Here is a 53,271-nt window from a genome sequence, read left to right as displayed (position 1 = left end):
GCCTTGTTTCGCAATAAGCGGCTGCGGTGGCTGTAAACCCTGTCTGTGGCAAGGGATTTACCACCGCGGTTTTTGTGATAGTATCGCTAGTACAACCCTTATCCGTTAACGTATACAAACTCACACCATAAGTGCCAGCATTGGTATAACGATGCGAAGGGTTTTGTATCGTATCCGTAGAAGCGTCGCCGTAAAACCAATGCCATGCAACAATAGGTTGACCATTGTTGTTACTTTGATCTATTAGGTATAATGTGTCGTACAAACAACCATTAAAATTAACTGAGAAATTGGTAGTAGGCTTAGCAAATACCTTTAACAAATAGTTTATTGGCAGTGTATTACTACATCCATTGGCATCGGAGACATTGGTAACTGTATAGGTAGTATTTGCCGAAGGCGCAACCGAAAAGCTGTATGGCGAGGTAGCAACATTATTAACTTGAAATGTATCTGTTCCATTATTATAGACAAAAGACCAAGGCGCTTTGCCAGTAAAAGCGATGTTTAGTGTTTTAGATGTTCCAACGCACAAAGTATCGCCACCACTAATACTTGCAGTGGGCAAGGCATTTACAACTACAGTAACAGAGTCATTTTTATTTATTGCAGAACTGGTACAGGCAGTTGCATCTACAACTTTTGTAATTGCATAAGTGGTAGTCTTTTTGGGCGAAACTGTGAGTAAATATGGCGAAGCTATAATTTGTTGGATACTATCATTTTTACTACCATCATTATAATACACTGTCCATGGTGCTTTACCAGTAAGTGAAATAGGTAGCACTTGTGAATTGCCATAGCAAATGGTATCATCAACGCCAAAAACAGCCGTTGCAGCAGGATATACCGTAATAGGCAAGCTATCTGTAAAGCTACCGCAACCTTGCACATTGGCAGTTACAAAATAAATACCAGAATTTGTTACAGTCACATTAGGGAGTATTGGATTGTAAACACTACTCGTAAAACCATTGGGACCCGACCAACTATAACTAGTATTGGCAATAAGATTGGCTTGCAATTGTAAATTATTACCATAACAAATACTATTTACCACTAATGGTGTTAATGCTGCAATACCATAATTAGAAAAATACCCAAGTCTTGTACCTGAATTAGAGGCGCCATTTAAAAAGCCAAGGTGAAATAATCCTGATGAATTGGTAACCAATGTAGCAGCGCCTGGAGGAATCAAGGTATTTAATGCAGGTAAATTGGCGGTTGAAATTCTTGCAGCTTGCCATATACCATTGGTACCTGTAACAGGCGAAAATAAATTCGCTGTAATAATGCCAGATTGCCCATTTAGCTGAAAACTATTGATATCGGGCGTTTTACATAAAATATTCAAATAAAAAGTTTCAGAGGTGGAACGAACAAAGGACACGGTAGAAGAACCTGTGCATTTAATATTGGGCAAAGATGTTGCCGCAACTTCCTGACCAATACCTGTAAATTGCAATACGTATACAGGATTGCTCGTAGTAATATAAGCGGTGGCATTTGAAAAAATACCTTCATAGGATTGTCCACGATTAATCGTTGCTACAATACTACCATCCACAGAAATTTGCGTATTATCAACCGTAGCCCAAACATAAAAGAAATCATTATTGGGAAATGACGAATAACTTAAAGCGCCTCTTACAATGATAAACTCATTACCCGTATTAGCTTCTGGCACAATTTGATCGCCAATTAAATCGTAATTGGGATTTAAAAAAACAGAATCATCATAAATAGTAACAGCAACGGGCTTTGTTGCCTTGAGAGAGGAACCACCTAAATGTGTTCCTGCTGCACTACTAGCAGCGATAACGGCATAAGACTGCCCTTTATTTAAAGTAATGGTAAATGGTATACCTGCAACATGGCCAATAGAATCTGGCTGTGTGAGTGTTACGGTGATGTTGGTATTATCTTCTGTAGCAACAATAGCAAAACCACTATGCGCCATGGGTGTTAGCGGCGTTTTATTAGCAAATCTGGTTTGTGCAGGAATTAAAAAAGAAGTCCCTAATCCAATTTTACCTTTTAGTGGAAAAATTTCTGGATTTAATAATTTAGCCGCTTCATAATAGGCAGAAATATTGGCCGTAGCAGTAATTTTTATACCAAAATTTTTTATGGTGTTCCCAGGTTTATTTTCAATTAAATCAATTTGGCTAGTAAGATCGATAGTAGTGGCAGAATTCGCACTTAAAAAAGTAGTATAAGGAGTAAATGCAGGATTGGCAGGCTGCGAAATTGTAATGCTGGCTGGTTGTGAATAAGTAGCCATTCTAAAAACAATAGGCTTATTTTCATGCCCAGGTGTTACTGCTGGCGCAGCGAACCAAAAAGCGGTATCTACTTGAGCATATGTATAAAAACTACTGAACAGAAAAAAAATTACAATAAAAAATGGCTTGCAGTGCTTCATGTAAAGTCAATATCAAATAAGGCAATGAAATTACTCTATAATTAGTTTCAAGCATCAAGCAAACTAGATAAATGGGTAATAATTACACGTTAATTAAGTTTTAAAAAAAATTACATTGCTTTACTGCTGTGATTTTATTTTAAACCTACCGAAGGTTTTATCTAAATATCGCGTCTTATCACCAAAAGGAATTGCTCATTTGAACGAACAAATGCTTATACAAGCCTTACAGCAAGGTGCTCAACAAGCTTTTAGCCAATTGGTAGAAGCTTATCAACACATGGTGTACAACGTGGCTTTAGGTATTATTCAGCAACAAGAAGAAGCAGAAGACATAGCGCAGGAAGTATTTATTCAAGTGTACCAGTCCATTAAAGATTTTAAAGGTGAGGCGAAATTATCTACTTGGTTGTACCGCATTACCATTACCAAATCGCTCGATTGGCAACGCCGAAAAACTAGAAAAAAGCGTTTTGGTATTGTACAAAATTTATTTGGGCTTAATAATGAAGTAATACACGAAGCACCAGAATTTTACCATCCTGGTGTAGCAATGGAAAATAAAGAACAAGCTTCGATATTGTTTAAAGCCATTAATCTGTTACCCGATAATCAGAAAATCGCTTTTACACTCAACAAAGTAGAAGGTTTAAGCTATCAAGATGTGGCAGATATAATGAGCGTAACCGTGGCTTCTGTAGAAGCGTATTTACATAGAGCTAAAGAAAATTTACGCAAACAATTAACTAATTATTACACAAAAGAGTCTAAACAATAAATTATGATCACTAATAATACAAAAGAAAAAGTTGAAGCAGCCTTAAGTAGTATAGATCATATTTCACCTGCTGAAATGCCCCCATTTTTCTATACCCGATTAGTTGCTAAAATGGAGCGAGAACCTAAGCCTACTTGGTGGCTGGTGCTATTACGATCCTTTACCAAGCCAGCATTTGCAGTGGTAACATTATCTTTTTTTGCGGTGCTGAATATTACCGCCATTACTGCAATGTTAAAAGATAATAAACAAGGCCATAATGCTGCAGAAAGCAGCACAATACAAGGCTTTGCACAAGAATATAACTTATCAGTGTCTACCATTTACAACGATAAAAGAGACAGCAAATGAATTACTTTAACAAAAATAAATGGTGGCTTACAGCAGTGATAGCGCTGTTGGTTGTTAATACAGCCACACTCACTATTTTTTGGCTAGAACGGAAAGGTCACGACTTACTAGGCGCAAGACCCAAAGGTGGAGAGGCGCAAGCATTTATCATCAAAGAATTAGCATTAGATAGTATTCAACAAGTGCAATACTTAGAGCTTGTAAAAGCGCACCGAAATGGTACCAATGCTATTAAAAAAGAACTAAAAGATGCAAAAGATTCATTCTATAATTTATTAGGCGATAGTTTAATAAATGATGCGGTGGTTAAGCAAGCAGCAGAAAGAGCATCGGCTATAGAAGCACAACTAGACCTACTCACTTTCAAGCATTTTCAACAAATAAGAAGCATTTGTACACCTAAACAAAAAGCAAAATTTGATACCATCATTAAAACAGTGGTTAAAATGATGGGGCCAAACCAAGAACGTCCCCAAGGACCACCGCCGCCACATGATAAGCACCAAGGTGAAAGACCAAAAGAACCGCCGCCAGAAGATGGTGAAGGCCCTCCACCTCCAATGGATGGAAATGGTCCACCACCAGATCATCGAGGTCCTCCGAGAGGATAAGTTTAAAAGCGAAGGTTTAAAAACATAACATCGTCTTATTCATTATCTCGCAAACTATTTAAAAAAATTTTAAAGCAACAACGCTATGAAAAAAATATCAGTACTTGCGTGTTCCATTGCTACCCTTGCCGCTATTAGCTTTATAGCATGCAAAAAAGATGATGGAACCGCCACTACCACGACAACTTCCAATGCTACATTACCCACTGTTTTTAGCAAGTTCAACAGCTCGGTGAGTATTTCTGTAAGCGGCGATTACGTAGTGCTTACCACCAACGATATACCAGACCACAAAAGCCCCTATTTTGCTACTTCAGATAGCAGATACGAAGCTTATAATGGTGCTAACACGGCTTATTCTAAAAACCCGAACAGCATTGTATCACAAAACATCACGTTTAAAATCCCTATCAGCCCAGCAGTAGCAAGTACACATGCCGCTACACCACTAGGACCAATGGGGATTGCAGTAAATGGTGTGGTTATTTATAACCAATACGCCGCAGGTGGTGTGCCTTTAACTGGCGAAATCAATAGCTTTGACCAATACAATGGTCACCCACAAATGAGTGGACAGTATCACTACCATGTAGAGCCCACTTATATTACGGCGGCCAAAGGTAAAAGTGCATTAATTGGTTTTTTATTAGATGGGTTTCCGATTTATGGCCCAGTAGAAAATGGCGTAACTTTAACGAGCAGCAGTAGCACGTTAGATGTATATCATGGTCATACAAGTGCTACGGCAGATTATCCTAATGGTATTTATCACTATCATATTACTGCTGATGCACCGTATATTAATGGCAATGGCTTTTACGGTACAGCAGGTACAGTAACGCAATAATATTTCCCGTTTGATAGCCCAAAACCGTCCCCTATACTCTTTTAACGGCCTCTCTTGTAGAGGTCGTTTTATTTAGCGGGTATTTCACACAAAGCAACAAAGAAAGCATCTGATAATATTATACAAAGAAGATTTTGTAACCAGCATTAGTACTACTATGTAACATCGTTGCGTCGCACACTTCTACGTTTTGTTCGCTCTGCGGCTTTTATAGTAGCGTAGATATTTTTAGCGATGGGATGGCTTTGAAAAAAGCAAGTAAGCAAATTAATTATTAGTTTATCATAATAGGACTTTCGTTTATTTTTAAATTAGCGGTAATTTTTGAACACCATGTTATTCACAGACATTTTTAATAAAAAGACACAGGAACTTCAACCTGAATTTGACAAACTATTTAAAGATATTTTGGAAAATCAGACACATGATGGTGACTTATTACTAATGAGAGTAAATGGTTTTTATTATCCAGAGGCAAATAACTGGGACAACACATTATTTAAAAATCCTTACATGATTGGTCCTAATACTGAAGGACATTCTGATTATTGGCATTACAGGTTTATTCATAATTATAGACAAAATTCAACTTCAAGTCTAACTTTCATGAATATCTAGAAAAAAATAAATGGTCGCAAGAAAAAGCAAAAGAGATTGATGAATTAACTGAAAAGGAAGTAACATCTATTCAACTAGAGATGTTGATATATATAAAAATATGGGAAGCAGATTTATTCATAAAGAAACTTTATCAACTTACTACTTTAACATTTGGGGAGCCATATGACTGGCACTTTAAAATCAAGGAAAGCAACCGAGACAATAGTCCTTCTACCGGAAAACGAGAAGACATTATCAGAAATAAAATCAGAGATCGATTAAAAGATAAGTACCCAAAAATATATTCATCTATTAAGAACGCTTATAAAAATCAGATACGAAATTCAATTGCGCATTCAAATTACTATTTCGTAGGACGTTATATCCATCCATGTAATTACATAAAGAATGACGCAGCATCGCAAATTCAAGTACTTTCTTTTGATGAATGGATAGATATGTTTCATGACACAATGGTTATTTATAACCAAATGATACGGTTTAATCATTTAATTGATGATTTATATTCTAAAGCTGCGGGCGTCAATAACCTTTTATTTGAAGTTCGATTAAACAGGATTGACCCCGTTGAAAAAACTGAATATTATTTATTGAAGTATAGACCTGAATTTAATGATTGGGACTTTAATGAGAATAAAACTACAGCCAAAAAGGTTTAAACAAGTTACCGCCGCTTTTGGTTTTGCTTCACCAACAGCTTTACTTATCCGTTTTACGCATTTTCTGCTCTAGCATTTTGTCCAACGAACCACGTTGAGCTTTTTTCCGCTCTAGCATTTTGCCCAATAGACCTCGTTGGAGTATTTTCCACCTCGGCATTTTGCCAAACAGAGCTTGTTGAAGCTTTTTCCACCATGGCATTTTGCCTAACAGACCTCGTTGAAGCTTTTTCCAACCTAGCATTTTATCCAACGAACCTTGTTGAAGCACTTTCTACCCTAGCATTTTGCCCAACAAACCTCGTTTGAGTATTTTCCACCTTGGCATTTTGCCAAACAGAGCTTGTTGAAGCTTTTTCTATTTTATCAAAAACCGAAACAATAATTACAGCTACAGCGATAAATATTTTTTAAATTAAACTTATAAAACTAAAAACATTGCATAATATATTAAATTAGCTACAAAATTTACAAAAAAACAGTTGTATGATTAAAAAAATCAGTTTAAAGCAGTTGGTGGCAACAGAGTTGTACCAATTTTTTAGCCTTGTTCTTGGCATTGTTGACGTTGCCAACCCCACCGTTTCTAAAATTAAAACTCAGCGTGATGTACTAAATGACCTTATACACAAGCTGCAAGCGGCCATTAATAAAGAAAAAGGCTTTGCTTTAACCAAGGTAATAGAGGCATTAGATACAAGAAGAGATAATGCCATTTCTGGATTAATGATGTGGATTGCAGGGCTTACAAAACACCCAAATTCGGTAACAAAAGAGGCTGCAAAAATTGTAAAAGCTTATTTAGATACCCATGGTAATGCTATTGCTTCGCAAAACTACCAAACAGAATCAGCCATTTTATCTAAAATAGTAGCAGACTACAAGAGCAATGCCGCATGGAAAATTGCGCTTGATGGTTTAGGCGGTAAAGATTGGATGGATGAAATTGAGGCTGCCAATACTGCGTTTATTACTACCTATCAGCAACGCACAAGCGATATGGGCGTAGCTACCAATGCAGAATTATTTCATTACCTTGCGTACACCTGCAGTAACTGCATATTTAGCACTTATAGATATTGTAGAAACACGCTACAAAACAGCAATTGCAGATGGCGCAGATACAACAGTGCTAAAAAAATGTATAGATGATATCAATGCCACTATTACCCAATATCAACAACTGATAGAAGCTACCAAAGCTGCTAAAAAAGAAGGAGACAAAAAGTAGGAAGGCGATAAAAAGGCTGTTTGAAGCTAGTGAAAACAGCCTTTTTATGAATGAATTTTATTACAAATGAGACTGATTGCTGTTTTGCATCTTATCGCTAGCAACATATCTATCATAAAACCTTCCTGTTCCTTTTGCATCAAGTCTGCCTACAATTACTTCAACAGAACTTTTACTAATATCAATATTCGGTCGTAAATGATAATGTTCTCTTGCTTCGAGAGGAAGATGGGTAATACTTTCTTGTTTTATATCAGCTAATTTTAGTAAAAGTTGTGCAAACGACCTTAGCCCTTCGGCATCACCATGAATAAAAACTTCTTGCCATTGTTCTATTACGCCATCATTTTCGGCTTCATTACTCGCAACAAATATGTCCAAGTGCCCTTTAATGTCTGATTGGTATTTTTTCATGATTATTAGTCTAGAGCTAAAAAGATATAACAATGGATGCCGTGGAAATTTTATATCCTGCAACTAACTGAACACACAAATATAAATGCTTCGTATATTCAGCACAGGCTACATAAAGCTAAGTAGTACCAGTATCTCCTTCACCCAAAACATCCTAAATTTTTCTACCCGTATTAATCACATTAATACCTGTAAACTTTGTTGTTGCGCAACCATGTGATACGGCGTTGCTTTGCGACGGCTGACCTTTACCATCGCTAAACGAACCACCCAAACGGTAATCGTTTTTATCGGCAATGGCGGCGCAACTGTTCCAAAATTCTTGTGTGTTGCTTTGGTAAGAGGCATCTTTAAACATACCTACAATAGCACCATTTTTAATCTCATAAGCTAGCTGACTACTAAACTGAAAATTGTAACGTTGTTGGTCGATTGAGTAAGAATTTCGACCCAACATGTAAATGCCTTTCTCAGTGTTTTTAATCATGTCGGCCACTTTATCGTTACCAGGCAATAGCGATACATTAGGCATACGCTGAAATGGTACAGCACTCCAACTTTCGGCATAGCTACAACCTTGCGAAGCCGTTAAACCAAGAATATGCGCTTGATCACGAATGGTTTGATAATTGACCAGAATGCCATCTTTTATAATATCCCAATTGCTACATTGTACACCATCATCATCATAACCAATGGTAGCAAGGCCATTGCGCTGTGTTTTGTCAGCCACAAAATTTACCAGCTTATTACCAAAATTAAATGTCTTGCTGCGCCACTTATCTAAGGTTAAAAAGCTAGTACCTGCAAAGTTGGCTTCGTAGCCCAAAACACGGTCAAGTTCTGTAGGGTGACCAACAGATTCGTGAATGGTTAAAAATAATTGCGAAGGATCTAAAATTAAATCGTACTTACCTGCATCTATCGATTTTGCTTTTAATTTCTCGGCTACTTGTTCTGCTGCCTGACGCACATCTTCTAGCATATGGTAGCGGTTTTTGTACAGTATCAAATTACCGCTTTTAAGCTTTTCGCTATCTTGTGGTATTAAATACTCGTAACCCATACCCATAGGGGCACACAGCGCATTACGTGTTTCAAATTTGCTGGTAGCTTTATCTATTTTTGTGACAGTAAAATTTGGCCAAATACGATGTACATCTTGGTCTATGTAAGAGCCGTCTGTAGAGGCAAAGTACTTTTGTTCGTTCACCATAAAAATAGACGAACTCACAAAATTTCCACCATTCTTCAAGCCCTCACTATTTACGTTAAGCAGTAAGTCTATTTTCTCTTTTATAGGTACTTCAAAAGCGTTTTTCTGTATAGGTGTTTTCCAGCTCACCTCGCCATAGCCTTTTTGAGGTGCCAACTGTACAGGGTCAGAGAATTTAGCATTAGCTTTTGCAACAGCTACAGCCCGTTCAGCGGCTTTAGCAACCCCTTCTTTGGTGACGTCGTTAGTAGCAGCAAAGCCCCAACAACCATTGGCTATTACGCGTACACCTAAACCAAAAGATTCTGAATTAGCTACATTTTCTACACGCTTTTCTCTTGTAGCCACTACCTGATTTAAGTATCGGTTGATGCGTATATCTGCATAAGAAGCGCCTTTACTTTTAGCAGTATTTAAAGCTGCATCGGCTAATTGCTTTTTGATAGCAACATCAATATTGGGTGCTAAGAAATCGCTTGCACTTATATCGTTAGCTAGCAAATTGGTATTAGGCAACATTAAGGCACCAAAGCCCATAGCTGATAATTGTAAAAAATCTTTACGCTGCATAAGAAGTAGTTTAAAGCCTGAATAAATTAAAGGGGTAAGGTATAGATTGTTTGTAAAAACTATCCGCCATTTGTCATAATTTTCTTTCTAGCCACAAAGCTGCCATGGCTAATAAAAAGAATAGGAAGCAATATATTTTGGGTAAAGTGGCAGTTTGTTTAGTAGCAGTTACGCTTTCTTTATTTAATGGGTATTTATGTGTAGCTGCATACATTTTAGTAGCCAACATATTATCTGTAGCTTGTACAGAAGCCCAATCTTTTGGCTGAAATACATACCAGTATCTAGAAAAACCATTAGCAGTCTCTATTCGCTGCCAACCTGTTTGTTTTGGCCAATAACTAGCTGACCTTATATAAGGTAACTGTACCTGTTGCTGTAATGCCAAAGCAGTTTGCTGAACCATTACACCCAATGGCTGTGTAGTACTTTCAATTTGTATAGTTGCCTGTTGATAAGGATATATAATATTAGGTTTAACTTTTACATTAATATCTTCATTAGTTTGCTTCGCTGCTTTTTGCAACAATAAAGACCATAACTGATAGTAGCTGGCTGGCTTATTCTGTAATACCAAACTATAAGTGGCATTTAGCGTAGTAGCAACTATTTTACCCATACCTAGTATACTTACTGCTGCCATTATTTTAGTACTATCATCGGTTATTAAAGTTTGTGTGCTTGCATTGGCTTTTAAGTAAGTAGGTTGTGCTACTAGAAGCTGTTCCTTTGTATTGTTAAATTGAAGTCGCAGTGTTTTTTGTTCGCTATTACTAGTGGTATTGATGGTAAATGGTTGTTGGTAAAACTTGCTTGCATCATTGCTACTATCACGTTGTACCACTAAGCCTAACCCCTGCTGCACAATAGCTGTTTTAATAGCAGCAAGTTCATTAGCACTCAAACTATTTAACACATCATCATCTGCTATGAGTAGATCAAAATTGCTTAAAGCACTACCTGTAATATTATCTAGTATTATGCTTTTAGTATTCAAAAAACTAGTGGCATATTTCGCTTTAGATACTGTGGTTCTTGAGGCTACGGCGTAGTTATTTTCGTACAACCAATTCTTTAAAAACTTATGTTCAAAATTGGGTGTAGCTGCTAGTACCAATACACGCAAAGGTTGCATAGGCAACACTTCAAAAGGCAAGGCGTTATTTTCTAGTGTATCTTTTTGTGCCATTGCAATAACGCTATACACAGCCCTACCGCTATGCTTTGGTATTGTTTGTAAATGAAACGTTTGTTCTTGCAAAGGCGCTATTGTTACCGTATCCAAACTATTACCAAACGCAGCCAAATAAATGGTTACAGGTAGCTTACTAGTATTATTATATCTGCCCTCTACTTGTAATGCTTCGCCGCTATGTATGGTATGTGGACAATTAATAGCCGTAATGCCATTGGTATTATTTGTAGGATGAAACTGTATAGTATTACTTTTTAAAAGCTGTAAATCTGCAAGAGTCAAGCCATTACCAAAAACATGCAAATTGGTAGCTGTAGCCGCTTCGCTTACACTAATGGTATCAGTATTTGGATGGGCTTTGATAAAAGCCGTTATACTGTCTTTGTTATAACCATCAGTTAATAGAAGGCTTTGCTTGTTGTTACTATCAGTGTTACTTATTTGATAGCGTATATCAATAGCCATACCTGCGAAGGCAATCATGGCAATACATGTTGCTACGATGCGCCACCACAACCTTGCTCGCAATGGTCTTGTTACTTCTTTCCATAATAGAAAAGCGAGTAACATAGCACAAAGCCCTATAACAATATGGTTAAACCAAGGCATCACTATTACTTATGTTTATACAGTTGATTAAAATATTCTGTTGACAGTGCTTTACTAGGCATAGCATTTTGCTGCTGTGGTGTGGTTATTGGCGCAGCTAATATTTTTTGTATCGCTTTTTGAACCACAATTATGTCTGCTTTATTAATGGTTTTTGTAGCTTGCTGCTGTTGTAATAACAATTGCTTTAAAGCCGTTAAAGCTGGCAAATAAGCAGTTGGCTGTGTACTTGCTTTATTGCTAATAATAGGCAAAGCTTGTGCTAATACACTTCCACTAGCAATGCATTCATGAGCTTTCATAGTTTCTAATACCGATAGTGCAGCTTGCAATATGGTATTATTATTAGCAGCTATTACCACTTGCTGTTGTGTAGTAGGTGATACTACTTTAGTCAAGTCTGCCGTTAAGCGTTTTTCTGGTTTTAATGGTGTAGTTTTTAAACTTGTTTTAGCTACATATACCCTCGATGATTGCTGTAAATCTTTTAATAAGCGTAGGGCTTTATAGGCAAATGGCAGGGCTTCTTGTGGCTTAAACGTACGCAGTTGCAATTCAGCATTCCACATTTCATTCAGCACTGCTTTTAAGCGTTTCTTAGTATCAGCATCTAAAAATGAGGCATCTTCTGCATTATCATGTTTATCAGTCACTGCGTCCATCATGGCTTTACCGTCACCAAAATCTTTTGCATCTAGGCTTTCTGCATCTTCTATACCTTGGTTCGATTCGTTTTCTTCACCTAAAAACTTACCATAACGCAGGCGCAACAATTTTTGGTCTACACCTAAATTATTACTACGGTTTTTAAAGCTTTCTAGACTAATGGTGTCTTTGTCTTTAAGCAACTGTTCCGCATCAATAATAATTTGTCGCTCACTTCTAAAAAGCTCTGGCTTAAAGTTCACATTATTAGCCACACCTTCTAAATTAATTAACTGCGTAGTATCTGGCAAGGTTATTATAAATATATCCGAACGACTTTCTTGTAGGTTATTGTCTATTGCTTTTACATAAAAATACAATTCATCACCTGGCTGCATAGCTAGCTTTTTCAAGTCTATTATTTGCCCAATATTGTATTGCAATTGCCCTGTTTTAAAGCTAGTTGCTAGTGCTATTTTTTGCTCCTTAAATTTTACACCTTCACCGCTACCGCTAGCTATGGTTGCGTTTACAAAAGCATCTATGATACCATAATCATCTGTAATAGTAAGGTTTAGCGGCACTTTTGTTGGTTGTCCAAAATCTATAATTGTATTTGGCTTGGGTGATGCTACACTAATGATAGGCAAAGCATCTTTTATGGTTTCTATCTGATACAAGTCGGATAGTTTACCATCAATATTCAATTGGTAAAAGCCTGACTGCGTAATGGTTCTAACCATTTGCCATGCGGTATGCGATTCATCGCTTGGCTGCATCATAACCTTTAAAGAATCGTTAAAAGTGATGGTAATACTTGCCACTTTAATATTGGTAGTTATTTGCCATAAAGCCTTACTACCTACTGGCAATTGCATATTAAAACTTGCTTGTTTTCTATTAGGCAAATTGGTATAACTAGGTGGTTGTATATTAACTGTAAATTTATTTATCGCAGGCAATATCACGTCTTTTTTTACAGATGACTGCAAGCTTATTGCATCAATACTTCTTGATGATGGCTTTGATATTTTACTCATTCCAAACGTTACTACAAGCGCTACTAACGCCATACCACCTATACGATACAATGCTTTACTATAAGGGCTTTTAACATCTAAGGTTTCAATTTGCCTACTTATTTTTTGTACCTGTAATTGCTCTAAAATATTGAGTGTATCACTATCTTTCAACAACAATTCACTACTATCTTCTAGCGTTGTATAATGCTGGTTTAAATAGTTGGTTACCGAAGCGTTGCTTACCTGCCATTTTTCTTTTATCAATGCGATTATGGCAATAATTACAATTAAAAAAGCTGCCATTAACCACACATTAAATGGCAATAATATACTAGCAATGCTTGCTAATGCAGAGCCTATGGCAATAGCATACAATAGCCTTGTTAAGCCAGATTGCTGATGCCATTGTTGGCGCAGTGTTAAAATTTTATGTTTGACATTATCTGGCATCAGGCATTACTATTTTTAGTAGTGAACGATAACCATCTTTCTACTAGCAATAAGGTAAAGGCTAGTAACCAAATCCATTGGCTGATATCTGTAATAATGGTAGAAAAACTTTGTAAAGCTGCATCATTTTCTATGGATGACTTAAATATATTAGTATCTATTTCACGTTTATCCTGACTACCCAACACTGGCTCTTTATAAAGTAATGCAGCTAGCAAACTAGGAAATTGCTGATGCCATACAAGGTCGTTCCAACTTGGGTTAAAATGTGTGTATAGCTTATAGATATTAGGTTGCTGTTCGTTTATAGTTAGCAAATAATTACCCTTACCATTTTGCCAAATCGCCAAATCAGTATGGTTACTAATAGCTTTTGTAATACCAATCTCAGTATGGCTAAACCATGTATTATCTACAATAGGTTTACCCGCTTGATACGCAAGCATATTTTTCGCTTTTCCAGTAGTAATTACAGGGCTATCGCTGAGCCAAAAAAGCCAATCCATTTGCCTTGGCAAATTAGCAACATTGTTAGTTACCTCTATTTGCAACTTACGTTTGGTAAATGCTTTAATAGCCGCTAGAGCTGCTTTCACATACTCAGCATCTTCTATGTATTCTTTTGCATAAATAGCCATCACTTGTGTAGCAGTATCTAAAGTAATCGTTTCAGATGGTTTTACAGCAAGACTTATGTTTTGCCCTTGCAACAATACCCCTTCACTGACACCATTTTTAAAAGCGATAGTTATACTACTAATGGTAGTACCGCTAGGCGTACTGTTAGCAATATTTACTACCACACTATCTTGATAAGTAGCGTACGCATTTATAAGCCAAGTGTTGGTAGTATCTACGTTACTATAGCTTATCCACTTAAAGCGTTTATCAATCACAGTAGCTGTTCCTTTAAAATGTTGCAATTGTCTATCTGTAAACAAATAACCGCTTGCATTGGTAGCCATTAATTGATTGTATAATAACCAATAAGCTTTTGCTTGTAAAGTATCATTCGCTAGTTGGTTACTATCGGCTAAAGTAAATTTTGGAAAGCCTTTTTGCAATAGGTGTAACTCATACTTATTTGCTAACAATGAATCTATTACAGGCTTACAAGCATAATAGGTTCTTAAAGGTTGGTTAGCATCTACCACTAGCCAGCCCTTTTGTGCTTCAGCTTTTGGGGTGCTTTGCCATTGTGGCTTTGCTAATAACAAGGCTAGCAAAATAATCAATAAACAACGTATCAGCAGTAATAACCAATCGGTAATTTTTAAGCTAGTAGATTGTTGCTTGCTACTTTGTTGCAAGAAGGCTAGCGAGCCTACTTGTAAGGTTTTCCCACGCTTCACATGCCACAAATGAATCACTATTGGAACAATGATTCCAATACATGCCAGTAGCCATATGGGTTGTAATAGTGTTAGCAAAATAGCGTTATATCAGTTTACTTCGTTGGTTTAAAAAATCTTTCAAAGCCTTATCCACAGGCAGTTTCGTATTTATTAAGGTATAGGCAATACCTTTACTTAATAGTTGTTCTTTAATATTGTTTAAATGCTGCTGCAACTTATCAGTATATTCTTTTTTCGATATACTACTACCAATACTTATTTGCTGCCCTGTTTCTAAATCTTCTAGGTAAGCATAGCCTTCGTAGTTTAATGTTAATTCATTATCGCCCATTAAATGCAGTACCAATATCTCGTTTTTATAAGTAGCTAAGCTATTGAGCAATTGCATCATTTCACCAGCTTCTTCATAAAAATCTGTTACCACAACTAGCAATTCTCTTGTTTTATTGGCTGCTATAAGTTGCTTGTAGTGTATAGGATCTGTAAATTTACCTTGCGGTTCTATGGTTTCTAGTTGGTAGTAAAAACGCTTTAAGTGCTGTGTATCTTTTTTACTAGGCAAGGCAAATACGCCATCTTCTTTAAACACATACAAACCAATGGCATCGCCTTGTGTACTAGCTAAATAGCCCAAACAAGCAGTCATATATTTGGCATAATCTATTTTCCTAAAGCCACTATCTGTATGGTTCATAGAGTTGGTAGCATCTATTACAAACCGTACAGAAATACTGGTATCTACTTCCGATTCTCTAATATAATAGCGGTCACTTCTGGCATACATTTTCCAGTCTAGCCAGCGCAGGTCATCACCGGGCTCGTATATTCTATATTGGCTAAATTCTAGCCCCTGCCCCTTTACATTACTCTTACTAATGCCCATCATAAAACTGTCAATAGTAGTCTTAGCTGCTAATTGCAGATTTTTGATGGATACAATAATTTGAGGATTTAATAATTGAGACATGTGGTAATATAATAATTCGATAATGAGATAATTCGATAACAACGTGATGTAATATTAGCTGTCAATTGCAATATCCAATTATCACATCATCACCTTATCAAATTGCCCTCGCTACTTCTTTCAACAATACTTTGGTTACATCGTCTGTAGTAATGTTTTCAGCTTCAGCTTTAAAGTTCATTAGTAAGCGGTGCCTTAGTACTGGCCTTGCCATTGTTTGTATATCTTCTACCGTTACAGCATAACGACCTTTAAACAAAGCCCTTGCTTTGGCAGTTAATATCAAAGCTTGCCCCGCCCTTGGACCAGCACCCCAGCGTACCCATTCTTTTACATAAACTACTGTAGTGGTATCGGGCCTTGTAGCACGTATCAGGTTGCTAACATAATTAATTAATTCCTCACTAATACTTACCTCACGTACCAATACCTGCAATTGCCTAATGGCATCGCCACCAATAATAGGGTTAATGGTTGTTTTTTTACTACTAGTAGTACTAGCGAGTATTGCTGTTTCTTCGGCTTGAGATGGATAACCGATGCGTATGTATAATAAAAATCTATCTAGCTGCGCTTCTGGTAAAGGATATGTACCCGATTGTTCAATAGGGTTTTGTGTAGCTAATATAAAAAATGGTCGGTCTAACGGATACGTTTGCCCACCATAAGTCACTTCAAATTCCTGCATGGCTTCAAGCAAGGCAGATTGTGTTTTAGGAGGTGTTCTGTTTATTTCATCAGCTAATACTATGTTAGCAAATAATGGCCCCTTATTAAATTTAAAAAAGCGTTTACCTGTAATATGATCTTCTTCCAATATCTCGGTACCTACAATATCAGTAGGCATTAAGTCGGGTGTAAATTGGATACGCTTAAAGCTCAAATCCATAGCTTGACTAAGTGTTCTTACCATCAAGGTTTTTGCAAGGCCAGGCACACCTTCTAGTAAGCAATGTCCACCAGCCAACATCGCTATAATAATTTCTTCTAACACTTCATCTTGCCCTACAATAATTTTTTGAATTTCTTGCTTTAGTAAGGGTAGTTTTTGTAGCAATGTAGTTATCTCATGTTCTTGTTGCGCTAAACTCATGCGTTTGGTATGGGTTATCTTCTTTAAAAAATAGTAAAACAAACACGATGTGTTGCTTTGTTACTTGCTTAGGTTGGTAAAATAGTAAGAAACCAATAAAATTGAACATAAAATCCACTATCGGTAAGGATAATTGATAAGTGTGGGTTATTTTGACCACAGTTTCATACCAATGGCATCATCGCCAAGGTGGCTATGTAGCACTTTCAATAATATGAGTAAGCAAAAATTTACATTCGTTCGTTTAAAATATCGGTCAGGTGATTGGGATACCGATCAGCGCATGCCTATTAATATATTAAACTCTTTAATTGAATACACTACTATACCGGTAAACCCACAAGAAAAAGTAGTAGAACTCAGTAGCAGTGAGCTATTCAACTATCCTTTTTGTTATATGAGTGGGCATAAATTGGTACAGTTTGATGCCTTAGAAGCTGAACACTTTAAGCGCTATGTATTGAATGGGGGTTTTGTATTTGTAGATGATTGTAATCACGATATTGATGGCCTCTTCGCAAAATCTTTTGAACAGCAAATGGCTGTTTTGTTTGGGGCAGATGGCTTAAAGAAAATACCTAAAACACACGCGGTGTACAGTTCTTTTTTTAAGTTTGAAAAAGGCCCACCCAATACTGCTTTTGAGCTAAATGGTTGGGGTGATGATTTAATACACGATTATCTTAAAGCCATAGAAGTAAAAGGCCGCATTGGTGTGCTGTACAGCAATAAAGACTATGGTTGCGAGTGGGATTATGATTTTAAAAACAAGCGCTTTCTATCTGAAGACAATACTAAGTTTGGCGTTAATATTATTGTGTATGCGATGAATAGTTAGGCTTAAAACAACTAAAATATATTACAAATATTTTATTTTTAATATTGCATATTTTCTTTCCCTATCTTCTTTGGCACGGTATTCTATACTTTAAGTAGTAGTACTAAAAAATGTATATCATGAAAAAGACAATCACAACAGCAGCGATGCTGTTTATCACAGTAGTGGGTTTGTATGCGCAAGAAGCTAGTAGATCTAACACAACCAATGGCTTTCATTTTGGTTTAAGAGCAGGTGTTAACCTTGCAAACATTATTAAAACTAACGACAATAACTTTTCTACACAACTGAAACCTGGCTTCAATGCTGGGGCTTTTGTAGAATTGCCTATTGTAAATGGTTTTAGCATTCAGCCCGAATTACAGTTTGCACAAAAAGGGTATAAAACCTCAGGTAGTTCGGCACTTTTTGGTGCTTATGACTATAACGTAACTACCAACTATGTGGAAGTGCCATTATTAGCCAAGTTTTCGCCAAGTAAATCTTTTGCAATTGTTGTGGGACCGCAACATTCGTTTTTAACGTCTACCAAAACCAATTTTACAAGTGGTAATACTTCTTATCAACAACAAGTGCAAAACGATAATAACAATCTTAAAAAGAATATTCTTGGTGGTGTAGTGGGTTTAGAAGCAGTTACAAGTAATCTCGTATTTGCAGCACGTTACAACTTAGATTTTCAACAAAATAATGGTGATGGTAGCAGTACCACACCTACCTACAAAAATCAAGTGATTGCCCTAAGTATTGGGGTCCGTTTCTAATTATTCCATGTACTATGGCGGCTGCCCTATTGGGCAGCCGTTTTTTATATAGCTACCGCTCTATCTATAAATACAAGCCTGTATTACCATCACCCCTATCAGCCCTACCACCGAAACGATGGTTTCCATTAATGACCAAGATCTAAAAGTGTCTTTAAGGGAAAGGTGAAAATATTCTTTAAACATCCAAAAGCCTGGGTCATTAACATGAGAGAAGAACAAACTACCCGACCCGATAGCTAATACCATTAAGGCTGGCGATACGTGAAAGCTAGCCATTAATGGCGCTAAAATACCCGCAGTAGTTAACCCGGCTACGGTAGCTGACCCTAAGCTAACCCTGATGGTGGCTGCAATACACCAACCTAATACCAAGGGGTGTACTTGCCAAGTGGTAAATATTTGGGCTATTTGCTGGCTAGCACCACTATCTATTAGCACTTGCTTTAGTGCGCCTGAACCGCCAATAATTAATACAATCATAGCAATATCTTTTACCCCCGTCTCAAATAAATGCAGTAAATGCCCCATGCTATGCCCTTGACTTTTGCCCAACGTAATACTAACCACTATTAGTGTTATCAACATCACCATTGGCGGTTCGCTTATCAGCTTCGCATAACTTGCAATGGGGGCTGTTGGTGGCACTAGCAAGCCAACAATACTAGTAATGGCAAGTAAACCTACAGGCAATAATGCCGAGATAAAACTGTTAGCTACACTTGGTAAGCGGCTAGGTAATTCGTTTGGGGTAAAGGTTTGACTATTGCTAATAGGTTGAATTTTTTTTAAAGTTTGTGCAAATAATGGTCCTGCGATAATGATGGTAGGTATAGCAATGGCAATACCGTAGAGTAAGGTTTGCCCCATGCTTGCGTGAAAGATTGTAACCAAAGCAGCAGGCGATGGATGCGGTGGCAGAAAGCCGTGTGCTACCGATAAAGCTGCCATCATGGGTAGACCTACATACACGGCTGGTAGCTTGTACTGGTACACCAATGCAAAAATGATGGGAATAGCTAGCACAAAACCTACATTGTAAAACAAAGGAATGCCTATAATAAAACCTGTACATACTAGCCCCCATAATAAGTAGCGCTTACCAAACAAGCGCACCATAGTATTCGCTATTACTTGCGCTGCACCACTTTCGGCTACTAATTTACCCACCATCGCGCCAATACAAATAATAATGATGATAGACCCTAGCATATCGCCGATGCCCTTTTGTAACGTAGCTGCCAAATCACTAGGCTTTATTCCTAATAATAAGCCTGTAATAATAGATACGATGAGAAATGCGATAAATGGGTTTACTTTTAGCACAGCAATACACAATATCAACAATAGTAAACTTGCTAATAATATTAATAACATAAATAATTAGTCGTTAGACTTTAAAGATAGTAGCAAACAATATGCATACAGAAAAAAAAATAGCTTTTGTGGTATTGGGTGTAAGTGGTGTGGGTAAAACTACCATTGGGCAAATGCTGGCGGCAGCTACAAGCCTTCCCTTTTTTGATGGAGATGATTTTCATCCACAAGCTAATATTGATAAGATGGCGGCAGGTGTGCCTTTAACAGATGCTGATAGGCAAGGCTGGCTATTGCAGCTACACCAATTATTGCAGGCGCAATTACAATTGAAAGGTTGTGTACTGGCTTGCTCGGCATTAAAACAACAGTACCGAGATGTACTTAATAATGGCTTAGGTAATGCAGTAGTATTTGTATATTTACAGGGTAGTTATGAAGAAGTATTGCAACGCCTACAACAGCGCAAAGGACATTTTATGCATACCAGCCTATTACAAAGTCAATTTGATGCATTAGAGCCACCAACAGATGCCATAACTGTGGCTATTACAAAAACTCCCGAAGCAATTGTACAAGACATTCTAACATCTGCGACTTGGTAGCAAATGAAAGACTATTTATTTTTAATAGATGACTCACGCACGATTAACGTAGAAGGAAATACATTATCTAAAGGTTGCATGCCTCGTTTCTTTTTTTCTAATTGTTGAAACAACACCATAGCAGCAGCTTTGCCTATCTCAAAAGCAGGTTGCGTAACGGTGGTTAATGCAGGCACTAAAAACGAAGCAGCATCCATGTTGCTAAAACTTACAAATTTTAGCTGGTCTGGCATCGTAATACCTAACTCTTTACACACTTTATAAGGATATAACGATAATGTTTCTACCGATGAGAAAATACCATCTGGTCTATATTCATTTTTTAAAATATTGGTCAAAGTTGGTTCTACCACCGCATCATCGTTTAGTTCTATTACCCAATTGTCTTCTATTGGTAAATGGTAATCTTTACAAGCTTGTATGAAACCTTTTTTACGATACTTGGTATTGGTTTGATGCAGAAAGCGTGTAATGTGCAGTGGTTTTTTGCAGCCCTGTTCTATTAAGTGAACCGTAGCTTTATACGCACTGTTGTAATCGTCTGTGGTAATTTTTGTGGTTGAAAACGATTCGCCAATTCTATCAAAAAATATCACCTGAATACCTGCTTGTATCAATTCTTCTATATGCGAATGATCTTTGGTATTAGAAGCGATGCTCATGATGACACCGTCTACCCTACCACTTTGTAAGTGATGTAATATCGATTTCTCTTTATCGTAATCATCGTGGGTAAGGTAAATCAACGCATGGTAATTATTTTCTTGCGCGACTACTTCTATACCACTAAACACTTTAGCGAAAAAGTTATTAGATACCTCAGGTACAACAATACCAATGGTTTTTGTTTTGTTTTTACGCAAGCTACCTGCATATGGGTGTGGTTGGTAATTGAGCTTTTCGGCTAGTGCTTTTACTTTATCAATAGTTGCTTTACTTATCTCATGGCTGTCTCTTAAAGCACGAGATACCGTTGAAGCAGAAATATTTAATTCTCTAGCAAGTCCTTTAATATCAATCTTCGCCATAATCGTTAAATCTATGCCTTCAAAGTAACGATATTGCTTCTACATATTTTCAAACTTTGGTTTTAAAAAACCGAATTGTGATTAAATTTAGACAATTTATAAACCGAAAACGTTTCCGCAAAAAAGTTATTCACTACCATTTATTTTAATCAACTTACGCCCCAATTGCTTGATACTAACGCGGCTCAAGCATGTGCAAATTATATTAATTTAAATTCCTTCTAATGAGTGCTACTTCGCTAAAAACCTTGCACAGCGTACATTATAACGACGCCAAACATTATACAACTCAACAACTAAGGGAACAATTTTTATTAAGTGGCTTAGAAAAGGATGGAGCCATTGAGCTTATCTATATGCACTACGACCGTATGGTAGCTGGTATAGCAAAACCTACTAGTAGCGCATTGAGTTTACCAACTTACATAAACCTAAAAAGTGACTATTTTTTAGAAAGAAGAGAAATAGGCATTATTAACACTGGTAGCGGGAAAGGTACTGTAATAGCTGATGGCACAAGCTACAACCTAAGCAAGTACGATTGCTTATACATAGGTAAAGGCGTTAAAGAAGTAACATTTGCAAGCGATAATGCAAGCGAGCCTGCTATTTTCTTCTTACTATCTACACCGGCACACCAAACCTACCCTACCACTTTAACGACCATAGCAGAAAGTACAGTGCTAGAACTAGGCGCTAAAGAAACCTGCAACGAAAGGAGTTTGTGTAAATACATACATAACGATGGTATACAAAGTTGCCAACTGGTAATGGGTATTACCATGATAAAAAGCGGTAGTGTATGGAACAGCGTACCACCACATACACATGACAGACGCAGTGAAGTATATTTTTACTTTGACGTAAAAGAAGACCAACGTGTATTTCATATGATGGGCGAACCACAAGAAACAAGACATTTAATTGTGGCTAACAACGACGCAATTGTATCGGCTAGTTGGGGTGTACATTTTGGTTGTGGTACAGGTAACTACAGCTTTATATGGGCTATGGCAGGCGAAAACAAAGAATTTACCGACATGGATGCTACACCAATAGCAACGTTGAAGTAGTAGTGCGGATAATAATTTTAAATTCTGATTTCAAATTTTAAATTCATGAATATTTTAGAGTCTTTTAGCCTAAAAGGCAAAGTAATAGTTGTAACAGGTGGTACAGGTATATTAGGTGGTGCATTTATAGATGCTATTGTAGAAGCAGGTGGTACAGTGGGTATTTTGGGTAGAAAAAAAGAAGTGGCAGAAGAACGTGCTGCTGCTATCAACGCTGCTGGTGGTAAGGCATTGGCTTTGGTAGCCGATGTACTAGACGAGGCACAGTTGCGTGTATGTAAGCAACAAATGCTTGATGCATTTGGCAAAATAGATGGCCTTGTAAATGCAGCAGGTGGTAATATGCCCGATGGTGTATTGCAACCAACAGAAGATGTGTTTAGCATGAGCATAGAAGGTATGCGTAGAACGACTGATATTAACCTTTGGGGCACTATTATACCTACACAGGTATTTGGTGACGCCATCGCAAAAACAGGCAATGGTAGCATTGTAAATATTTCATCTATGAACTCGAAAAGAGCGATTACCAAAGTACTAGGTTACAATATGGGTAAAGCGGCGGTAGATTGTTACAACCAATGGTTTGCAGTAGAAATGGCCAATAGATATGGTGATAAAATTAGAATGAACGCTTTAGCACCAGGCTTTTTCTTAACTGAGCAAAACCGTTATTTATTAACCAAGAAAGAAGGCGGCTACACAGAACGTGGTGAAGCGGTAATAAAACAAACACCATTTAAACGCTTTGGCAATCCTGATGAATTACAAGGTGCTATAGTATGGCTATTAAGCGATGCTAGCAAATTTGTAACGGGTGCGATGATTTGTGTAGATGGTGGATTCTCAATTTTTGGTGGGGTGTAAGAAGTGAGACGTCAGTAGTCATTGGTTAGCAGTAACTATTGTACAAAACACAAATCATTTGCTCTTCCAATCATAAATTTCAAATTATCAATTTAAAGTTGCTATATGACAGAAGTAAACGAATCAATAGGTAAATATCGGTGGACGATTTGTTCATTAGTATTTTTTGCCACTACTATCAACTACCTAGATAGAGCCGTTATTTCATTGCTGAAACCTTATTTAACCGAGCAGTTTCACTGGAATGCTGGTGATTATGCAGATATAGAAATAGCTTTTAAATTTTCATATGCGCTTGGTTTAATTGGCGCAGGTCGTGTGGTAGATAGACTAGGTACGAAGTTGGGCTACGGTTTGGCTACTTTTTTATGGAGTCTTGCTGCTGTAGGTCATGCTATTGTTAAAAGCACATTAGGCTTTGGTATTGCACGTGCTTTTTTAGGTGTAACAGAAGCTGGTAATTTTCCTGCGGCTATTAAAACAACGGCAGAGTGGTTTCCTAAAAAAGAAAGAGCATTTGCAACGGGTATTTTTAATTCTGGCGCTAATATTGGTGCTATTGTAGCGCCGCTAACTGTGCCTTTAATAGCTGAAAGTTTTGGCTGGCAAGCAGCTTTTTTAATTACTGGTTCTATTGGTTTTATTTGGTTAATACTGTGGTTTATTGTTTATGATATACCCGCTAAACACAAACGTGTAAAGCAAGCAGAACTTGATTACATTAATAGTGATATAGAAGATCAAAACTTAGTTGAAAATAAAGTACCTATTTCTTGGGGTAAGCTATTGAGTTTTAAGCAAACTTGGGCCTTTGTGATAGGTAAATTTTTAACTGATCCTATTTGGTGGTTTTACCTTTTCTGGTTACCAGATTTTTTAGGAAAGCAATATGGTTTAAAAGGTACACAAGTAAGTTTACCTGTGGCTATTGTGTATATTATGTCAAGCATTGGAAGCATTGGCGGTGGTTGGTTACCACTACGCCTCATCAATAAAGGTATGGTATCTTTTAAGGCTCGTAAAACATCAATGCTGATATATGCATTTTGTGTATTACCTATTGTATTTGCACAAATACTAGGCAACATGAATATGTGGTTTGCCATAATTGTAATAGGTTTGGCAGCAGCGGCACACCAAGCTTGGAGCGCTAATATTTTCACCACAGTATCAGATATGTTTCCTAAACGTACCATTGGTTCTGTTACAGGCTTAGGCGGCATGGCTGGTGGTTTGGGCGGTATATTATTATCTGCTTTAGTACAAAAAAGAATGTTTGTGTATTATGAAAGCATTAACCAAATACAAACAGCTTATTACATTATGTTTTTTATATGTGGTGGTGCTTATTTATTGGGTTGGTTAATTATGCATATACTAGTGCCAAAAATGAAAATGGTAGAAGTATAACTACAATCATAAAATTTGTATAAAGCCGTTGTTACGCTTGTAACAACGGCTTTTTTATTTGCAAAAATTACACGTACAAATAGATGCATTGCTTTACTTTGTAACAGGATTATTTAAAACAATTTTCTAACGATATGTTATTGCAAACACCATGAAAACAAATACACGCTAACATTTTTCGAAATTTGATCCCTCACTAAATAACTCGATAAACCATCATATAATGATTAAGCAGCGCTACTTTATTATATAGCTTTACATAATTATGCATTTAATAATTGTTCAGAGCAAATAAAGCGCCACTGGAAAACTTGTTTATCAGTCTATTTTGGATAAAGATCAGTTTTTATATAATAAAGACCAACTAAATTTCGCCTTACTAAAGGTTCAAACTAATAGATTAATTTTTTCAGAATATTGAGAATATTTAATTTTTAATTGAAAAATAACCATAACATGAAACATCTAACAATTGCTATCACTATCATTGCTATTACCTGTATGTCTTTTATCGCGCAGCAAAAGAAAACAAGAGTGGTATTTTTTGGCGACTCTATTACGCAACAAGGCGCCGCAAAAAACGGCTATATACCTAAAATGGATAGCCTTATTAAACTACAAGGCTTAGGCGATTATTACGAATTAATTGGTGCCGGTGTAGGCGGCAATAGAGTGTACGATTTATACCTACGAATAGAAGAAGATGTTTTGGCTAAAAAACCTGATGTAGTGGTTATATATATAGGTATTAACGATGTGTGGCACAAGACTACTTCTGGTACAGGTACTGAACCTAAAAAATATGAACAGTTTTATAGAGCCATTATCAAGAAACTACAAGCACAAAACATTAAGGTAATATTGTGTACACCAACGGTTATTGGGGAACGAAATGACACGACAAATTTGCAAGATGGCGACTTAAATTTTTATAGTAAACTGGTAAGAACTATTGCAGAAAGCTTATCATTACCGATATGCGATTTACGCGCAGCATTTACTGATTATTTAAAAACTAATAATCCACAAAATTTAGATAAAGGTATTTTAACAGTTGATGGCGTTCACCTTACAAACGCAGGTAACTTATTAGTTGCCAATGAAATGTGGAAAACCATTTATGCGAATAGTAAATAATTGATAACATTTGACACTTGCTATATCACAAAAAATACTCTCAATTTGTAAATAATTAAATCCTAAACAACATGTTAGACAATTTATTAGACTTAGTTAAACAACACGCAGGCGATGCCATTATTAACAACCCTGCCATACCAAACGAGCAAAATGATGAAGTCATTTCTTCTGCAACTTCATCTATTGTTGATGGCTTAAAAAATGCAGTGAGCAATGGTAATATTGGCGACATAACAAGCCTATTTAGCGGTGGTAATGTTGCTAATAGCAGCATTTTACAAAATATTCAAGGAGGGTTTGTGGGCGATTTAATGAATAAGTTTGGCGTAGACCCAAGCACTGCTACCAATATTGCAGGTAATTTGATACCTAATGTATTGCAAAAATTTGTAAATAAAACCAACGACCCTAACGATAGTAGCTTCGATTTACAAGGCATATTAAGCCATGTAGGTGGTGGCAGCTTAGACGTTCAAAGCTTAATTAGTAAGTTTACAGCTGGTCAAGAAAGTGGTGGTGGCATCATGGATACCTTAAAAGGCTTTGGCTTATTTGGCAAATAATTAAGAGCTTTAACTTAAAATCGAGGCTTAAACTATGTTTAAGCCTCGATTTTTTTATGCCTTTTTCTTCTTTAAAATAAGCGCACTTATTAAAGTAATAACAATACCAAGCGGCAATATCTCCACATAAGTCATAAAGATTCTGTACAATGGATTTTTATACTGCACTTTAAAGTTATTCATTTCGGTAGTTGTTTTGGCAAGTTCTATTGCAGTTACGCCTTTAGCTTTAGCCGCTTCAATCATTTTTACAGCATATTTATCGCCAAAGTCTGGAAAGAAAAGATGATAATCTATTTCCCATGTCAACACATAAATAGTTGAAGCAACCAGCACAATTAATATACCTATTTGGAACGCTTTACCAAAACTAATCACTCCAGCATTTTGCTTATTTCTAAAATTCCAAATGCCTACAAATGCCATTGAAAAAGCAACAATCATGGCTGTAAAACCATAAATCATGCCTTGAGTCATATTTGCATTGGGATTGTTGCAGTACATTCCTGTGCTAACTACCATTACAGTACTAACAATAAGACCGGCAATTAAGCCATAAACGACAATAATCTTTTTCATGTGTTTAGGTTAATTTGGTTTTATATATTTTGATGCTGTAAAACTGTGGTATTTGTTATTAACTACCAGCAACTTTAGACTGATTCTAGTACAAAAGCCATAATTCATACTAAAGTTGTAGTGGTTTACGATATTATACCAAGCCTTTTAGCTTTTTCAATGGCCTGCGTTAGTCGTTTTACGTCTAGTTTATCGTATAATTTAGAGACATGTGTTTTTACAGTAGCCAAAGAAATATACAAATGATTGCCTATTTCTTGATTACTTAAACCAGTAGCTAGCATATTTAGCACTTCTATTTCTCGTTTACTTAGACCAAGTTTTTCTATTTCGAAACTATTGATTACAACATCTGTAACATCATTTTTAAACACTTCCTTTTCTACAACAATCGTTTTAGGTTGTATTAATTTGATGGCAATCCAAATGCCCAAAGCGGTAAATAGCAATGCAATAATGCCTGCATAGATTTCAAAAGACTGGTTGTAAATAATGTATTTCGCTTCTAGCCATTTTAATACCAACAGCGAAATAGCTAAGGCACAACCGTATAAGAGCGTTAATTTATGTTTTTGAAAAATAGCCAGCATTTGTTTTAGAGAATATTTGTTTTGGTGAAATAAAAATAAACAAACTATTAGTACAGTGTAAAAAAACAGACTGAAAGTAAAAAGTAAGCAACTAGTTTTTTTATTTTCTCGACTTCAGCAAAACATGATTGATATCATTTTCTCAATGTTTGCTTTAATAGACTTTTGCAATGATCGTTTTAAAATCCAATCCTATTGTTTATTAAAGTCAAAACAAGTTTACATGATTTCACCAACATTGCACACATTTCACATCCCAGTAATGGGCTTAGGATTTACCATTGATACACCAATAAAAGTAGCCCGTTTCGGTATCTCATCTGTGATGTCTATTGTAGAAGATGAGCTAGCAGAACAAATGCGAGCATTTTATAGTAAGCAATACCGGTTGCCTTACACGCCAATTAGCGCTATAGAAGATGATTATAGAGCCAAACGTGTAACGGCATATTTAAATATGGTGAAGCAAATTGTAGATGCACAAGTAGCTACATTAAAGGCTTTACCATTTGAATCAGGTACAGAAATCACAAAGTATTTTGAACTATTGCCCAATCATTTGCCCATAAAACAAAGCTACTTGCAAATGCTTTCTACCAATAATAGTATAGACAAGCAAACCCTGCAAGAACAACTAAGAGCCGCTATAATACCCGGTGCACTAGATGTAAACTTAATGAGTAAGGTAGATAAAAATAATTACGACAGCAAAGGCGAATTACTACCAGCTGAATATTCAGATGCATTAGCGGGTTTACGTGGCTTCGCCAATAGTAATTTAGAATCGTCAATTGTGTTTTCGGCAGGCTACAATCCTAGATTATATGCTTATGTAGAAAAATTCAACGACTTTTTTCCTGATGAAAATGGTGTAGCAAAAAAGAAGGTAATTTTAAAGGTAAGCGATTATCGCTCTGCCTTAACCCAAGGTAAAATACTAGCAAAAAAAGGCATTTGGGTATCTGAATTTAGGATTGAATCGGGCTTAAACTGTGGTGGACATGCTTTTGCAACAGATGGATTACTACTTGGTCCTATTTTAGAAGAATTTAAGCAAAATAAAGCTGCATTAGAAGCTGAGCTTTTTGGCATGTGCAATCAAGCGTTAGCAGCTAAAGCGCAACCATTGTTTACAACTGCACCAGCACTGCGTATTACCGTACAAGGTGGTATTGGCACAACTAATGAGGACCAATTTTTACTAGAACATTATCAAGCTAATAGCACAGGTTGGGGCAGTCCATTTTTGCTAGTACCAGAAGCTACTAGTGTAGATAGCGAAACGCTGCAAAACCTTGCTACTGCTCAACCAGAAGATTATTATTTAAGTAATATTTCACCATTGGGTGTACCTTTTAATAGCTTTAAAAAAGCCTCTTCGGAAATACAACGTGTACAACGTATTGCAGAAGGTAGGCCTGGTAGCCCATGCACAAAAAAATACTTAATCGCCAATACCGAATTTTCTGAACAGCCTATTTGTACCGCTTCGAGAAAATACCAAAATACAAAGATTAATCAAATACTAAGCACTGCATCTATTTGTAATGTAATAGACGAAACTATAGCAAAAGAAGTAGGCCAAGTGGTAGAGAAAGATTGCCTCTGTGAAGGCTTAGGTACATCGGCTTTATTATGCCACGATATAGCGCCATTGCGTAAAGTGAGTAAAGCTGTACTCATTTGCCCCGGACCTAATTTGGCGTACTTTTCAGGTATTTTTTCATTAAAGCAAATGGTAGATTTTATTTATGGAAGAATTGATATTTTAAACGGTGTTTATCGCCCAAATATGTTCGTCAATGAGCTGAATTTGTATGTATCTTATTTTAAAAAAGAAATAGAAAAAAGCTGCGCAAATATTACCACGGCCAAAACAAGACAGCTAAGAACATTTAGAGAAAACCTATTAAAAGGTATTGGCTACTACCAAGATTTAACGCAATACTTTAAGAAAGAAAGTGCCAAATACATTTTGGATATGCGTGAACAATTGTTAGAAGCCGAAGCTATTTTAAAAACGCTTTCAATACCAGGCGAAATTGTACAACCTGCATTAGTAGCTATGGGTTAATACTTAAAACATTGGTAAGTGAATGATTATTGCTAAATTAGTGCTTTAACCGCTATCAATGAACCAACAATCATACACTAGGCCGTATTATTTCTTCTTTTTAGTTTTACCTTATGGTATCAGTATTGGATTTGCAAATGTTGTTTTACCATATTTCCTCACCAAAAATGGGTTTTCAGTTGAAATCATAGGCACCATTGCAGCCATTGGCATTTTTTCAAATGTTTGTAGATTTATATGGGGACCCATTGCAGATATTACCTTATGCTTACGCAAATGGTATTGGATAGGTGTGGCTGCCTGTGTAGCAACTTTATTTTTACTTGCATTTCTACCCTACGATTTAAAGCATACTGCACTCATTACTGCAATCGTCTTTCTTTCGCAAGTTGCAGCCACTTTTGTAGTGCTGCCGCTTGGTGGATTGATGGCAATAAGAATTCATGCGAATAATAAAGGAATGGTAGGCGGTTGGTACCAAGCGGGTAATCTTGGCGGTGTGGGTTTTGGCGGTGGTGCAGGTTTATGGCTAGCAACAAGCTACAACATCCATGTTGCTGGTTTATTTTTATGCATTGTATCACTGCTTTCGGCGCTAGTCATTTTTTTAATTAACGATGTAGTAAGTAATACCATTAGTACATTCAAACAAGAATTAAAAATAATGGGTAACGAACTATTAAAGATGGTGAAAGTACCTATTTTACTGTTTGTAATGATATTAATCTGTATGCCAATAGGCACTGCATCTGCATCATATTTGTGGGCTGCGATAGCTAATGAATGGCATGTTGATGCTAATACAATTGCTTTAATAACAGGTGCTTTAAGTGGTGTTATTAGTGCATTAGGCTGTGTAGTTGGAGGCTGGATAGCCGATAAAAAAGGGGTATGGTGGGCTTACTTGGGCTCGGGTGGATTATTTGCCATCGTCACTTTAGCTATGGCATTATTACCATATAAGTCAGAAGTTTATATAGCCGGTGTATTATGCTATGCTTTATGCTATGGCTTGATTAATGCCGCTTTTTCAGCGCTTGCATTATATGCAACTGGTACAAAATTAGCAGCCACTAAATATGCCATGATTTCTTCCCTTGCCAATATACCTGTTGTATATATCACCTATTTAGACGGCTGGGTACACGATAAATACGGCAGTAAATTTATGCTAGCAACTGAGGCAACTGTGGCTTTAGTATTTGTTGCAATTTCAGTGTTCATATTACAAAGTTTATTTACCAAAAAATTAGTACCGACAATAATTGAGTAGTAATTACGCCCGCCTAATAATATTGAGTAATACTGCAATAACTGCAATGACCAATAATATGTGTATGATACCACCAGTGTTGTAAACAAAAAAACCAAATACCCAACCTATTACTAAAATAACTGCTATTAAATACAATAAACTTCTCATGGTGTATATTTTAGTAATCATATGCTAATAACCATGCCAAGATGTTATAATGCAATAACTAAATGCTGTCAACCAAATAACTATAGCCGTTCTTATTAATGTTTACGAAAACGTTTAACTAATAAAATTTGTGTGTTTCTATTAAAACAATTCTATTTGCCATAATTTCAAAAGCTAGAATATGAGCAATCATCAAATGATACAAACCATGCGTTGGTATGGCACCAATGACCCAGTTAGTTTGTCAGATATTCGTCAAGCAGGCTGCACAGGTGTAGTGACTGCCTTGCACCACATTAAAAATGGTGAGGTATGGACTATTGAAGAAATTACAAAACGCAAAACAGAGGTTGAAGCCGCTGGCTTAACTTGGGATGTTGTAGAAAGTGTGCCGGTCCATGAAGCGATTAAAACACAAGCTACCAATTTTGAAACCTATATCACTAACTATCAGCAATCTATTAGAAATTTAAGTGCTTGTGGTGTACACATTATTACATACAACTTTATGCCTGTGCTAGATTGGACAAGAACAGACCTTGCCTACATTGTGGAAGATGGTAGTAAAGCCCTTCGTTTTGAAAAAGCTGCTTTTGTAGCTTTTGATGTGTTTATTTTAAAAAGAAAAGGAGCTGAAAAAGATTATACTGTAGAAGAATTGAACAGAGCAGAAGCCAAGTTTAATACCATGAGCGATGAAGAAAAATTATTGCTACAACGTAATATTATTGCTGGTTTACCGGGCAGCGAAGAAAGCTTTACACTAGAACAATTTCAGCAAGCATTAGATGCCTATCAAGACATTGATGCAAATAAACTACGTGCTAACTTGATTTACTTTTTACAACAAATTGTACCTGTAGCAGATGAGGCAAATGTAAAAATGGTGATTCACCCTGATGACCCACCGTATAGCATTTTGGGCTTACCAAGAGTAGTAAGTACTGCGGCTGACTTTGCGGCTTTAGCAGAAGCTGTCCCTTCTTTAAATAATGGTTTGTGCTTCTGTACAGGCTCTTTTGGTGTAAGACCAGATAATGATTTGCCAGCTATGGTAAAACAGTTTGGTGATAGAATTAACTTCATCCATTTGCGCAGCACCAAACGCAATGAATTTGGCGACTTTTATGAAGACAACCACCTAGAAGGTGATGTAGATATGTATGCGGTGGTAAAAGAAATTATTGGTGTAATGAAAGCCAGAAATGTATCGATACCAATGCGCCCAGACCATGGCAATCAAATGCTAGATGATTTGAAAAAGAAAACCAATCCTGGCTATTCTGCTATTGGCAGATTGCGTGGTTTAGCAGAATTACGTGGCCTTGAAATGGGTATTGCAAGAAGCTTATAATTAACAACATAGACATATAGGCACACAAAAAAAGGGTGTTCAAAAAGTATTAAAGCTTTCTGTACACCCTTTTATTTAAAAATTATTTTTGCCAAAACTAACTATGTGTCTATTGTGCCTATGTTGTGAAAACTACTTTACATATTCGCCACGTTCGTTTTTTAAACTGTAACAAGGCTGTGCATTCATTACACCGTAGCGTCTACCATCTTTCATAATGTAGTTCATAAATATTTTACCATTCTCACGCCAACCTGTACCAAAGCTATCATTACCATTGTAGTAGCTTATCTTTTTTAAAGGCTTGCCGCTATTGTAATATTCTTCAAAACTACCATTGTACACACCATTTTTAAAGTGATACACAAAGCGAGTATTACCATTATCCCACCAGCCAATATGTACACTATCTTTCTCACCAAGATGATAATACCGTTTGCTTAATGGTTTACCATTTTCAAAGTATTCATAAGCCCACCCTTCTTGCTTGCCTTGGTAATATGATATTATTGACTTCAGGCCTCCATTTTCATAATTCATTAATACATATCCAGAAAATAATTTAAACTTAAATTTCAAATAGCCATTGTCGACTTGCAGCATAGTTTCTGCTGCGGCTTTTATAGTATCATTTGGTATTACAATAGGTTGAGCTTTAGGTATAACAGGCTTTTCAGCAGGTTGCTTACAAGCAATTACACTAATTAGCATTAAAAAAAGTATCCATCTCATGGCTCTTGCTTTAGCGTATTTATATCTTCTATTAAGTGCTGCATATCTACTTCTAATGTGCCTTTGTACACACCTCTGATGCATTTGTGTTTGTCTATCAACAATACATTTTCAGTATGTAAAAAATCGTTTTCATTTTTCTTTTCGCCCAAGTCTTCGTCTGCAAAATAGGCTTGCCTTGCTATGTCATAAATGGCTTTGCGCTCACCTGTAACCAAGTGCCATTTACCATCTATCACATCAAATTGTTTGGCATATTGTTTCAGCTTTGGCACACTATCATTATCAGGCGTTACACTATGCGACAGCAATAAAATTTGTCCATCATTGGCAAATGCTTTTTGTACCAAACTAAGATTACTAGTTAGCTTTTTACAAATGCCTGGGCAACTTGTAAAAAAGAAATCTGCCACATAAATTTTACCATCAAATGTATGATTGGTAATTATTTGCCCATTTTGATTGATAAAACTAAAATCTGGTATGGTATGAATATTTCGATAATTAGCCGATGCTGTATCTATCCATACGGGAGTAAAACTAGCATCGTTGTAAAATGGTAAATGCCTAGTAATTGTATTAGCGTTTTGATGATTGCCACAAGCAACAGCAATCAACAAAAGACATGAGCAAGCAATGTTTCGATATAACTGCATAGCAAGTACGTTTTTATAATGGTGCAAAGTGCAAGCAATATTTATTTACAACAAAAAGAATCCGCCTTTTACAGCAGATTCTAAGCCTAAAAACCTATCCAAATCCAAAAGCTTTATTTAATCTTCCATTGGTGGTTGATTTGGTCCTTTATCATCACCGGGCTTACCAGGATGTTTAGGGCGCATTTTTTTTTCTATCTCTACATATTTCTGATATTGCGCTGCTGTAAGTACCGCCTTCACTTTTGCATCTCTTTCTGCACTTAACTTGTCAGCAATTTCTTTGCTTACAGGTGGTGGTGGTAGTGGTGGTTGCATCGCGTCTTTGCTTTTGTTCTTTTCCATATCAGCAAAGAAGACTTTGTATGCAGCTAGTATTTTTTCTTTTTGCATAGCCGTAAGTTCCATTTGTTTGTTTAATTCTTCGCTTACGTGCTTTAAGCGTTCCTCTGGTGTTGGTGGTTTTGGTGGACGACCGTTTTGGTCTGCTTGGGCTTGTGCAAAGCCTGCTATTAAAAGCATGGCTACTGCAACTAACATTTGCTTCTTCATGTGTTACTATTTTATTGTTGAATGTGTTATGCTAAATCAGATGCGATTTGAACCAAAAACCTTTGCCCTTATCAACAATAACAGGTGAACAAGAAAAAATTACCGATGAAACAGCTATTTGGCGAGTAAATAACAATTAGAGTGCTTCTACAATTAATGCAGAACCCTGGCCAACACCTATGCACATAGCAGCTAGGCCATATTTGCTTTTACGGCGCTTCATTTCGTGTAATAAAGTAGTAGTAATTCTGGCGCCACCACTGCCCAAAGGGTTACCCAAAGCAATGGCACCACCATTGACATTTACCAAGTTGGCATCTAGTGCTAAATCATCAATACAAGCAATGCTTTGTACAGCAAAGGCTTCATTCAATTCTACCAAATCAATATCATTTATTTTTAAACTAGCACGTTGCAATGCTTTTTGTGTAGCTGGTACAGGGCCTAAACCCATCATTTCTGGATGCACGCCTCCAACAGCTGTACTTACCACTCTAGCCATTGGCTGTAGGTTAAATAGCTTTACCGCTTCTTCGCTAGCGAGTAGCAGTGCTGATGCACCATCATTAATACCTGAAGCATTGCCAGCAGTGATGCAACCATTTCTTACAAAAGCAGGTTTTAGCCCTGCTAGTTTTTCTACACTTGTTAGTCTTGGATGCTCATCCGTATCAAATAATATGTTTGCGCCTTTATGAATAATTGGCACCGGTATTATTTCATCTTCCCAAATGATATTGGCCAATGCTGTAAAATATTTTGCATGAGAATTAGCAGCGTAAACATCTTGTGCTGCTCTAGAAATTTGTCTTTCAATGGCGAGTTGTTCAGCTGTTTCGCCCATGCTATAAGGGTGATACATGGTAGCCAATCTTGGGTTCGTAAAGCGCCAGCCAATGGTACTATCTACCGTTTCAGCAGGTTCGTTATTAATTTGTCTTGCTGTAATAAAAGGTGCTCTGCTCATAATTTCTACACCACCTGCTATGTACAACATACCTTCACCACACATAATACTCTTAGCTGCATCCATAATGGCTTGCATACCGCTGCCACACAACCTGTTGACTGTATTACCAGCAACCGTTACGGGCAAGCCAGCAAGCAAAGCTGCTAGTCTGCCTACATTTCTATTATCCTCGCCTGCTTGGTTGGCTGCACCCACTATCACGTCTTCTATTTGGTGTACGTCAATAGTACCATTGCGCTGTACTAGCGAACGTATCATTAATGCCAATAAATCATCTGGACGAACCGTACTTAATTTACCACCATATCTACCAATGGGGCTTCGTACAGCATCAATAATATAGGCAGGTTTCATGCTTTCTTTTTTCACCACATAGGCACAGAGGCACAAAGTTTTTAGCACTTATTTAATTACACCAATTTTTCAAATTAACTTTTTAAAAATGGTAACAGCCAAACGTTTATGAAACTTTTCTATGTGCCTATCTGTCTATGTGGTAATGTTAATCTATCCTCTCTTTAAATGTTCAGCCGTAGCGTCTAATGCTTCATAAAATTCTTCACCATATTTTCTTATAATGGCTTCTTTTAAAAACACGTAGGCTGGTACTTTTAATTGCTTACCAAGGCTACAACCACCACCACACAAATCTTCTCGTGGCTGATAGTTGACGTATTCTACATCTGGATCTTGCTTGCTAGTGGTAATTCTTATAGGGAACAAATGGCAACTTAATGGCTTTTTCCAGCCTATTTTACCTTCGTTAAAAGCTTGTTCAAAGGTGCAAACAATTACCCCATCTTTACCTTTATAGCCATAGGCACAAATGCCACCATTCACCGTCGGTGTTACCCAGCCAAATTCTCTATCGTATGTATAATTGCCTTGCTCATTTACTGCTTTTAGGCCTTCCTTGGTCAAGTAAGGTTTTACTATTGCAAGGGCTTTGTCTACCTCTTTTCTTTCCCAGTTTTCTAGTGGCGCACCAGCATCGCCATCCTCACAGCAGCCACCTTTACACTTGGTAAGGTCACACACAAATTGCTCCTCAATCACTTCGTCACTTATCAATTTATTGTCAATTGCAATCATTGTCGCTATTTTTCTACGGCAACGAAGATAAGTGCAGCGGCATTACTACCATAATCGTTCATAATGAACTATTTTCGTCGCTGTTGTATTATATTTTACAAGCACATTATGGCACAATCATTTTCAGTTACAGGCAATTTGGTAGATGTTCATACCAAGTCAATTTATACAGCAGAAATAGTTGTTGCAGATGGTAAAATTACTGCTATTAACAAACTCACAACTCACAACTCACAACTCAATAGTGGCTATATTTTACCTGGTTTTATAGATAGCCATGTGCATATAGAAAGCAGTATGCTAGTGCCTAGTGAATTTGCAAAATTGGCTGTGGTGCATGGCACCGTGGGCACCGTAAGCGACCCTCACGAAATAGCCAATGTATGCGGTATGGCTGGTGTAGAATTTATGATAGAAAATGGCAAGCAGGTAAACTTTAAGTTCAATTTTGGTGCGCCTAGCTGCGTACCTGCCACCACTTTTGAAACCGCAGGTGCAGCACTTGATAGTGCTGATGTGCATGCGCTGTTGCTTAAAGATGAGATTAAGTACCTCAGCGAAATGATGAATTTTCCTGGTGTGCTGTTTAACGATGAAGAAGTAATGAAAAAAATTGGTTCAGCAAAAGCTTTGGGCAAGCCTGTTGATGGTCATGCGCCTGGTCTTCGTGGTGAAGATGCTAGAAAATACATAGCCCCCCCACCCCCCAAAGGGGGGACTTGGGAAGCGTATTATGAACAATACGTTGCCCCAAGTATGAATGCCAATAAAGAGATTTCAGAAACAATCATTTTAGGTGATTCAAATAATCAATTCAGCAATAAAAACACTTCAGAACCTACTCAACCTGCTTCTGAAATCCCCCCTTTGGGGGGCGGGGGGGCTATCATCTCTACCGATCACGAGTGTTTTACCAAAGAAGAAGCCCTTGATAAGCTTGGCTATGGTATGAAGATTATTATTCGTGAAGGTAGTGCTGCCAAAAATTTTGAAGCGTTAATTGACTTGCTACACGATTACCCAAATGAGATATTGTTTTGTAGCGATGATAAGCATCCTGATAGCTTGATGGTTGGGCATATTAACCAACTATGTGCAAGAGCTGTGGCAAAAGGCATTGATATTTTTAATATTTTGCAAGCGGCTTGTGTAAATCCTGTGCAGCATTATAAGCTAGATATTGGCTTGCTACGTATGGGTGATGATGCCGATTTTATTATTGCTGATGACCTTGTAAACTTCAACATTAGCCATACTTATATTAATGGTGCGTTAGTAGCACAAAATGGTAAATCGTTTATACAATCTGTTGCGGTTACGCCTATTAATCAGTTTGACTGTGATACTATTACAGCCGACCAATTAGCTATTACCACCCACAACTACCCTATTGCCGATGGTAAAACACCAGTAATTGAAGCCTTAGAAGGGCAATTAATTACCAATAAATTGTATTGCGAAGCCACTATAGTAAACAATGCTTTGGTAAGCAATACCAACACAGATATTTTAAAAATGGTAGTGGTAAATCGCTACCACAATGCACCCGTAGCCAAAGCTTTTATTAAAAATGTAGGCCTAAAGCAAGGCGCTATAGCCTCGTCGGTAGCGCACGATAGCCACAATATTGTAGCCGTAGGTGTAGATGACGAGAGCCTTGCCCAAGCCATTAACCTAGTCATTCAGGAAAAAGGTGGCGTAAGTGCGGTAGGCAGGCAAGGGCAGCACGTGCTAGGCTTGCCTGTGGCAGGTTTAATGAGTACCAATGATGGCTACCAAGTGGCGGCTACTTACACCGCCATCGATGCGTTTGTAAAAGAACAATTAGGCAGCACCCTTGCCGCCCCTTTTATGACCCTCAGTTTTATGGCCTTGCTCGTTATTCCGCATTTAAAATTGAGCGACAAAGGTTTGTTTGACGGCGATAGTTTTCAGTTTGTGTAAGGGAAGATTTAATACAAGAGAGCGAAGAAGGCGAAGGGTATAACAATGGCTTTATCAAACTATGACAAGTTGACTTAATTTGATTAAAAAAGGGCATCAAATACTGAAATTGTACGCCCAATTGTCCATACAGTGAACCAATTTTATCATACAGTGAACATTTTTTACCATACAGTGAACATTTTTCATCATACAGAGTACCCATTTTACCATACAACAGCCACAAAGCAGCGTACAACTAACACATTTTAGCAAACAACAAAAACACACCCTCATACAACAAACATTTATTACCATACAGTGAGTTTTTGATGTAAAAAAGGCAAAAGCAATAGAGAAAATTATTTTATATTGCAGCAGATGATTACAACACCTCGTTATTGAAAGGTGCTAATTTTCATTGCATAAAATCTAACGCTATCTAAAAAAGATAGAATCATTTTTTACAAATGCCAAATTTCAAACCACGCTTTAGCCTTTTATTCTTAATAGCAATTGCACTACTAGTTACGGGCATCTTTAATACTTATCAGTTTTGGTGGAGTGATAAAGTTGATAAATCAACCTTTAGAATAATTATTTCATTCTTAACCCTAGGAAGTAGCGCCTTACTTCTTTCTTATCTTCTAACATTGGTATTCTTTGTTCCTGCAAACATCCAATTTGATTTCTTGGCTCTTGCTGGAAAAGGTAATTTTTTAGAGGTAGTAAAAGAAATTGGTAATAAAAAAGCGCAACAGATAATTACCAAAAACATGGTGCTGTACTTTGCAATCTTAATAACACTCACATTTAGTGTACTTGCTTCACTAAAAGCTTTTGAAAAGTATCAGTTGTCGCATTTTGGAATAATTGAGAATGCTATAATCAATAACGTTAGCAAAAGCTTAAAAGGATTTGAAATAACAGTGATTGGATACAATTATGGTTCTAAGCATTATGCGAAAGAATTGTATTTAAACAACTATAGGAAAGGTGAAAAACATCAAATTATTTTTTCTAAAAACAATCCGCAAATCATTGTTTGGTACGATGATTTTTTGAAAGGTGATTAGAATTTATCTCGTTTTTCAAAATCACGAGTTTCATAGAGGAAAAATCTTTCACCAATTTCAGAAAGACAACCATGAAAGTTCAATGTAAAAACTGTTTACCGAAAGAAGGCATTGAGATTTCCTATTTTAGTCAAAAAGAAAAGCAAATAATATCAACGTTAACTGTTCAATCGGCTATTCAAGCAGTAAAATATCTGGTTGATAATTATAGCATCAGTCATGCCGATGCAAAATACATTGTAACGCATATCAACAAAACTTATGGACATTGTAACAGGTGTGTATTTGACAAACTAGATAAAGAATACATTACGTGCCCCAAATGCGGTGCTTTAAATTTTAACTGGGAAGTAGAAAAATAAAGGTTAAATACTTCTAGCTAAACTGCAAGTTTCGTAAAGCAAAGTTCTTAATTTATATTTCGGTCGTCACTGCGAGGCACCAAGCAGCCTAAATGCGAAACCTAGATTGCTTCGTACCTCGCAATGACGTTTTGAAGTAATAACTACTCTACAAACAAAGCCGCACAGCGAACAAAGCGTACAAGTGTGCGACGCAACGATGCTACATAGTAGTACAAATGCTGGTTATCAAAAACTTACATCGCACATCGTACATCGTACATAGCCCACAGTGTTATATTTGCTGCCTATGCATTATGTTTCTGCCGAAGGGCTTACAAAAAGTTTTGGTGTTAATCCACTGTTTAACAATATTTCCTTCCACATAAACGAGGGCGATAAAATTGCGCTGATTGCTAGAAATGGCGTGGGGAAAAGTACCCTTTTGCGCATATTAGCGGGGCAAGAAACGCCTGATAAGGGCAAATTATTTGTAAATAAAGATGTAACGGTAGCGCTGTTTGAGCAAGACCCACACTTTGACGAGACCAAAACGGTATTGGAAAATATCTTTAGCAGTAATAACCCAATAATGACGGTGATGCGTGAATATGAAGCGGCTATTGAAGCAGATAATGGCGAAAAAATTACCGAATGCATTGGTAAAATAGATGAGCTTGGTGCGTGGGATTATGAAGCGAAAGTGCAACAGATATTGGCTAAACTGAATATTCACCACTTGCAAAATGTGGTAAGCAGCCTGAGCGGTGGGCAACGTAAACGTGTGGCATTGGCAAAAACCTTGATAGATATTGGCTTTGAACACCAACACACGTTACTGATGATGGATGAACCGACCAATCACTTAGACGTAGCAATGATTGAGTGGCTGGAAAATTATTTGAATCAAGAAAGTATTACGCTGCTACTAGTAACCCACGACCGCTACTTTCTTGACGCTGTGGTAGATGAAATATGGGAACTAGAACGTGAAAATATGTACACCTATGTGGGCGATTACGAAAACTATGTAGAGAAAAAAGCGGCTAGAATAGAAAGCGAACTAGCAAGTATAGATAAGGCAAAAAATGAGTACCGCAAAGAGCTAGAATGGATGCGCAAGCAACCAAAAGCTAGAACTACCAAAAGCAAAAGCCGACAAGATAATTTTTACGAGGTAGAAGCGAGAGCGAAGCAGAAAATAGAAGATGCACAAGTGCAACTGCAAGTAAAAATGAGCAGGCTTGGTGGCAAGATTGTAGAGATGAAAAAAGTCTATAAAAGCTATGGCGACCTACCCATACTAAAAGGCTTTGACTACAATTTTAGCAAGGGCGAGCGCATTGGCATTATTGGTAAAAATGGGGTGGGTAAAAGTACGTTCTTAAATATTTTGCTAGGCCTAGAACCACCAGACAGTGGCAAGGTAAATGTGGGCGATACGATTGTATTTGGCAATTTCTCTCAGCAGGGTTTGGTGATAAAAGAGAACATGCGTGTGATAGAATATGTGAAAACATTTGCCGAGAACTTTCCGTTGGCTAATGGCGGCAGCTTAACGGCAGCGCAGTTTTTAGAGCTATTTTTATTTACACCAGATAAACAATACACCTATTTAAATAGCTTGAGTGGTGGTGAGAAAAAGCGTTTACAACTGTTAACGATTTTATTTACCAACCCCAACTTTTTAATACTAGATGAGCCTACTAATGATTTGGACTTACCTACATTGGCAGTGCTAGAACGTTTTTTAACCGAATACCAAGGTTGTGTGCTAATTGTAAGCCACGATAGGTATTTTATGGATAGATTGGTGGATCATTTATTTGTATTTGAAGGCAATGGTGTGGTGAGAGATTTTCCTGGTAACTATACGTTGTTGCGCTTAGAAGAAAAAGAGAAAGAAAAAAAGCAAGGCGCAGGTAACAAGCCTCAAGAAGAGAAGAAAGTAGAACCAATGAGCCAACCAGTAACTAGCAACCTGCTACCTGTAACTAATACAACGCCTACCAAAAAACTAAGCTTTAAAGAAAAACAAGAGTTTGAGCAAATAGAAAAAGCGATGCCTAAACTAGAAGCAGAGAAAGTGGCTTTAGCAGAGCAAATGAGTGCAGGTAATCTAAGCTTTGATGAGCTCAAAAAAATAAGTGATAGAATGATAGCTATTACTGAAGAGCTAGAAGCCAAAGAATTGCGTTGGCTAGAGTTATCAGTCTGAACGGGATTTGGAAGAATTTAAAAGACTAAAGGGATAAATGATGCCACACCAGCATCATTTATCCCTTTCTATTTCAACTTAATCCTAATAATCTTTCAAAATACCAGTTCAGACACACTTATTTAAAACTAATTAACTCTACATCAAAAATAAGTGTGGTATTTGGGCCTATTTGGGTACTTACTTGTCTGCTACCGTAACCTAAGTGCGGGGGAATAAAAAAACGAAATTTACTACCAGTAGGCATGTATTGCAAGCCTTCTGTCCACCCTTTAATAACAGCACTTAAAGGAAAAGATGCCGGCACACCGCGCTGTACACTGCTATCGAAAATAGTTCCATTAATTAAAGTGCCATGATAATGGCAAGTAACGGTGTTAGTAGCTTTTGGCTTTTCGCCAGTACCTAAAGTTAATACTTGGTATTGTAACCCACTTTCAAGCGTTACTACACCTTCTTTTGTTTTATTTGCGGCTAAAAAATCTTCCCCTTCTTTTAAATTGGCGGCACTTTTTTCAGCATTTAACGCTGCTAATCTATCTGCTATACCCATATTATAAATTTTGCAGCGAATTTAAGGTGATGCGAGTAGTAAAACATATCATTTTTTAAGTACCTGCCTGTCAGTACCCTACAAACTGCGTATTTAAATACCCACCTCTACGCAAAATACTACATACAATTTACACGTTATTCTATCTGCTGTCGCTAATTATAGGGGCAACTTTGGTGTACCTATCCAATCACCATTTAAAACCATATCCAATGACATTACCTAAAATGTACCAACTATTGGTACCGCTCTCAAAAAAAGGTGAGCCGCAAACGAAAAGTGACGACCCAATTTGGATACAATCATTTACCAAACAGCAACAAAAAATTAGTGACGCCTCAACGGTTAACTACAAATTGTATCACCAGAAAAATATGGGTACCTTATCGGTTTCCTTTAAACCAACTAACGATAATGACCCCGAAACCATCATTGCGACATCTTCGAAAAACAACACCGATGCTGCAAAAAATATCTTCTCTAAATCTAGAGCCTTAGATGAAAGTGATAGATTTACCCATTATCCAAATAGTAATATTGCATTACAATGGTATGTAGCTAACGAATTGCCAAAATATGCTATAGAACTTTTAATAGATGCTTCTGATTTTGCGCATATTGATTGGCTAAATACACCTGGTCCATTGTACACAAGCAATAAAAACATTTATGGTTCGGGTAATATTATTGCCCAGCATAATATTGCCAGCAATAACCAAAAAAATCAAGTCATTTTTAAACAACCTTTTAATAAAAAAGAATGCGATAAAACCTTACTTGCCATTGAATTAGACGACTATGAAGGTTATTATTTTGATGGCAATTGCCATTGGAATAAACACACAATAACAGCTTGGTGGGATAAAAGTGAAGAGCGCATTGTAGAGATACTTGACCTATACAAACAAGAATTGTATATGCCTCAAAAAGCTAGTCATGCAGATGAAGATTTTAAACGCCCAACACCTGAAAATTTTAAATACTGGTTAGACTTTTACCAAGGCAGCATGAAAAACTATTTAGAATGGTATATAAAACAGTTAACTGGTGAAAGCATGGTATTGCCAGAATTACATATCGATTGGTCAATAAAAGAAAAGCTTGATAAAATTTTCTTCTTAAAATTCTTATCAAAAATTAGCTAGTAATTATGTTTTGTTTTTGATTTATAACACAAAACCTTACTTTCATAGTAAGGTTTTTTATATCTATATGCTATTAACTAAATAAGTTAGGATGCTTACCCGCAAAAGGTTTTAAACCTAAATGCGTGTAAGCTTTTTCGGTCGCTTCGCGCCCACGTGGTGTGCGCTGCAAAAAGCCTTCTTGTATTAAAAACGGTTCATATACCTCTTCTATTGTACCGCTTTCTTCACCTACCGCAGTCGCAATAGTTGTAAGCCCAACAGGTCCCCCCTTAAACTTTTCTATTATAGCACTTAAAATACGGTTATCCATTTCATCAAGGCCATGTTCATCTACATTTAAAGCGCGTAAGCCATGTTGTGTAATGCCTATATCAATAATACCATCATTTAGCACTTGTGCAAAATCTCTCACCCTGCGGAGCAAACCGTTGGCAATACGTGGCGTACCACGGCTACGGCGGGCAATTTCAAAAGCCGCTTCGGTACTAATTTTCGTATTTAATATTTTCGCGCTACGCTCAATAATTTTTTGTAAAACGGCAGCGCTATAGTATTCTAAACGAGACTTGATGCCAAAACGAGATAATAGTGGCGCCGTTAACAAACCACTTCGCGTTGTAGCACCTACCAAGGTAAACGGATTTAAATTAATTTGAATACTACGCGCATTAGGTCCCGTATCAATCATAATATCAATACGAAAGTCCTCCATAGCAGCATACAAATATTCTTCTACCACCGTACTTAAACGATGAATTTCATCGATGAACAATACATCATTTGGCTGTAAATTGGTAAGTAAACCTGCTAAATCACCTGGTTTTTCTATTACAGGACCGCTTGTTTCTTTAATATTAACCCCCAATTCATTGGCAACAATACGGCTTAGAGTGGTTTTACCCAAACCTGGTGGACCATGAAACAACACATGATCCAAAGCTTCGCCACGAATTTTAGCTGCCTTTATAAAAATGAGCAAATTCTCTATAAGCTGTGGCTGACCGCTAAAATCATCGATAGCAGCGGGCCTTATGGCATTTTCAAACTCTTTATCGGCACTGGTTACAGGCTCATTGGTATTATGTAGATTAAGATTAGACATTGGCTACGAAAATAACTAAATAATTGCGCAGATTTATATTTGTGCAATTATTAGAAATACATTTAAGGCTTTTATGCGAAGCATTATACAATTTTACATGGTATTAGTGCATCTTCATCAAAGCTGTATACAGCGCATAACCTATGGTAGCCATCAGCAATAATTGTTTTACCATGCGCAGTATCTCTTACAAGTAAAATCGGTACGAGGTTTTCCTTGTTCTTTATTTTTTTAATATTTGTCTTTACATGATAATTTTCGGGGCCTAATAATACAAGCGAACTCGCCCTAAAAATATCTTTTGCTTTAAAGGCGGTAATGGGTGCTTTTTTAAGTTTAGTCTCGTATTCTTTAGCAAGCTTATCATCAAAAATTAGGTTTAAATACGATAGTGCCGCAGGATAATCATGACTTTCTGGTTCAGGTTTCCATTTAATTTTAGTATCAGTTGACATATATATTTAATTTTTAGTTGAGTTTCGATTGGTGAGCCATCTATCTACAGGCACTAGGCCAATATTAACAAAAAGAATAAGGGCTGTAGCCACAAAGGTTTCAAAAAACTGTCCAGTAGCCGCAAGGCAACCAATGGCGGAGCTGCACCAAATAGTTACAGCAGTTGTTAGTCCGTGCACACTAAAACCGTCTCTAAATATAACACCTGCACATAAAAAGCCAATACCTGTCACTACTTGCCCAATAATTCGGGTAGCATCGCCTGTTTTTTCGGTTAAAGATACCGATATAAGTACATATAAAGCCGCACCAAGTGCGACTAAAATGGTAGTTCGCAAACCCGCAGATTTATGTTGCCATTGCCTTTCAAATCCGATAATGGTACCTGCTGCAACCGCAACTGAAATTCTGATAATAAAATCTATATGGCTCACGTAAAAATTTTGAGTTGTAATTTAAATACTTTTTAAATAAGCGCCTTTAAAAAGAAGGATTTTAAATTTACAACAAGAAAATATTTATTAAAACCTTTAAAAGATATGCAATAGCTTATGCTTAGTAAATACAAGCTAATTATATGGCTAAACAATCGCTTATAGTTTTCATTATTATGTTTAATATTCATTACGGATTAACTACAGTAACATTTTTGATAAAACGCATCACCATCATTGGCTCATCTTTTTTTGCTATAGATTCGTCGTAATACTTTTGATAATAGGCTTTGGTCATCATATTTACTTGATGAGTATAGCTTCGCCCAACTTTTGCCGCGCCATACAATTTACTAATATCAAATTGCGCAAAATCTGAAGCTTTAAAATTATTCAACACCTCATTCTTGACGCGTTTATCATCAATCCAAATACCATACACATTTGCTTTCTTAAAATTATTAAACTGCGTTTCAGTAGGTACTTCACGTTTTAACGGACCTAATTGCTTACAAAAAACAACACTTTGCTTTAATTGCTGTTGCAAACTCATTTTCGTAAAAATAGCAATAAGTCTAGTTTTGTCTTGTTGCGTAATATCTCTAAAAATCGATTGCCATCTATTCGTAGTGTCTCTTCTATACTTTTTTGCAATAGTTTCATATTCTTTCATTAATTCATCAGAAGCATCAGTAGCAGAATAACCGATAGAGGTCTTCTTATAAAAATCTTCGGCTAAAATTTTTGCTTGCGTTTTCTTTTCATGAAAAAGTAAATCCTTTGTAGGCACTACTTGCTCATTAGCAGTATCACTAACTCGTATTTTTTCAGTAAATTTTTTCAACGTATCCTGAGCTATTATTTTAGAACTGAATACAAAAACCAAACTACCTATAATTGGTACAATAGCTAATTGCTTCACCGCTTTTCTAGTGAATGACGTTGTTTTGTTCATCATGAGTAAACGTTTTTTGGTTATTAAAAAATTAAACTGACTTGCAAGATGATTGAATACTGGTTTATTTGCTTGTGCCAACAATAAATATTGATAAGATGCCACATCATGATATGTTTCTAGTGCAGCAGCATCTGCCAAAAATTCGTGATTGATTTGGATTGCTTTTTTGTACCAATAAAGAAATGGGTTAAACCAAAAAATGATGCTTAAAACCTCAATAAAAAGAATATCAAGCGAGTGTTTTTGTTGAACATGTGCAAGTTCATGATTAAGTATGGCTTGTTCAAAAGCGCCATTGTTGTAATCTTCTTTTGCTATAAATATGTACTTTAAGAAGCTATGTGAAACAATGCTTTGTGGTAATAATACGAGCCGTGAATTTTGGCATAAAATCTTCTCGCTATTCTTTATTTTCAACCATAATTGGAAAAGGTTTCTAGCAAAACGAATTAGCAAGATGGTACTGATTAAAAAATAAGCTGCAATCAGTAAATTCGGCCAAATATCAATATCGCTTACAGGTTCTTCAATAGCACTTGACATAGTTTTAAAAGTAGTTTCTGTTGCATAAAATACATTTTCAGTAACAGTACTATCAGAAATTATTGGTATTTGCTGCTTCCATTCAATAAATGGTACAACTAATGCAAAAATTAAACTCAGTAGCAAATAGTATCTATTAAAGCGGTGCATTTTTTCTTTAGCAAGCAATACATGGTAAACCAATAATAATACAGCTGAGCAAAGCACCATCTTTACCAAGTAAGCTATCATTTTTTATTACGTTTTATTTCTTTGTCAATAATCATTTTTAATTCTTCTAACTCTTCAGCACTTAAATTACTGGTAGTGGTAAAAAATGATGCAAACTGCATGGCTGAGTTACCAAAATAATCTTTGATAATGCCTTTTACATGTTTAGAAAAATAATCTGACTTAGTTACGAGGGCGAAATATTCTCTCGAATTGCCAAAAACATTATAGCCTACAAATCCTTTGTCTTGCATACGCTTAAGCAATGTAGCAACAGTTGTTGTGGCTGGCTTAGGTTCTGGATGATGCTCTATCAAGTCTTTTAAAAATACTTTTTCGTGATTCCAAATTAACTCCATTAACTGCTCTTCTGTTTTCGATAATTTCATTGTTCTACACCTTGTTATTTTATTCTACAAATGTAGAATTATATTTCAAATAAAAAAAATAATTTTCCCAAAATCATTTGTATATACAAACAAAGTCCCTTTATATTTGCAACCGTAATGAAAACGTCTGAAAGTAAATATTGCAAGTGCTTGTATTTTACCACCAATGCTTTGGCGCGTAAAGTAGAAAAACTGGCATTAGAAAGCTGGAAGCCTGTAGATTTATCGCCAAGTCATGCTTATTTATTGCTGATGGTATTAGAAGAGCCAGGTACGCAGCCAGGTTGTATTGCCAATCATTTACAACTTAGCCCAAGTACTGTTACTAGATTAATAGAAAAACTAGAAGAACGTGCATTAGTAACACGCACCACCGAAGGCAAGCAAACCAATGTATATCCATCTGCAACTGCTGTTGCCATGTTGCCTACTTTAAAAGAATGCTTACATCATTTTTATGATTGCTATAGCGCTATTTTGGGTAAGGAAGAAAGTTGCAAATTAATTGATAATATGGGCTTGGTTGCTGACAAAATATCGATTTAAAATTTTTTTATCACCTCATTTGTATATACAAATATAAATCATAAACAAAACACACAATTATGAACTATGTTATCACAGGCTCTATCGGCCACATTAGCAAACCAGTGGTTGCACAATTAATTGCTGCTAACCACGATGTTACGGTAATTACAAGCAATACCGATAGAGTTACAGACATTGAAGCACTTGGCGCTGTAGCCAAAGTTGGTTCAGTAAAAGATATAGCCTTTGTAACCAATGCTTTCGCAGGAGCAGATGCTGTGTACTTAATGATTCCACCCACTTGGAAAACCGACAATTGGTTTGCCGAGCAACAATTAGTTGCTAACAACTATGTTGCTGCCATTACAGCTAATAATATTAAATATGTGGTGCAACTGAGCAGTATTGGTACACACCTGCGTAAGGGCGCTGGTCCTATTGATGGCTTGGGCTATTTGGAAGAACAATTGCTTGGTTTGCAAAACGTTAATACCATTGCCTTACGCCCTTCGTATTTCTTTTACAATTTATTTAGCCAAATTGGTTTGGTAAAACAGGCAGGTATTTTTGGCGCCAACTATGGTGGTACTAATGAGAAATTAATTTTGGTAGACACCAATGATATTGCAGCTGTTGCTGCTGAGAAACTTCTTGATTTATCATTCTCGGGTTTTACAACACAGTACATTGCTAGCGATGAAGTAAGCACCGACGACATTGCAAAAGTGCTAGGCGAAGCCATTGGAAAACCTGGTACACCGTGGGTAACTTTTACCGATGAACAAGCGCTACAAGGTATGCTAGGCGCTGGCTTAGATGCTGAAATTGCTAATGGTTACGCAACAATGGGAGCTGCCATAAGAAGTGGTGCTATCCAAGAAGATTACTGGAAGAATAAACCAACATTAGGTAAGTATAAATTAGCTGATTTTGCAAAAGCATTTGCCGCGGCTTATAACGCTTAAATAAAGATTGATAGCAGCACGGATTAAACTGATGCAACTGATTATATCGAATGTATGTTAAGTTTAATCCGCGTTCTATCATTATTAACTAAATCGGTTTCATCCTTCCAATCTGCCTCATCAGTGTTCCTATCCCTTTGCAAATTGTAGCATTTGCAACACTAAATCAGCATCGGGGCAATTGGTTAAATATTGTGCACGCTCGCTTAATTTACATACACCAGGAAAGTCACCTTTTTTGCCTTGCATATCAATTATTAACTGATAATGCAAATGTGGTGGCCAAGCACCATTTTCTTCTGCCCTACCAAAATGTGCTACCAACTCGCCTTTGGCAAACTTTTTTCCTTCGTACAAACCTTCTAAATCTTTCAACGATAAATGCCCATACAAGGCATAGAATATTACATCTTCTAATTGATGTTGTAGAATAATGGTAGCGCCATAATCGCCATATTGGTTGTTAAATGCAAAACTATGTACCACGCCATCTAATGCAGCAAATACAGGCGTTTCAGCTTCACCCCAAATATCTACACCTAGATGTAAGCGCCTTGGTTCATCTGTGGTATCAAACACTTTACTACGGCTATACACCGTTCTATGTTCGCTGTAACCACCAATACCATATTTACAATTTGTAGCTTGCAATTTGGCATTAATATAAGCAGAGAAACTATCGGTATTATTTAAAATATCATCTTTTAAATCGGTATTTGCAGCTGTAAAATCGAGTAACAGTAAGGTATCCTGTTGCGCGTTAAACGGTACTACCTTAGCAAACGAAGGCTGGTATTTCTGTAAAATAGTTGTCAGCATTTATTGGCGCTTCATAAAATCTAAAATAATAGGGAACAACTTTGTTGGTTCTTCCACTTGTGGGTTATGACCGCTTTTTTCAAACATTACAAACTGTGCTTGTGGACAATACGTTTTATATTCAACTTCCATTCGTGGTACAGCTACCCTATCATACCTACCTGCGTAAATAAGAATAGGCATTTTTAAATCTTTTAATTTGTCTCTGTAATCAAAACTGCCAATATCGCTGCTCAATACAAAATCACCATCTTTACCCACCATCTGGTAGTATAAAGTAGCATTTAATGGATTGGGATAGGCTTTTCTTTTGCCTCTGCTAACAAAATTCTCAGGGTTGTAGGCATATAAAAAACCATAAGGCACTCTGCCATAAATATCTTGATGTAATGGATCGCTACTAACCATACCTTTTTTTTCTGATTGCCATCAACTCGTCCCATACTTCGGGGTAATTGGTTTTTATTTCGTGGTTGCTATTATCATCATTTTCTTGCCACATAGCATAGCTGTGAAAGCCGTTAGCAATAATTAAGTGACTTAAATTATTAGCATATTTCACGGCATAACCTTGTGCTACTAAACTACCATAACTATGACCTAGTAAGCTTACTTTCCTTAAATGCAAAGCCGTTCTTAAACCTTCAATATCGTCTATATCTCTTGCTAAGGTATACTCAGTTGGTATTTTGGCAGTATCAGACTTCCCTCTACCAAATGCATCAAAATAAATGAGTTGAATATTACCTTTCATAGCAAGCGAATCAAAGACACGGTAAGCAAAATGGTTATTACCAGGTCCGCCTGGAATAATAATTAATGGCTCACCTTTACCCACAACTACTACCCACAATTTTGCACCATTAACAGTTATATATTTACCATCAGTAAAACTGTCTGGCAAATGAATGGCTTTCTGCGCTATTACACCAGCACTTATTAGTAAAAAACAACAAAAGATAATTTTATTCATAGTATTGTAATGTAAGCAATAAAGTTAACGATTCAAACGTAATACGTGTACAGCAAATACAAACGTTGATAAACGTTGTAAGACTAATGTAACGATGACAAACCTTCTAAAATCGCCATCGCTTTTTCAGCATCGCTTTTGTCAACAAAAATATGGTCGTGGTAAAATGCAGCCACTACGTTGCAACTGATTCCATTCTTGGCAAGAGCGCTAGAAAAAGCCGCCGTTAAGCCTACTGCTTCTAAAGAAGAATGCACGGTTAGTGTAATCCAAGCAGCAACAAACGCATAGTTAAGGTTTAATGTATCGGCTGTCTCCTTTTTTACAATAATGGTGTACGCTTCATGTTCTTTAAAAATCATTATGGCGTCTTCTACGTTTATTAGTGATAGGTTTTGTACCGTACAAAAAACAAACTCGCCAACATGCAATTGGGGCTTCATTGTTTGTAATAGTGTATTTAGGTTTCGTTCGCCGCTCATATTTCTTACTTTTAATTAAAATGATGTAAAGGCATTAATCCCGAAATAAGTATCCTAATTCCTAAACTTTCAGTTTTATAAAAAGTTTTTATTAAGATAATAGCTATTAATTCTTTTGCTTGTAAAAATCGGATGTCATTAAAACTGTTGGTAAGGGTAACGCCAACAATGACGGTGTTATAACCATAGTAGCATGAACTATTTTTATTGGTAAAACTAAACAACTATTGAAAATTTTATTAATTATTGATGCCCTTCATTAAATGTATCAGCAGCCTACTTTTTGGGATTATCAATAATGTATTGTTCAATATTGTGAAACGATTGGGCATCACGAATAATATGGTCGTGATAACGTAGTTGCCAATTAAAATTGGTATCGCCCTATTTACGTGCCTGTGTGGTTACCGCCGATTTAAACCTACGAACAATAGACACCAAATTTTTTGATTGCGGTGCAAATGCATTTTTTGCCGTATCGTTTTTGGTATTGGCATTGGTAGAGACGCGATGCACTGCGTCTCTACGTGGCGTTACGTTTTTACGTGGAATTGCGTTTTTACGTGGCGTTCTATCCATATTGCCACCACCACCATTATACGCATTATCACCAATAATAACGATTGCGTGAAAATGATTGGGCATTACCACAAATGCGCTCATGGTTAATGCCATATCGGTACGTACGGTAAATGTGTTTTCCCATTCCTGTTGGGCAATTATAACTAATGGCGATAAATGCATGACACCCTGTTGTATATCACCAAAAAAATGTTGCCTGTCTTTGGTGCAAATGGTAATAAAATACGCTGCAGCAGCACCATAATCCCAATGCGCTAATCGGGAAGAAGGAATGCGATATTGGTTGTTGAATTTGTTTGACATAGGGTGTTTTGGTGATTTGTCGCTTAAGATACCGTAAACGAACATTCAGAAGAACGGTAGAGTTTATCAACCTATAAATTTACAATTACCAGCAAATATTACCTATAGTTTGGAATGAATGCTCCTTTTGATTTTAATTGGTTTACAAATCTTGTTAGTAATTCAGACTGTTCATCTCTTGGCACAATAACTTTACCTCTATTCAAAAAATTAAATTGCAACGGGCAGTTAAACGCAAAAAAGATTTTTTCAGTAACTTGATTGTTATTGTACATCAAGAAAACGTGGTTGTACAGTGTAATGCAAGTAGTAGGTGTAAGCTCTTGTAAAGAATCTGAGAAGGCATTTAACATATTCAATAAGGTATCTTTATCACTACCGTTAAAAACTATATGGTGCGATGGTTTGCAAATTAAGTTCCCCGCAGAATCCATAAAACTTTGTCCATCGCCTATTAATGGGCTATTGGCTAATTGCTTTTCTGGAAAATTAATAATAGAAGTATCAGCAATTAGTGTAAGCTCCCCTAAAATCCGCTACATTCAAAAGTATAAAATTCTCCGTTTTCAGTTTTTATAGGAT

The 53,271-nt window shown here is 36.7% G+C and carries 54 protein-coding genes; 25 read left to right on the top strand and 29 right to left on the bottom strand.

Going from position 1 to position 53,271, the window contains the following annotated elements; all coding sequences use genetic code 11:
* Positions 1–2,425: PKD domain-containing protein (locus tag ACFOW1_RS06705; protein ID WP_379013096.1), on the bottom strand; the 2,425-nt coding region annotated here is incomplete at its 3' end.
* Between the two features lie 211 nt (positions 2,426–2,636).
* Here ACFOW1_RS06705 and ACFOW1_RS06700 point away from each other — a divergent pair.
* From ACFOW1_RS06700 to ACFOW1_RS06670, 7 genes are all read left to right on the top strand, one after another.
* A complete protein-coding gene (locus ACFOW1_RS06700; protein WP_379013095.1) occupies positions 2,637–3,203 on the top strand; it encodes an RNA polymerase sigma factor in 567 nt (188 codons plus the stop codon).
* Positions 3,204–3,206: 3 nt separating this feature from the next.
* On the top strand, positions 3,207–3,554 hold the full coding sequence (locus ACFOW1_RS06695) for a hypothetical protein (RefSeq protein ID WP_379013094.1): 348 nt from the start codon (positions 3,207–3,209) through the stop codon (positions 3,552–3,554).
* Positions 3,551–4,165, top strand: a complete 615-nt coding sequence (locus tag ACFOW1_RS06690) for a Spy/CpxP family protein refolding chaperone (RefSeq protein ID WP_379013093.1) — start codon at positions 3,551–3,553, stop codon at positions 4,163–4,165. The genes ACFOW1_RS06695 and ACFOW1_RS06690 overlap by 4 nt, the downstream gene beginning before the upstream one ends.
* Positions 4,166–4,250: 85 nt before the next feature.
* The gene (locus ACFOW1_RS06685; protein ID WP_379013092.1) at positions 4,251–5,012 is read left to right on the top strand and encodes a YHYH protein; all 762 of its coding nucleotides are present in this window, start codon (positions 4,251–4,253) and stop codon (positions 5,010–5,012) included.
* A gap of 333 nt (positions 5,013–5,345) precedes the next feature.
* A complete protein-coding gene (locus ACFOW1_RS06680) occupies positions 5,346–5,630 on the top strand; it encodes a hypothetical protein (protein ID WP_379013090.1) in 285 nt (94 codons plus the stop codon).
* 80 nt (positions 5,631–5,710) lie between these two features.
* Complete coding sequence (locus tag ACFOW1_RS06675; protein ID WP_379013089.1) at positions 5,711–6,292, top strand: hypothetical protein; 582 nt, start codon at positions 5,711–5,713, stop codon at positions 6,290–6,292.
* Between the two features lie 486 nt (positions 6,293–6,778).
* Complete coding sequence (locus ACFOW1_RS06670; protein WP_379013087.1) at positions 6,779–7,444, top strand: DUF6261 family protein; 666 nt, start codon at positions 6,779–6,781, stop codon at positions 7,442–7,444.
* A 139-nt stretch (positions 7,445–7,583) separates the two neighbouring features.
* Here ACFOW1_RS06670 and ACFOW1_RS06665 read toward each other — a convergent pair whose 3' ends face one another.
* The 7 genes from ACFOW1_RS06665 to ACFOW1_RS06635 all read right to left on the bottom strand — a co-directional run bounded on the left by ACFOW1_RS06665 (position 7,584) and on the right by ACFOW1_RS06635 (position 17,059).
* Positions 7,584–7,937 (bottom strand): Imm32 family immunity protein, encoded by a 354-nt coding sequence (locus ACFOW1_RS06665; RefSeq protein WP_379013086.1) that lies wholly within the window; start codon positions 7,935–7,937, stop codon positions 7,584–7,586.
* 154 nt (positions 7,938–8,091) lie between these two features.
* Entirely contained in the window at positions 8,092–9,723 is a 1,632-nt protein-coding gene (locus ACFOW1_RS06660; RefSeq protein ID WP_379013084.1) for a TldD/PmbA family protein, read from the bottom strand.
* A 73-nt stretch (positions 9,724–9,796) separates the two neighbouring features.
* Positions 9,797–11,527, bottom strand: a complete 1,731-nt coding sequence (locus ACFOW1_RS06655) for a hypothetical protein (protein ID WP_379013082.1) — start codon at positions 11,525–11,527, stop codon at positions 9,797–9,799.
* 5 nt (positions 11,528–11,532) lie between these two features.
* Positions 11,533–13,644 (bottom strand): hypothetical protein, encoded by a 2,112-nt coding sequence (locus ACFOW1_RS06650; RefSeq protein WP_379013080.1) that lies wholly within the window; start codon positions 13,642–13,644, stop codon positions 11,533–11,535.
* Positions 13,644–15,074: a BatA domain-containing protein gene (locus ACFOW1_RS06645; protein ID WP_379013078.1), complete on the bottom strand. Its 1,431-nt coding sequence runs from the start codon at positions 15,072–15,074 to the stop codon at positions 13,644–13,646. Before ACFOW1_RS06645 ends, ACFOW1_RS06650 begins: the two co-directional genes overlap by 1 nt.
* A gap of 7 nt (positions 15,075–15,081) precedes the next feature.
* Positions 15,082–15,966, bottom strand: coding sequence for a DUF58 domain-containing protein (locus ACFOW1_RS06640; RefSeq protein ID WP_379013077.1), 885 nt, complete (start codon positions 15,964–15,966; stop codon positions 15,082–15,084).
* Positions 15,967–16,063: 97 nt separating this feature from the next.
* A complete protein-coding gene (locus ACFOW1_RS06635; RefSeq protein ID WP_379013075.1) occupies positions 16,064–17,059 on the bottom strand; it encodes an AAA family ATPase in 996 nt (331 codons plus the stop codon).
* Positions 17,060–17,273: 214 nt separating this feature from the next.
* Between ACFOW1_RS06635 and ACFOW1_RS06630 the strand changes: the two genes are divergently transcribed.
* On the top strand, positions 17,274–17,897 hold the full coding sequence (locus ACFOW1_RS06630; protein WP_379013074.1) for a DUF4159 domain-containing protein: 624 nt from the start codon (positions 17,274–17,276) through the stop codon (positions 17,895–17,897).
* A 119-nt stretch (positions 17,898–18,016) separates the two neighbouring features.
* On the top strand, positions 18,017–18,661 hold the full coding sequence (locus ACFOW1_RS06625) for a porin family protein (RefSeq protein WP_379013072.1): 645 nt from the start codon (positions 18,017–18,019) through the stop codon (positions 18,659–18,661).
* A 60-nt stretch (positions 18,662–18,721) separates the two neighbouring features.
* Here ACFOW1_RS06625 and ACFOW1_RS06620 read toward each other — a convergent pair whose 3' ends face one another.
* Complete coding sequence (locus tag ACFOW1_RS06620) at positions 18,722–20,038, bottom strand: gluconate:H+ symporter (protein ID WP_379013071.1); 1,317 nt, start codon at positions 20,036–20,038, stop codon at positions 18,722–18,724.
* A gap of 41 nt (positions 20,039–20,079) precedes the next feature.
* Here ACFOW1_RS06620 and ACFOW1_RS06615 point away from each other — a divergent pair, with 41 nt between their 5' ends.
* A complete protein-coding gene (locus ACFOW1_RS06615) occupies positions 20,080–20,583 on the top strand; it encodes a gluconokinase (protein WP_379013070.1) in 504 nt (167 codons plus the stop codon).
* An 11-nt stretch (positions 20,584–20,594) separates the two neighbouring features.
* Here the strand turns inward: ACFOW1_RS06615 and ACFOW1_RS06610 are convergent, their stop codons facing one another.
* The gene (locus ACFOW1_RS06610; protein ID WP_379013069.1) at positions 20,595–21,611 is read right to left on the bottom strand and encodes a LacI family DNA-binding transcriptional regulator; all 1,017 of its coding nucleotides are present in this window, start codon (positions 21,609–21,611) and stop codon (positions 20,595–20,597) included.
* Positions 21,612–21,835: 224 nt separating this feature from the next.
* Between ACFOW1_RS06610 and kduI the strand changes: the two genes are divergently transcribed.
* The 5 genes from kduI to ACFOW1_RS06585 all read left to right on the top strand — a co-directional run bounded on the left by kduI (position 21,836) and on the right by ACFOW1_RS06585 (position 26,664).
* Positions 21,836–22,684, top strand: coding sequence for a 5-dehydro-4-deoxy-D-glucuronate isomerase (gene kduI / locus ACFOW1_RS06605; RefSeq protein ID WP_379013067.1), 849 nt, complete (start codon positions 21,836–21,838; stop codon positions 22,682–22,684).
* Positions 22,685–22,729: 45 nt separating this feature from the next.
* Positions 22,730–23,551 (top strand): SDR family oxidoreductase, encoded by an 822-nt coding sequence (locus tag ACFOW1_RS06600; RefSeq protein ID WP_379013065.1) that lies wholly within the window; start codon positions 22,730–22,732, stop codon positions 23,549–23,551.
* A gap of 105 nt (positions 23,552–23,656) precedes the next feature.
* A complete protein-coding gene (locus ACFOW1_RS06595; RefSeq protein WP_379013064.1) occupies positions 23,657–24,961 on the top strand; it encodes an MFS transporter in 1,305 nt (434 codons plus the stop codon).
* A gap of 456 nt (positions 24,962–25,417) precedes the next feature.
* A complete protein-coding gene (locus ACFOW1_RS06590; protein ID WP_379013063.1) occupies positions 25,418–26,098 on the top strand; it encodes an SGNH/GDSL hydrolase family protein in 681 nt (226 codons plus the stop codon).
* Between the two features lie 71 nt (positions 26,099–26,169).
* A complete protein-coding gene (locus tag ACFOW1_RS06585; protein ID WP_379013062.1) occupies positions 26,170–26,664 on the top strand; it encodes a DUF937 domain-containing protein in 495 nt (164 codons plus the stop codon).
* Between the two features lie 54 nt (positions 26,665–26,718).
* On the opposite strand, the gene ACFOW1_RS06580 is transcribed toward ACFOW1_RS06585, so the two are convergent.
* The gene (locus ACFOW1_RS06580) at positions 26,719–27,243 is read right to left on the bottom strand and encodes a DUF4199 domain-containing protein (protein WP_379013060.1); all 525 of its coding nucleotides are present in this window, start codon (positions 27,241–27,243) and stop codon (positions 26,719–26,721) included.
* Between the two features lie 125 nt (positions 27,244–27,368).
* On the bottom strand, positions 27,369–27,833 hold the full coding sequence (locus ACFOW1_RS06575; protein WP_379013059.1) for a response regulator transcription factor: 465 nt from the start codon (positions 27,831–27,833) through the stop codon (positions 27,369–27,371).
* 223 nt (positions 27,834–28,056) lie between these two features.
* On the opposite strand from ACFOW1_RS06575, the gene ACFOW1_RS06570 reads away from it, so the two are divergent.
* Together ACFOW1_RS06570 and ACFOW1_RS06565 are read left to right on the top strand one after the other, a co-directional pair.
* Positions 28,057–29,907: a hypothetical protein gene (locus ACFOW1_RS06570; protein ID WP_379013058.1), complete on the top strand. Its 1,851-nt coding sequence runs from the start codon at positions 28,057–28,059 to the stop codon at positions 29,905–29,907.
* 58 nt (positions 29,908–29,965) lie between these two features.
* Entirely contained in the window at positions 29,966–31,180 is a 1,215-nt protein-coding gene (locus tag ACFOW1_RS06565; protein ID WP_379013056.1) for an MFS transporter, read from the top strand.
* Positions 31,181–31,183: 3 nt separating this feature from the next.
* Here ACFOW1_RS06565 and ACFOW1_RS06560 read toward each other — a convergent pair whose 3' ends face one another.
* A complete protein-coding gene (locus tag ACFOW1_RS06560) occupies positions 31,184–31,330 on the bottom strand; it encodes a lmo0937 family membrane protein (protein WP_379013055.1) in 147 nt (48 codons plus the stop codon).
* Between the two features lie 181 nt (positions 31,331–31,511).
* Between ACFOW1_RS06560 and uxuA the strand changes: the two genes are divergently transcribed.
* Positions 31,512–32,684, top strand: a complete 1,173-nt coding sequence (uxuA, locus tag ACFOW1_RS06555) for a mannonate dehydratase (protein WP_379013053.1) — start codon at positions 31,512–31,514, stop codon at positions 32,682–32,684.
* Positions 32,685–32,816: 132 nt separating this feature from the next.
* Here the strand turns inward: uxuA and ACFOW1_RS06550 are convergent, their stop codons facing one another.
* From ACFOW1_RS06550 to ACFOW1_RS06530, 5 genes are all read right to left on the bottom strand, one after another.
* A complete protein-coding gene (locus ACFOW1_RS06550; RefSeq protein WP_379013052.1) occupies positions 32,817–33,416 on the bottom strand; it encodes a toxin-antitoxin system YwqK family antitoxin in 600 nt (199 codons plus the stop codon).
* Complete coding sequence (locus ACFOW1_RS06545; protein WP_379013051.1) at positions 33,413–34,072, bottom strand: SCO family protein; 660 nt, start codon at positions 34,070–34,072, stop codon at positions 33,413–33,415. The genes ACFOW1_RS06550 and ACFOW1_RS06545 overlap by 4 nt, the downstream gene beginning before the upstream one ends.
* A 117-nt stretch (positions 34,073–34,189) precedes the next feature.
* On the bottom strand, positions 34,190–34,624 hold the full coding sequence (locus tag ACFOW1_RS06540) for a hypothetical protein (RefSeq protein ID WP_379013049.1): 435 nt from the start codon (positions 34,622–34,624) through the stop codon (positions 34,190–34,192).
* A gap of 136 nt (positions 34,625–34,760) precedes the next feature.
* A complete protein-coding gene (locus ACFOW1_RS06535; protein WP_379013048.1) occupies positions 34,761–35,948 on the bottom strand; it encodes a thiolase family protein in 1,188 nt (395 codons plus the stop codon).
* 153 nt (positions 35,949–36,101) lie between these two features.
* Complete coding sequence (locus ACFOW1_RS06530; RefSeq protein WP_379013047.1) at positions 36,102–36,686, bottom strand: DUF3109 family protein; 585 nt, start codon at positions 36,684–36,686, stop codon at positions 36,102–36,104.
* A 108-nt stretch (positions 36,687–36,794) separates the two neighbouring features.
* Between ACFOW1_RS06530 and ACFOW1_RS06525 the strand changes: the two genes are divergently transcribed.
* The 4 genes from ACFOW1_RS06525 to ACFOW1_RS06510 all read left to right on the top strand — a co-directional run bounded on the left by ACFOW1_RS06525 (position 36,795) and on the right by ACFOW1_RS06510 (position 42,244).
* A complete protein-coding gene (locus ACFOW1_RS06525; protein ID WP_379013046.1) occupies positions 36,795–38,630 on the top strand; it encodes an adenine deaminase in 1,836 nt (611 codons plus the stop codon).
* Between the two features lie 449 nt (positions 38,631–39,079).
* Positions 39,080–39,685, top strand: coding sequence for a hypothetical protein (locus tag ACFOW1_RS06520; protein ID WP_379013044.1), 606 nt, complete (start codon positions 39,080–39,082; stop codon positions 39,683–39,685).
* 71 nt (positions 39,686–39,756) lie between these two features.
* Positions 39,757–40,047, top strand: a complete 291-nt coding sequence (locus tag ACFOW1_RS06515) for a hypothetical protein (RefSeq protein WP_379013043.1) — start codon at positions 39,757–39,759, stop codon at positions 40,045–40,047.
* A 289-nt stretch (positions 40,048–40,336) separates the two neighbouring features.
* On the top strand, positions 40,337–42,244 hold the full coding sequence (locus ACFOW1_RS06510) for an ABC-F family ATP-binding cassette domain-containing protein (RefSeq protein ID WP_379013042.1): 1,908 nt from the start codon (positions 40,337–40,339) through the stop codon (positions 42,242–42,244).
* A gap of 118 nt (positions 42,245–42,362) precedes the next feature.
* On the opposite strand, the gene ACFOW1_RS06505 is transcribed toward ACFOW1_RS06510, so the two are convergent.
* The gene (locus ACFOW1_RS06505) at positions 42,363–42,797 is read right to left on the bottom strand and encodes an FKBP-type peptidyl-prolyl cis-trans isomerase (RefSeq protein ID WP_379013041.1); all 435 of its coding nucleotides are present in this window, start codon (positions 42,795–42,797) and stop codon (positions 42,363–42,365) included.
* A 212-nt stretch (positions 42,798–43,009) separates the two neighbouring features.
* On the opposite strand from ACFOW1_RS06505, the gene ACFOW1_RS06500 reads away from it, so the two are divergent.
* Positions 43,010–43,942 carry a hypothetical protein gene (locus tag ACFOW1_RS06500; protein ID WP_379013040.1) on the top strand — a complete coding sequence of 311 codons (933 nt, stop codon included), beginning with the start codon at positions 43,010–43,012 and terminating at the stop codon, positions 43,940–43,942.
* Positions 43,943–44,015: 73 nt separating this feature from the next.
* On the opposite strand, the gene ruvB is transcribed toward ACFOW1_RS06500, so the two are convergent.
* From ruvB to ACFOW1_RS06475, 5 genes are all read right to left on the bottom strand, one after another.
* Positions 44,016–45,047 carry a Holliday junction branch migration DNA helicase RuvB gene (gene ruvB, locus ACFOW1_RS06495; protein WP_379013039.1) on the bottom strand — a complete coding sequence of 344 codons (1,032 nt, stop codon included), beginning with the start codon at positions 45,045–45,047 and terminating at the stop codon, positions 44,016–44,018.
* 83 nt (positions 45,048–45,130) lie between these two features.
* The gene (locus ACFOW1_RS06490) at positions 45,131–45,502 is read right to left on the bottom strand and encodes a hypothetical protein (protein ID WP_379013037.1); all 372 of its coding nucleotides are present in this window, start codon (positions 45,500–45,502) and stop codon (positions 45,131–45,133) included.
* Positions 45,503–45,508: 6 nt separating this feature from the next.
* Positions 45,509–45,937 carry an MgtC/SapB family protein gene (locus tag ACFOW1_RS06485; protein ID WP_379013036.1) on the bottom strand — a complete coding sequence of 143 codons (429 nt, stop codon included), beginning with the start codon at positions 45,935–45,937 and terminating at the stop codon, positions 45,509–45,511.
* A 190-nt stretch (positions 45,938–46,127) separates the two neighbouring features.
* The gene (locus ACFOW1_RS06480; RefSeq protein WP_379013034.1) at positions 46,128–47,669 is read right to left on the bottom strand and encodes a M56 family metallopeptidase; all 1,542 of its coding nucleotides are present in this window, start codon (positions 47,667–47,669) and stop codon (positions 46,128–46,130) included.
* Positions 47,666–48,037 (bottom strand): BlaI/MecI/CopY family transcriptional regulator, encoded by a 372-nt coding sequence (locus ACFOW1_RS06475; protein WP_379013033.1) that lies wholly within the window; start codon positions 48,035–48,037, stop codon positions 47,666–47,668. Before ACFOW1_RS06475 ends, ACFOW1_RS06480 begins: the two co-directional genes overlap by 4 nt.
* 117 nt (positions 48,038–48,154) lie before the next feature.
* On the opposite strand from ACFOW1_RS06475, the gene ACFOW1_RS06470 reads away from it, so the two are divergent.
* Positions 48,155–48,583 carry a MarR family winged helix-turn-helix transcriptional regulator gene (locus tag ACFOW1_RS06470; RefSeq protein WP_379013031.1) on the top strand — a complete coding sequence of 143 codons (429 nt, stop codon included), beginning with the start codon at positions 48,155–48,157 and terminating at the stop codon, positions 48,581–48,583.
* Between the two features lie 59 nt (positions 48,584–48,642).
* The gene (locus tag ACFOW1_RS06465) at positions 48,643–49,530 is read left to right on the top strand and encodes an NAD(P)H-binding protein (protein WP_379013030.1); all 888 of its coding nucleotides are present in this window, start codon (positions 48,643–48,645) and stop codon (positions 49,528–49,530) included.
* 129 nt (positions 49,531–49,659) lie between these two features.
* On the opposite strand, the gene ACFOW1_RS06460 is transcribed toward ACFOW1_RS06465, so the two are convergent.
* The 5 genes from ACFOW1_RS06460 to ACFOW1_RS06440 all read right to left on the bottom strand — a co-directional run bounded on the left by ACFOW1_RS06460 (position 49,660) and on the right by ACFOW1_RS06440 (position 52,689).
* Positions 49,660–50,349, bottom strand: coding sequence for a peptidoglycan DD-metalloendopeptidase family protein (locus tag ACFOW1_RS06460; protein WP_379013029.1), 690 nt, complete (start codon positions 50,347–50,349; stop codon positions 49,660–49,662).
* Positions 50,350–50,757, bottom strand: coding sequence for an alpha/beta fold hydrolase (locus tag ACFOW1_RS06455; RefSeq protein ID WP_379013028.1), 408 nt, complete (start codon positions 50,755–50,757; stop codon positions 50,350–50,352).
* Positions 50,750–51,322: an alpha/beta fold hydrolase gene (locus ACFOW1_RS06450; protein WP_379013026.1), complete on the bottom strand. Its 573-nt coding sequence runs from the start codon at positions 51,320–51,322 to the stop codon at positions 50,750–50,752. The genes ACFOW1_RS06455 and ACFOW1_RS06450 overlap by 8 nt, the downstream gene beginning before the upstream one ends.
* Before the next feature lie 83 nt (positions 51,323–51,405).
* Positions 51,406–51,804, bottom strand: a complete 399-nt coding sequence (locus ACFOW1_RS06445; RefSeq protein ID WP_379013024.1) for an ACT domain-containing protein — start codon at positions 51,802–51,804, stop codon at positions 51,406–51,408.
* A gap of 384 nt (positions 51,805–52,188) precedes the next feature.
* On the bottom strand, positions 52,189–52,689 hold the full coding sequence (locus ACFOW1_RS06440) for a hypothetical protein (protein WP_379013023.1): 501 nt from the start codon (positions 52,687–52,689) through the stop codon (positions 52,189–52,191).
* Positions 52,690–53,271: the final 582 nt, after the last annotated feature.

The sequence above is a fragment of the Parasediminibacterium paludis genome (assembly GCF_042651445.1).
Classification (GTDB): domain Bacteria; phylum Bacteroidota; class Bacteroidia; order Chitinophagales; family Chitinophagaceae; genus Parasediminibacterium; species Parasediminibacterium paludis.
This window is presented reverse-complemented; position numbering and strand designations above follow the sequence as displayed.

Excerpts from the sequence above, each read along its gene's own strand:
- ACFOW1_RS06545 (WP_379013051.1), bottom strand. The coding sequence starts at position 34,072 with ATGCAGTTATATCGAAACATTGCTTGCTCATGTCTTTTGTTGATTGCT.
- ACFOW1_RS06585 (WP_379013062.1), top strand. The coding sequence starts at position 26,170 with ATGTTAGACAATTTATTAGACTTAGTTAAACAACACGCAGGCGATGCC.
- ACFOW1_RS06445 (WP_379013024.1), bottom strand. The coding sequence starts at position 51,804 with ATGAGCGGCGAACGAAACCTAAATACACTATTACAAACAATGAAGCCC.
- ACFOW1_RS06670 (WP_379013087.1), top strand. The coding sequence starts at position 6,779 with ATGATTAAAAAAATCAGTTTAAAGCAGTTGGTGGCAACAGAGTTGTAC.
- ACFOW1_RS06535 (WP_379013048.1), bottom strand. The coding sequence starts at position 35,948 with ATGAAACCTGCCTATATTATTGATGCTGTACGAAGCCCCATTGGTAGA.
- ACFOW1_RS06480 (WP_379013034.1), bottom strand. The coding sequence starts at position 47,669 with ATGATAGCTTACTTGGTAAAGATGGTGCTTTGCTCAGCTGTATTATTA.
- ACFOW1_RS06690 (WP_379013093.1), top strand. The coding sequence starts at position 3,551 with ATGAATTACTTTAACAAAAATAAATGGTGGCTTACAGCAGTGATAGCG.
- ACFOW1_RS06530 (WP_379013047.1), bottom strand. The coding sequence starts at position 36,686 with ATGATTGCAATTGACAATAAATTGATAAGTGACGAAGTGATTGAGGAG.
- ACFOW1_RS06475 (WP_379013033.1), bottom strand. The coding sequence starts at position 48,037 with ATGAAATTATCGAAAACAGAAGAGCAGTTAATGGAGTTAATTTGGAAT.
- ACFOW1_RS06450 (WP_379013026.1), bottom strand. The coding sequence starts at position 51,322 with ATGAATAAAATTATCTTTTGTTGTTTTTTACTAATAAGTGCTGGTGTA.
- ACFOW1_RS06525 (WP_379013046.1), top strand. The coding sequence starts at position 36,795 with ATGGCACAATCATTTTCAGTTACAGGCAATTTGGTAGATGTTCATACC.
- ACFOW1_RS06440 (WP_379013023.1), bottom strand. The coding sequence starts at position 52,689 with ATGTCAAACAAATTCAACAACCAATATCGCATTCCTTCTTCCCGATTA.
- ACFOW1_RS06470 (WP_379013031.1), top strand. The coding sequence starts at position 48,155 with ATGAAAACGTCTGAAAGTAAATATTGCAAGTGCTTGTATTTTACCACC.
- ACFOW1_RS06520 (WP_379013044.1), top strand. The coding sequence starts at position 39,080 with ATGCCAAATTTCAAACCACGCTTTAGCCTTTTATTCTTAATAGCAATT.
- ACFOW1_RS06650 (WP_379013080.1), bottom strand. The coding sequence starts at position 13,644 with ATGCCAGATAATGTCAAACATAAAATTTTAACACTGCGCCAACAATGG.
- ACFOW1_RS06575 (WP_379013059.1), bottom strand. The coding sequence starts at position 27,833 with ATGCTGGCTATTTTTCAAAAACATAAATTAACGCTCTTATACGGTTGT.
- kduI (WP_379013067.1), top strand. The coding sequence starts at position 21,836 with ATGAGTGCTACTTCGCTAAAAACCTTGCACAGCGTACATTATAACGAC.
- ACFOW1_RS06685 (WP_379013092.1), top strand. The coding sequence starts at position 4,251 with ATGAAAAAAATATCAGTACTTGCGTGTTCCATTGCTACCCTTGCCGCT.
- ACFOW1_RS06630 (WP_379013074.1), top strand. The coding sequence starts at position 17,274 with ATGAGTAAGCAAAAATTTACATTCGTTCGTTTAAAATATCGGTCAGGT.
- ACFOW1_RS06610 (WP_379013069.1), bottom strand. The coding sequence starts at position 21,611 with ATGGCGAAGATTGATATTAAAGGACTTGCTAGAGAATTAAATATTTCT.
- ACFOW1_RS06565 (WP_379013056.1), top strand. The coding sequence starts at position 29,966 with ATGAACCAACAATCATACACTAGGCCGTATTATTTCTTCTTTTTAGTT.
- ACFOW1_RS06560 (WP_379013055.1), bottom strand. The coding sequence starts at position 31,330 with ATGAGAAGTTTATTGTATTTAATAGCAGTTATTTTAGTAATAGGTTGG.
- ACFOW1_RS06695 (WP_379013094.1), top strand. The coding sequence starts at position 3,207 with ATGATCACTAATAATACAAAAGAAAAAGTTGAAGCAGCCTTAAGTAGT.
- ACFOW1_RS06455 (WP_379013028.1), bottom strand. The coding sequence starts at position 50,757 with ATGGTTAGTAGCGATCCATTACATCAAGATATTTATGGCAGAGTGCCT.
- ACFOW1_RS06625 (WP_379013072.1), top strand. The coding sequence starts at position 18,017 with ATGAAAAAGACAATCACAACAGCAGCGATGCTGTTTATCACAGTAGTG.
- ACFOW1_RS06490 (WP_379013037.1), bottom strand. The coding sequence starts at position 45,502 with ATGTCAACTGATACTAAAATTAAATGGAAACCTGAACCAGAAAGTCAT.
- ACFOW1_RS06595 (WP_379013064.1), top strand. The coding sequence starts at position 23,657 with ATGACAGAAGTAAACGAATCAATAGGTAAATATCGGTGGACGATTTGT.
- ACFOW1_RS06680 (WP_379013090.1), top strand. The coding sequence starts at position 5,346 with ATGTTATTCACAGACATTTTTAATAAAAAGACACAGGAACTTCAACCT.
- ACFOW1_RS06635 (WP_379013075.1), bottom strand. The coding sequence starts at position 17,059 with ATGAGTTTAGCGCAACAAGAACATGAGATAACTACATTGCTACAAAAA.
- ACFOW1_RS06550 (WP_379013052.1), bottom strand. The coding sequence starts at position 33,416 with ATGAGATGGATACTTTTTTTAATGCTAATTAGTGTAATTGCTTGTAAG.
- ACFOW1_RS06515 (WP_379013043.1), top strand. The coding sequence starts at position 39,757 with ATGAAAGTTCAATGTAAAAACTGTTTACCGAAAGAAGGCATTGAGATT.
- ACFOW1_RS06660 (WP_379013084.1), bottom strand. The coding sequence starts at position 9,723 with ATGCAGCGTAAAGATTTTTTACAATTATCAGCTATGGGCTTTGGTGCC.
- ACFOW1_RS06700 (WP_379013095.1), top strand. The coding sequence starts at position 2,637 with ATGCTTATACAAGCCTTACAGCAAGGTGCTCAACAAGCTTTTAGCCAA.
- ACFOW1_RS06580 (WP_379013060.1), bottom strand. The coding sequence starts at position 27,243 with ATGAAAAAGATTATTGTCGTTTATGGCTTAATTGCCGGTCTTATTGTT.
- ACFOW1_RS06570 (WP_379013058.1), top strand. The coding sequence starts at position 28,057 with ATGATTTCACCAACATTGCACACATTTCACATCCCAGTAATGGGCTTA.
- ACFOW1_RS06615 (WP_379013070.1), top strand. The coding sequence starts at position 20,080 with ATGCATACAGAAAAAAAAATAGCTTTTGTGGTATTGGGTGTAAGTGGT.
- ACFOW1_RS06505 (WP_379013041.1), bottom strand. The coding sequence starts at position 42,797 with ATGGGTATAGCAGATAGATTAGCAGCGTTAAATGCTGAAAAAAGTGCC.
- ACFOW1_RS06665 (WP_379013086.1), bottom strand. The coding sequence starts at position 7,937 with ATGAAAAAATACCAATCAGACATTAAAGGGCACTTGGACATATTTGTT.
- uxuA (WP_379013053.1), top strand. The coding sequence starts at position 31,512 with ATGAGCAATCATCAAATGATACAAACCATGCGTTGGTATGGCACCAAT.
- ACFOW1_RS06590 (WP_379013063.1), top strand. The coding sequence starts at position 25,418 with ATGAAACATCTAACAATTGCTATCACTATCATTGCTATTACCTGTATG.
- ruvB (WP_379013039.1), bottom strand. The coding sequence starts at position 45,047 with ATGTCTAATCTTAATCTACATAATACCAATGAGCCTGTAACCAGTGCC.
- ACFOW1_RS06510 (WP_379013042.1), top strand. The coding sequence starts at position 40,337 with ATGCATTATGTTTCTGCCGAAGGGCTTACAAAAAGTTTTGGTGTTAAT.
- ACFOW1_RS06500 (WP_379013040.1), top strand. The coding sequence starts at position 43,010 with ATGACATTACCTAAAATGTACCAACTATTGGTACCGCTCTCAAAAAAA.
- ACFOW1_RS06540 (WP_379013049.1), bottom strand. The coding sequence starts at position 34,624 with ATGAAGAAGCAAATGTTAGTTGCAGTAGCCATGCTTTTAATAGCAGGC.
- ACFOW1_RS06655 (WP_379013082.1), bottom strand. The coding sequence starts at position 11,527 with ATGCCTTGGTTTAACCATATTGTTATAGGGCTTTGTGCTATGTTACTC.
- ACFOW1_RS06465 (WP_379013030.1), top strand. The coding sequence starts at position 48,643 with ATGAACTATGTTATCACAGGCTCTATCGGCCACATTAGCAAACCAGTG.
- ACFOW1_RS06600 (WP_379013065.1), top strand. The coding sequence starts at position 22,730 with ATGAATATTTTAGAGTCTTTTAGCCTAAAAGGCAAAGTAATAGTTGTA.
- ACFOW1_RS06675 (WP_379013089.1), top strand. The coding sequence starts at position 5,711 with ATGTTGATATATATAAAAATATGGGAAGCAGATTTATTCATAAAGAAA.
- ACFOW1_RS06460 (WP_379013029.1), bottom strand. The coding sequence starts at position 50,349 with ATGCTGACAACTATTTTACAGAAATACCAGCCTTCGTTTGCTAAGGTA.
- ACFOW1_RS06620 (WP_379013071.1), bottom strand. The coding sequence starts at position 20,038 with ATGTTATTAATATTATTAGCAAGTTTACTATTGTTGATATTGTGTATT.
- ACFOW1_RS06640 (WP_379013077.1), bottom strand. The coding sequence starts at position 15,966 with ATGTCTCAATTATTAAATCCTCAAATTATTGTATCCATCAAAAATCTG.